Origin of the sequence: Bifidobacterium leontopitheci (assembly GCF_009193355.1) — a bacterium.
Taxonomy (GTDB): Bacteria; Actinomycetota; Actinomycetes; order Actinomycetales; family Bifidobacteriaceae; genus Bifidobacterium; species Bifidobacterium leontopitheci.
Window position 1 is genome coordinate 1 of the sequence record NZ_WBVT01000019.1, and the last position, 54,920, is coordinate 54,920.

Annotated in this window: 25 protein-coding genes and 2 pseudogenes; 8 read left to right on the top strand and 19 right to left on the bottom strand. The window is 65.2% G+C overall.

Annotated elements, in window-relative coordinates; all coding sequences use genetic code 11:
• The 14 genes and pseudogenes from F7D09_RS06740 to F7D09_RS06805 all read right to left on the bottom strand — a co-directional run.
• Nucleotides 1–1,406 (bottom strand): annotated as a pseudogene (locus F7D09_RS06740) (hypothetical protein); the annotation flags it as partial.
• 44 nt (nt 1,407–1,450) lie between these two features.
• Nucleotides 1,451–3,268: a S8 family serine peptidase gene (locus F7D09_RS06745; protein WP_152234643.1), complete on the bottom strand. Its 1,818-nt coding sequence runs from the start codon at nt 3,266–3,268 to the stop codon at nt 1,451–1,453.
• Nucleotides 3,269–3,323: 55 nt separating this feature from the next.
• A complete protein-coding gene (locus F7D09_RS06750) occupies nt 3,324–3,704 on the bottom strand; it encodes a hypothetical protein (RefSeq protein WP_152234644.1) in 381 nt (126 codons plus the stop codon).
• A gap of 121 nt (nt 3,705–3,825) precedes the next feature.
• Nucleotides 3,826–4,119: a WXG100 family type VII secretion target gene (locus F7D09_RS06755; RefSeq protein ID WP_226836042.1), complete on the bottom strand. Its 294-nt coding sequence runs from the start codon at nt 4,117–4,119 to the stop codon at nt 3,826–3,828.
• 55 nt (nt 4,120–4,174) lie between these two features.
• A complete protein-coding gene (locus F7D09_RS06760; RefSeq protein WP_152234645.1) occupies nt 4,175–4,486 on the bottom strand; it encodes a WXG100 family type VII secretion target in 312 nt (103 codons plus the stop codon).
• 346 nt (nt 4,487–4,832) lie between these two features.
• Complete coding sequence (gene pepN, locus F7D09_RS06765) at nt 4,833–7,448, bottom strand: aminopeptidase N (protein ID WP_152234646.1); 2,616 nt, start codon at nt 7,446–7,448, stop codon at nt 4,833–4,835.
• 201 nt (nt 7,449–7,649) lie between these two features.
• A complete protein-coding gene (locus F7D09_RS06770; RefSeq protein WP_152234647.1) occupies nt 7,650–9,488 on the bottom strand; it encodes a ribonuclease J in 1,839 nt (612 codons plus the stop codon).
• A gap of 216 nt (nt 9,489–9,704) precedes the next feature.
• The gene (gene dapA / locus F7D09_RS06775) at nt 9,705–10,610 is read right to left on the bottom strand and encodes a 4-hydroxy-tetrahydrodipicolinate synthase (RefSeq protein WP_152234648.1); all 906 of its coding nucleotides are present in this window, start codon (nt 10,608–10,610) and stop codon (nt 9,705–9,707) included.
• Nucleotides 10,611–10,761: 151 nt separating this feature from the next.
• Entirely contained in the window at nt 10,762–11,517 is a 756-nt protein-coding gene (gene dapB / locus F7D09_RS06780) for a 4-hydroxy-tetrahydrodipicolinate reductase (RefSeq protein WP_152234649.1), read from the bottom strand.
• Nucleotides 11,518–11,642: 125 nt separating this feature from the next.
• Nucleotides 11,643–13,070 (bottom strand): MFS transporter, encoded by a 1,428-nt coding sequence (locus F7D09_RS06785; protein ID WP_152234650.1) that lies wholly within the window; start codon nt 13,068–13,070, stop codon nt 11,643–11,645.
• The gene (locus tag F7D09_RS06790; protein WP_226836044.1) at nt 13,067–13,837 is read right to left on the bottom strand and encodes a GNAT family N-acetyltransferase; all 771 of its coding nucleotides are present in this window, start codon (nt 13,835–13,837) and stop codon (nt 13,067–13,069) included. Before F7D09_RS06790 ends, F7D09_RS06785 begins: the two co-directional genes overlap by 4 nt.
• A 138-nt stretch (nt 13,838–13,975) precedes the next feature.
• On the bottom strand, nt 13,976–18,322 hold the full coding sequence (locus F7D09_RS06795; RefSeq protein ID WP_152234652.1) for an ATP-dependent DNA helicase: 4,347 nt from the start codon (nt 18,320–18,322) through the stop codon (nt 13,976–13,978).
• Nucleotides 18,319–22,581: a PD-(D/E)XK nuclease family protein gene (locus F7D09_RS06800; RefSeq protein ID WP_152234653.1), complete on the bottom strand. Its 4,263-nt coding sequence runs from the start codon at nt 22,579–22,581 to the stop codon at nt 18,319–18,321. Before F7D09_RS06800 ends, F7D09_RS06795 begins: the two co-directional genes overlap by 4 nt.
• Nucleotides 22,582–23,016: 435 nt before the next feature.
• Entirely contained in the window at nt 23,017–24,789 is a 1,773-nt protein-coding gene (locus F7D09_RS06805; RefSeq protein WP_193312370.1) for a S8/S53 family peptidase, read from the bottom strand.
• Nucleotides 24,790–25,144: 355 nt separating this feature from the next.
• On the opposite strand from F7D09_RS06805, the gene F7D09_RS06810 reads away from it, so the two are divergent.
• The 8 genes from F7D09_RS06810 to F7D09_RS06845 all read left to right on the top strand — a co-directional run bounded on the left by F7D09_RS06810 (nt 25,145) and on the right by F7D09_RS06845 (nt 40,723).
• Nucleotides 25,145–26,551 (top strand): serine/threonine-protein kinase, encoded by a 1,407-nt coding sequence (locus F7D09_RS06810; RefSeq protein WP_152234655.1) that lies wholly within the window; start codon nt 25,145–25,147, stop codon nt 26,549–26,551.
• A gap of 30 nt (nt 26,552–26,581) precedes the next feature.
• Nucleotides 26,582–32,749: an Ig-like domain-containing protein gene (locus F7D09_RS06815; RefSeq protein ID WP_152234666.1), complete on the top strand. Its 6,168-nt coding sequence runs from the start codon at nt 26,582–26,584 to the stop codon at nt 32,747–32,749.
• Nucleotides 32,750–33,285: 536 nt separating this feature from the next.
• The gene (locus F7D09_RS06820) at nt 33,286–34,500 is read left to right on the top strand and encodes an AAA family ATPase (protein WP_404979584.1); all 1,215 of its coding nucleotides are present in this window, start codon (nt 33,286–33,288) and stop codon (nt 34,498–34,500) included.
• Nucleotides 34,501–34,533: 33 nt separating this feature from the next.
• On the top strand, nt 34,534–35,811 hold the full coding sequence (locus tag F7D09_RS06825; RefSeq protein ID WP_152234657.1) for a DUF58 domain-containing protein: 1,278 nt from the start codon (nt 34,534–34,536) through the stop codon (nt 35,809–35,811).
• 98 nt (nt 35,812–35,909) lie between these two features.
• The gene (locus tag F7D09_RS06830) at nt 35,910–38,624 is read left to right on the top strand and encodes a DUF3488 and transglutaminase-like domain-containing protein (RefSeq protein WP_152234667.1); all 2,715 of its coding nucleotides are present in this window, start codon (nt 35,910–35,912) and stop codon (nt 38,622–38,624) included.
• Nucleotides 38,621–39,517, top strand: coding sequence for a PP2C family protein-serine/threonine phosphatase (locus F7D09_RS06835; RefSeq protein ID WP_152234658.1), 897 nt, complete (start codon nt 38,621–38,623; stop codon nt 39,515–39,517). Before F7D09_RS06830 ends, F7D09_RS06835 begins: the two co-directional genes overlap by 4 nt.
• Nucleotides 39,518–39,537: 20 nt before the next feature.
• Nucleotides 39,538–40,188: a variant leucine-rich repeat-containing protein gene (locus F7D09_RS06840; protein WP_152234659.1), complete on the top strand. Its 651-nt coding sequence runs from the start codon at nt 39,538–39,540 to the stop codon at nt 40,186–40,188.
• A gap of 13 nt (nt 40,189–40,201) precedes the next feature.
• Complete coding sequence (locus tag F7D09_RS06845) at nt 40,202–40,723, top strand: FHA domain-containing protein (RefSeq protein WP_152234660.1); 522 nt, start codon at nt 40,202–40,204, stop codon at nt 40,721–40,723.
• A 235-nt stretch (nt 40,724–40,958) separates the two neighbouring features.
• On the opposite strand, the gene F7D09_RS06850 is transcribed toward F7D09_RS06845, so the two are convergent.
• The 5 genes and pseudogenes from F7D09_RS06850 to F7D09_RS11430 form a co-directional block, all read right to left on the bottom strand.
• On the bottom strand, nt 40,959–43,628 hold the full coding sequence (locus F7D09_RS06850) for an FHA domain-containing protein (RefSeq protein ID WP_152234661.1): 2,670 nt from the start codon (nt 43,626–43,628) through the stop codon (nt 40,959–40,961).
• A gap of 503 nt (nt 43,629–44,131) precedes the next feature.
• Nucleotides 44,132–51,919, bottom strand: coding sequence for an Ig-like domain-containing protein (locus F7D09_RS06855; protein ID WP_152234662.1), 7,788 nt, complete (start codon nt 51,917–51,919; stop codon nt 44,132–44,134).
• Nucleotides 51,919–52,503, bottom strand: coding sequence for a hypothetical protein (locus F7D09_RS06860; protein ID WP_152234663.1), 585 nt, complete (start codon nt 52,501–52,503; stop codon nt 51,919–51,921). The genes F7D09_RS06855 and F7D09_RS06860 overlap by 1 nt, the downstream gene beginning before the upstream one ends.
• Nucleotides 52,500–54,221: a serine/threonine protein kinase gene (locus F7D09_RS06865; protein ID WP_152234664.1), complete on the bottom strand. Its 1,722-nt coding sequence runs from the start codon at nt 54,219–54,221 to the stop codon at nt 52,500–52,502. The genes F7D09_RS06860 and F7D09_RS06865 overlap by 4 nt, the downstream gene beginning before the upstream one ends.
• Before the next feature lie 465 nt (nt 54,222–54,686).
• Nucleotides 54,687–54,920, bottom strand: a pseudogene (locus tag F7D09_RS11430) (hypothetical protein); the annotation flags it as partial.

Here is a 54,920-nt window from a genome sequence, read left to right on the forward strand (position 1 = left end):
CTGGAACACCAAACGACGCCAGGAACGGCTGGGGGGACTGACCCCGGAGGAATTCCGGGACACGTTCCCCACAGCCCGGTCTGGTACCCTTTAATAAACCACGTCCAACTTTTGGGGCGCAGTTCAGAAGACGGGGGATTATATGGATCGTAGGTCGGAGGGTTGTACGGGTTATACGTGTCATAGGGATCCGGAGTCGGCGTAGGAGGATCCGGAGGCCCGGGGATGGGCTCATAGTAGCCGGTATTCCCGCCATCGATGTCAAAGTCTTGGGAATCACCGCCATTGGAGTCGTTGGAGTTATTCCAGTTATTTCCGCTTCCGTTCCCGGAATCACCGCTGTTGCCGCCATTGTCGGAGCCACCGCCATTGTTGCGGTGGTTATTGGCGATGTTCTGCTTGACCTGCTCGGTGGCGTCCTCGATGGTCTTGCGCTGCTGGGGGTCGTTGTCGTCGTATGTGTCGTAGATGTCGGGGATGCCGTCGCCATCGGAGTCGACCCACACGTCCGGCACGCCGTCGAGATTGTAGTCATAGTAGTCGGGATCGCCGTCGCCGTTCAGGTCGTACGCACCACCGCCGAGATACGTGCCCGGACCGGGGACGCGGCCATCATCACCCGTGTTGTCGTCCGGGTCCGGGTCGGGGACGGGGATGGGGATGGGGATAGGAGAGCCCCCCGTGGATTCCGGTTCGGGGAGGGCCACAGGCCTTAAATCCCCGCCGACAGCCTGTCTAAACTGTTCTTTTACATCGTCAAGCAAGTCGCCTGCCGCTTTTTCTCGATTGTTAGCCAAATACATGTTGATTTTCTCAACTGGATTAGACCATCCTGCAGTATCGATAATCTTATTGAGGACAGGGATATGCACTACTACGTTCCGCACACCATTCAGCATGTCCGTGGATTGCTGATCCAACTTGCTTCCAGGCAATCCGTCCCTGTGATTCCGTACATAGTCTATGACGCTGTTCGCCCGATTCGCAATGTCATTCATGGTAGAGGTCTGTTCGGCAAGAGTTTCGTCGTATTTCAGATTAACGATATTTTTCCCATACTCAATTGCCTTTTCTGCTGTTTCACCCTCAAAACTTGCAGATGCGTCAATTTGCTTACTCACCTTATCGACAGCTTGCACAGCCTGACCAGCTTCACGTTCTTGCCCATCAGCGTTCGAGACCACCCAGTGCGGACTGTTGGCAATTTCCGTCAACACCTGTTCGTTCGTGGTGCCTAACGAACTGTTCGTGTTGCATACAGCGAAGAACGTATCAAGAGCATTCTTTGCCTTACTGACGGCGCCTTCAAATACATCAGCAACCAAATCACTGACGCCTCCAACGGCATCAACCATGTTGTCGAAGACGTTACCAAGGTTATCATCCCATGTCACTCGATTGGCCATCGTTGGTTCCTTCTCCTAGTTACTCTACTACTATGTTGAATTGGTTATCGCGAGTGTCGGCCATGTTGACTGCCTGCATGTCCTTGGGACTGTGGCATGTGTGGCTGTGCCGCTGAAGGATATGATGCTGCCGGCGGCACCTGCTGCTGTCCGTACGGCTGTTGTGATGACGGGGGCATCGACTGGGCAGAGCCAGTGAAAGGACGGTATCCCGGTGCTTGCCCGGGTTGCGGTTGCGGCCATTGCTGGGAGGGCTGCGCGGGCGGCGTCTGCCGCACATAGCCACGCGTCACACCATACAACGGCACCTCAGCAACACGGCGAGCTTTACGCCGACGCCGGCCCAGCACAACAGCCAGCACCACGCCAAGAACAAGAACGGCGACACCACCACCAACGGCGAACCACGCCCACGACGGGAACGAGCCACCGGACTGTTCGTCCTTGGCCATGCTCTGAGTCTTCGGGGAAGCCTCGCCGCCGGTAGAGCCAATCCCGCCGGCGGTGGCCGTGGCAGAGTATCTCATGCAATCCGAACCACCGTCCGCACGGCACTGCTCCACCTTCTTCCACGCCGCCTGCTGACGCTCGTACTCCCTGCCGATCAGACCGGCCTCACACGGAACCTTAACATCCGCAGCCGAGCCGATACCCTCCGGGTTCGTCTTGCAGTCCTGCGTATACCAGTCCTTCTTATCGTCATACTGGGCTGCGGCCTTCACCTGATACTCCAGAATCGGGTTCACGTCCTTGTACTGCGTCGGATCCACCGTCAGCAACGCGTTCAGATTCACCTCGCCGAAACCGCGCCTGCGTTCCGGATCGATGACTGGTTTGCCCTTGCCGCTCTTCGTGTTCCGAATCAACGACTGAATCAGCTGGTTGCCGGTCGCCTCCGGCCACTTCTGCGCGGCCAACGTGAGATAGGAGGTGAGGACTGCGGCGGCGGTGGATGTACCACCGTTGCCCACACGATTGTCGCCGCGCGACAGCTCGTTTACCGGATTAAGTACGTTCTGTCCATAGGAAAGCACCGCCACATTGCCGTCCATGGTGTCGGATGACGAGGCTAAGTCACCGTCCTGTGTAACGGAGTTGACCATTACGACGCCAGGAAACGTATTCCAGTCACGGGGATCACCCGTCAGGTCATCCAGTCCCGGATCAGTGTCGTTGGCGCGGGCGGAAACGATGATGACACCGTGGCTCAATGCGTTGACATAACTCTCATAGTCAGTGTCCGACATACTACCGAATGAGGAGAGGTTGGCAACGCGGGCACCCCAATGCACGGCTGTGTCCATGTTGGCCCCTGGATTCGTATTGACACCGTTGCTGTCTGACGAGTCGCAAATCCTGTTATACGGTAAGCCAAGCGTTCTGACGCCAGTGGCGATGCTAAGCACTTTGGCCTTCGGAGCGCTACCGATGACGCCTGGTCGATCGGACACATAGTTGCGGCCGTTACCAACAATCCACGAAAGCATGTCCGTTCCATGTGAAGAATAGTACTGATAGCCGTAGTTAGTTTCCCCTGCCTTGATGGAGGCAACCATCGGCTGACCGTCAATGGAACAAGACGTCTCGTGCCCCTCGGCGTCACGAAAAACGCCAAGCTGATAGTCAATATCCGCATCCGAAAGCACAGGATTGTCGCTCACAGGAATGGTATCGATGACCGCGACCTTCACACCGGACCCGTCGATGCCCTGCTTCCACGCGTTCTGCACCACATCGTTCACCGCCGGCCAGCGCCCGTCACCAGCCGAAGCCGCCACAGCCTGCGGAGCCCACGCCACCGGCAACACACACGCCAATGCGCACGCGACACCCGCTTTGAACCGAGACCAACGTGAACCCATGTGATAATGCTCCTTGAATTGATGCTGCCGTGTTGCTGCGTGAACGCCGTACCAATCAGATGTCGATAACTGGCCGGTCGATGGTCTTAGGCTTGTCAGACGAAGACGACGCTGGCTTATACGACTGCTGCGTACCTTCGACCTTCTTCTGCTCGGCCTGCAGCTGCATCTGCACGCCTTCCTCGAAGGTCTCCTGATACGTGGTCGCTTGGGCCATACGGTCGGAATAATCTTGCATCCAGCGTGCATACGTACCCTTGTTGCCGTTCGCCGTCGTCTTGACCGAATGCAGAGCCTTGTTGATCTGCTGGGTGAACGACATGCGCACACCGCCGGTCACGTTGATCTTCGGCGCGGAGGCAATGCCTTCAGCACCCGCGGCGAGCTTGCCGGCAAGATATCGCGCCTGATCAGGGTCGAAATTGATCTGTCCCATGATAGCCTTCCCCCATTGGTCACGAATAATGTCGTGATGTGATGCCGGCCGTTGCCGTCACAACGGTAGCGGCCGGCATCATTACGGTTTTCGTTGATTCAAGCCCTCCTCGGGCAGCGAATCAGCCGAAGAAGCCGGCGGCCTTGTGATCGCTGGCGGTGTAGCTGGAGGAGATCTCCGAAGTGGCGGCGGCGATTTGGTTGAGAATACGGCGCACGTCGTTCAGGTCGGCGTTCCACTTGGACTGGGCGACCGTGTAGGCCTGCTGCGCGGAGCCGTCCCAGTTCTGACGAAGCTGGTTGACTTTGGCGTCAAGCTGGTCGAGCTGCTGCTGGATGCCGTCCGCACCGTGACGGATGTCCTCGGCGAGCGACTGCACCTGCGCCGGGTTGACGGAGAAAGAACCGATAGCCATGATGAATCCTTATCTTTCTGATGTTGTCTGATTGTCCAGGAATCGTGAAAGCGCGTCAGCTCAGCATGCTGGCGATCTTGGAGACGTTCTGCTCGTGCTCCTGCTCGTTGCGCTCCTGCTCCTTCTCGGTCTGGCTCAGCTGCTGCTCGAGATTGTTCAGCTGGTTGTTGATGCTTGTGGTCTTCTCGTCCCACGCGTTCACCATCTGCGTGTAGGCGTTGGCCGCGTCGCCGGACCAGTAGGCGCGCATCTGCTCAATCTCACCGCGCACACGACGAATCTCGTTTTCGATGCCCTGACGAGCCTCCGCGACGGCCTGCTGACCCTTCCGAAGCGCACCGGCCTCTGCGGAAATACGATCTGCCATGGCTCACTCTCCTTTGATTGTTCTTCCCGGCTCACGCCGTCATTGGGATGATAATGCCGAGGAGCTTCTTACGAACCCCCTACGGTTGTCTAGTGTACTCCCATTCGGCGTTCAGCAATACCCCAACTACGTAACATTTCGGTATATGGTCAGTGAACGGAGAACCGTGCAGATATGACGATGCGGGCGGCCGTGGAACCACCCCCAGTCGGCTACGCCGACAGCCCCCGCCAGCGGGGGCGAGAAAAAACAGCCACATCAACCCCTCCCCCGCAAACGCCCCAGCAAATGAAAACGGCCCTCGCCAACGAAGGCGAGGGCCGTTACGCAGTCAGCTCAGCTATGCTTACAGCGCGGCGTTGTAGTCGCGCACGGCGAGCGTGCGCTGCGAGGACTCGACGTTGGCACGCACGATGCGCTTAAGCGCATTGTCGGCGTCCTCATGCGTGTCAAGCCACTGCTGGCCGAGCGAGACGAGCGTGGCCGGGTCGGCGTAGCCCGGGTACAGGCCTTCGAGCGTCGCCTCAGCCATGTGGAAGCTCTTGTTCTTCCACACCCAGTCGGCCACCTCGTAGTACTTCGCGGCGTACGGCTCGGCAAGGTCGGGGCGCGGCGTCGCGGCGAAACCTCGGGCCACGGCCTCAAGCTGCATGTTGGTCAGGTCGGCGTTGTGCAGCGCCTGATCCCACGCCCACGCCTTCGCCTCGGCATCGCCGCGGACCGCGCGGGCGCCGAGCGCGAACTCGCGGTTCTCGGTGGTCTCGTGCTTGGCGAGCTGCGCGTCGATGACATCCTGGCCAATCAGGCCGGCGCTGGACAGCGCGTTGATGATCGTCCACGTGAAGTTGTTGTCGATCTCCAGACCGTCCAGCACCACGGAACCGTCAAGCAGGCCCTTCGCGTTGCGCACGAAGTCGGCGTCGTCCTTCTCGCCGTAGCCAAGGTAGGCGCCGGCGAGCTGGAACTGCTGGTCGGAGCCGGCGGGAGCGGCAGAGGCGAGCTTCCACAGCCCGGCGGCCACGTGCTTGACGACCGCGTCACGACGCTCGGGCGCCGTGTAGTGCCACACGGTGGTGCTCATGCAGGCGAGCGCGTAACGGAACGTGGTGGATTCGGTCTCGGTGCCGAGCAGCGCGAGCGTCGTGTCGATGAACCGCTCCGCCGGCAGCTCGCCGTCGCGCGTCATGTCCCACAGCGACAGCCAGACGACCGCGCGGGCGAGCGCATCGTCGAACCGGTGCAGGTTCGCGATGGCGAACTCGAGCGACTCGGCGTCGAACCGCAGCTTCGTATAGGTCAGGTCGTCGTCGTTCACCAGGATGAACGCCGGGCGACGCTTGCCGGCAGCCGCCTCGACGACCGTCGCCTCACCGTCCACGTCCAGCTCGAGACGGTCGGTGCGCACGATCTTGCCGCTGGCCGGGTCCTCGTTGTAGAAGCCGATGGCCAGACGGTGCGGGCGCAGCACCGGATGCTCGGCCGGAGCGCTCTGGCGCAGCGTCAGCGAGGCGATGGTCTTGCCGTCGTCCTGCATCGCCAGGTCGGTGGCGATGGTGTTGATGCCGGACTGTTCGAGCCACTTGGCGCTCCACGCCTTGAGGTCGCGGCCGGACGCTGCCTCCAGCTCGGCGAGCAGGTCGTCGAGCGTGGCGTTCGAGTAGGCGTACTTGTTGAGGTACTGGTTGATGCCCTTGAAGAACTGGTAGCGGCCCACGTAGAACACGAGCTGCTTGAGCACGGAGGCGCCCTTCGCATAGGTGATGCCGTCGAAGTTCACGTACGTGTCGTTGAGGTCGTTGATTGGCGCGACGATCGGGTGCGTGGTGCTCAGCTGGTCCTGGCGCAGAGCCCAGCTCTTCTCGCCGGAGCAGAACGTGGCCCACGCGTCATGCCATTCGGTGGCCTCGGCGGTGGCGAGCGTGGAGGTGAACTCGGCGAAGGACTCGTTGAGCCACAGGTCGTTCCACCACTTCATGGTCACGTAGTCGCCGAACCACATGTGGGCGAGCTCGTGCAGCACGGTCACGACGCGGCGTTCGGCGAGCGCGTCGGTGACCTTCGATTCGAACACGTACTGGTCACGGATGGTGACCATGCCGATGTTCTCCATGGCGCCCGCGTTGTACTCGGGCACGTAGATCTGGTCGTACTTGGCGTACGGGTATGGCACGCCCCACGTCTTGGCGTAGAAGGCGAAGCCCTTCTTGGTGATGTCGAACAGGTAGTCGACGTCCTTGGAGAACGCCTCGGCGAGCGCCTGGCGGCAGTACTGGGCCATCTGGATGGTGCGGCCGTCCTCGTTGAGGTACGTGGTGTGCCATTCGGCGTACGGGCCGGCGCAGATGGCGGTCAGGTAGGAGCTCATGATCGGCGTGGTCTCGAACGTCCAGCGCTTCGCGGTCTCGGGGGCGTGGTCGCCGAGCACGCCTTCGGCGGTGGTGACCTCGGGCACGTCCTCGACGGTGCGCGTCGGCATGTTGGAGGTGACGATCCACGACTTCGGCGCGAGCACGGTGAAGTCGAACGTGGCCTTGAGGTCGGGCTGGTCGAACACGGCGTACACGCGGCGGGCGTCCGGCACCTCGAACTGGGAGTAGAGGTAGATGTTGCCGTCGGACGGGTCGACGCTGCGGTGCAGGCCCTCACCCGTGTTCGAGTAGACGCATTCGGCCTTGACGGTGACCTCGTTGCGGTCCTTGAGGCCGGCGAGCTCGATGCGGTTGTCGACGAAGACGGCGGCCGGGTCGAGGGATTCGCCGTTGAGCGTGACTTCGGAGACCGAGTCGGCGATCAGGTCGAGGAACGTGGTGCTGCCCGGCTTCGCGGCGAAGCTGATGGTCGCGGTGGAACCGAACGTGCGCGGGTTCTCGGTCAGGTCAAGCCAGACTCGATAGCTGATGGGCGCGGAGACGACGGACTTGCGTTCCTCGGCTTCCACGCGGGTGAGGTTTGCACCTGGCATACTCTTCTTTACTCCTTACTTGGTTCTCGGACCCCTGCAAACCGGCCTGACGCGACGAAGAGGAACAAGACGCCGCGGGCGTGCACGTCGGTGCGCGGTCCTCGGCGTCCTGCTCCTCTTCGAGGCGGTCGTCCCACCTTGCGCGGGGTGCGACCGGTTGTTCGGAATCTATTGTGACATCGGCTTATGCCGGTGCTGTTACTACTTCCTGGGTTCTTCGATGATGTCCTGCGCGATGTCGGCCACGACGGGGACGATCATCGGCTTGCGGTGAAGCTGGCGGGCGACCCAGCTGCCGAGCGTGCGGCGCATGAGCTGCTGCAGCTTGTACGTGTCCTTCGTGCCCTGCATCATCGCGTCCTGCAGCTGCTCGACGATTTGATGGCGGACCTTGTTGAACTCGCTTTCGTCCTCCGCCACGGCGTTGAGGAAGATCTTCGGACCGGTGACGACCTCGGCGGCCTCCGTGTCGACCACGACGAAGCTGGAGACGAAGCCCTCGGTTCCGAGGATGCGGCGCTTCTCGAGCTCCTCGTCGGTCAGCTCGCCGACCGAGTCGCCGTCCACGTACACGTAGCCGCACGGCACGGAGCCGACGACCGCGGCCTTGCCGTGGTAGAGGTCGACGACGTCGCCGTCCTCGGCGAGGACCACGTTCTGCGGGTCGACGCCGGTCTTGACGGCGATGAGGCCGTTGGCCACGAGGTGACGGTTCTCGCCGTGGATCGGCATCGCGCACTTGGGCTTGACGATGTTGTACATGTACAGCAGCTCGCCCTCGTTGCAGTGGCCGGAGACGTGCACGGCCGCGTTGTCGCGGTTGACGACGCGCGCGCCGAGCTGCACGAGCTTGTTGATGACCTTGTACACCTCGTGCTCGTTGCCGGGGATGAGGGAGCTGGCGAGGATGACCGTATCGAACTCGTTGATGGTGATGTCGCGGTGGTTGCCGTCGGCGATGCGGCCGAGGGCGGCCATCGGCTCGCCCTGGGAGCCGGTGCACATGTAGACGATCTTGTCGTCCTGCACGTCGTGCGCCTGCTTGAGGTCGATGACCGTGCCTTCGGGGATGTGCAGGTAGCCGAGGTCGGCGGCGATGGACATGTTGCGCACCATGGAGCGGCCGACGAAGACGACCTTGCGCCCGTACTTGTGGGCGGTGTCGACGACCTGCTGGACGCGGTGCACGTGGCTGGAGAAGCTGGCGACGATGATCTTGCGGCTCGCCTGCGCGAACGCCTGGTCGAGCGCCGGGCCGATCGAGGTCTCCGGCTTGACGAAGCCCGGCACCTCGGCGTTGGTGGAGTCCATCATGAGCAGGTCGACGCCCTGCTCGCCGATCTTGCCGAACTCAACGAGGTCGGTGATCTTGTGGTCGAGCGGCAGCTGGTCGAGCTTGATGTCGCCGGTGTCGATCAGGGAGCCGGCGGGCGTCTTGACGTAGCAGGCGAGCGCGTCCGGAATCGAGTGGGTGACGGTGATGAACTCGAGGTTGAACGGGCCGACCTTGAGCTTGTCGCGGCCCTTGACCTCCACCATGGTGGGGTGCTGGTTGTGCTCCTGGCACTTCGCCTCGACGAAGGCGAGCGTCAGCTTGGAGCCGATCAGCGGGATGTCCGGGCGCAGCTTGAGCAGGTAGGGCACGCCGCCGATGTGGTCCTCGTGGCCGTGGGTGAGCACGAGCGCGTCGACCTTGTCGAGACGGTCCTTGATGTAGCTGAAGTCGGGCAGGATCAGGTCGACGCCCGGCTGCTCCTCCTCGGGGAAGAGCACGCCGCAGTCGATGAGCAGCAGGTGACCGTTATATTCGATCACGTTCATGTTGCGGCCGATCTCGCCGAGGCCGCCGAGCGGCGTGATGCGCATGGAGCCCTTGCGGTACTTCGGCGGGGCGATCAGGACGTCGTCCTGCTGGGGCGCGGTGGCCTGGCCCTTGTAGGTGCCGCCGTTGCCGCGCGTGGAGCCGCCGCGGCGACGGGATGCGCCTGCGGAGCGGGACCTGCGTGAGTTGTTGTTCTTCTTGTGTTGTTCTTGTGCCATTCTCACTTGGTTTTCTGTTCTTTGCCTTCGTGTGGTTTGCGAAGGCGACGTTTCAGTGGCCGGCCGGGCGGCGCGTCCAGGCGTGTGCGTGGCTGAGCGGCGCGGCTGGCATGCGTGGCCGGCTGGTTCCGCAGCTCCCCTGAACTGGCGGACCGCACCAATCCCGCAAGCCGTGCCGTCGGCGGATGTGGCCGGCGTGCGCGTCCGGCGGATGCCTTACAGCAAGCCGGCGGCCTTCATACCCTCTTCGGCCTTGTCCAGCTGGTCGGCGTCCGGTCCGATGTTCGGCAGACGCATGGCGGTGGAGGTCAGGTATCCCTTCATCTTCAGCGCGGCCTTGGCCATGACGGCCTGGTAACCGTCGCCGTTGAGCGCGTGGACGAGCGGCGCGAGCTGGTTCGCCAGACGCTGCGCCTCATGGATGTCGCCGCGGTCGAACGCCTCGACGAGGTCGCGCATCGGGGTGGCTGCCACGTGGGCGATCACGGAGATGATGCCGACCGCTCCGATGGACAGGAACGGCAGGAACAGGCCGTCATCGCCGGAATACCAGGCGAGGCCGGTCCGCTGCTGCTTCTCGACTGCCGCGGCGAGGTCGCCGGTGGCGTCCTTGACCGCCTTCACATGCTCCAGTTCGGCGAGACGGTCGTACGTCTCGACCTTCACCTTGAGGCCGGTGCGGCCGGGCACGTCGTAGACGATGATCGGCTTCTCGGCCGACTCATCGACCGCCTTGTAATGGCCGACGACGCCATCCTGGCTGGGACGCGAGTAGTAGGGCATGACGACCAGCACCGCGTCGGCGCCGGCCTCCTGGGTCTGCTCGACCATGCGCACGGTGTGCGCGGTGTCGTTCGAGCCGGCTCCGGAGATCACCGGGACGTTCACGACCTCCTTGACGGCCTTGACAAGCTCAACCTTTTCCTCCATGTGCGTCACCGGGGATTCACCGGTCGTGCCGTTGACCACCAGACCGTCCGCACCGTCCGCGACAAGCTGGCGGGCGAGCTGCTGCGCGGCGTCGTAATCGACCGAGCCGTCGGACTTCATGGGGGTGACCATGGCGGGAAGAATACGGCCGAACGGAGCCGGATTGAGAAGATGCATAGTACCGTCACTCATAGTTCACTACCGTACTTCCAACTCGGGACGCGCGGCGGCCGGTTCGAGGCCCCGCGTCCATGCCGCGAACGGCTGGCGGATGAGGGCGAAGCGGCCGTGCCCGAAGCGGCGGGTACGGGTACGGCGGAGACGAGGCACCCGCCGGCTGCGGTCACAGGTCGAGGAACTTGTCGAGGCCGACGGTGAGGCCCGCGGGGGCGTCGGAGGCGAGCTTGCGCACGGCGAGGAGCACGCCGGGCATGAACGAGCCACGGTCGAAGCTGTCGGCGCGGATGGTCAGCTGCTCCCCCGCGTTGCCGAACAGCACCTCTTCGTGGGCGTTGAGGCCGCGCAGGCGCACGGCGTGCACGTGCACGCCGTCGACGACCTGGCCGCGCGAGCCGCCGTCGGTCTCGGTGGCGTCCGGCATGGGGCCAAGACCCGCGGCCTTGCGCGCGGCGGCGATGCCCTGCGCCGTATGGATGGCGGTGCCGGAGGGGGCGTCCACCTTGGTCGGGTGGTGCAGTTCGATGACCTCGGCGGACTCGAAGTACTTCGCGGCCTTGACGGCGAAATAGTCGGCGAGCACGGCGGAGATGGCGAAGTTCGGCGCGATGAACACCTTCTGTGCGTCGGGGCGAGGTCCGTTCGCGATGGCCTCGCGCACCTTCGCGAGCTTCTCCTCGGTCCAGCCGGTGGTGCCGACCACCACGTCGACGCCCTGCGCGGCGAGCTTGAGCACGTTGCCGAGCGACACGCTCGGCACGGTGAACTCGACCGTCACGTCGGTGTTCTCGGGGGTGATGGCCGCCAGATCGTCGGCGGCGTCAAGCGTTAGCGCCAGCTGCATGTCGGCGGCGCCGTTCACCGCCTCGACCACGTGAGAGCCCATGCGCCCCTTGGCGCCGACCACGGAAACCTTGATCATGCTGGTATGCCTTTCTGTGTGTGGTGTGCGGCGCCGGCCGCGGCTTGCGCCGCACACACGTTCCGGTTCTTATGCAATCCGGTTTCCGAGCCTACACGCGCCCGCCGAAGTCGTGGGGCGGCGCATCAGCGGCGGCGTCGGGCGAGCCACCAGCCGAACAGGGCGAGCGGCACCGCGCACAGCGTGACCGTCCACGGGATCATCATGCTCAAGTGCGGGCCGGACGCATCGAGCACGGCGCCGGCAAGCGTCGAGCCGAACGACGTGCCGACCGAACCGGCCGTCGTCACCCATGAGAGCCCTTCGGTCAGGGACCGGGCGGGCACGATGTCCTTGACGATGAGGTTGCCGGTGGCGAACAGCGGCGACACGCACAATCCGGCGAGCACCTCCATCGCGCCGAGCAGCAGGAAGTTGTCCATCGTCACCCGGAACAGCACATAGCCGACCGTGAGCAGCGCGAGGAACACGACCATGTGACGCCAATGCGACCCCTTCAGCTGCCGTGAGCCGAAGATCACTGCGCCGCAGCACGAACCGACCGCGAACATGGCGAGCTGCAGACCGAGCAGATGCTCCACACCGGCGGCCTTCATCGTGGCTGTCATCGACACGTCGAACGCGGTGAAGCTCATGTTGAACACGATGAACACGACGAGCAGCGGCACGATGCCGGGATACGTGAGCACGTTTTTGGGCTTCGCCGCGCCGGTGCGATGCAGGCGGCGCAGCGAGAACCGCTGGGACGTCCCGCGGCCGGATGCCTGCTGCGTACAGGACCGCTGCGCGGCGGCCCGCCGGTCGGCTTCTGCGGCGTCTGGGATGCCGGTGCCAGCGCCGCCGATGTCAGCGCCGCCGGTCTTTGACGATGCGGATGCTTCGACCTGCACCGGCTCCAGCACCGGCGGCACGGTGCTGCGCAGCGAGAAGAACACCGCGCCGCCGACGCCGCAGGCCGCGGTCGGCACGAACAGCTGGGACACCGGGTGCACGGATGTGGCGAGGAAGGCGGCAAGGATCGGACCGAGGATGAACACCACCTCGTCGATGGCCGCCTCCATCGCGTACGCCGTGTTGAGCAGCGCGCCGTTGCCCGTGCCGCGCAGTACGTATGCCCACCGGGTGCGCACGAGCGCGCCGAACGAGAACTGCGTGGCGCCCATGGCGATAGCGAGCGCGAACAACGCCGGAATCGGCACGCGCATGAGCGCCGCGAACGCGAACGCCAGCATGACGACCACCTGCACGGTCAATGCCACCGGGCCCACACGATGCTGGCCGAACCGGTCGAACATCCGCGCATAGAACGGGGTGACCGCGGCGACGGCGAGAATGTAGGCGGCGCTCATCGAGCCGGCGATCGTCCAGTTGTCGTACAGGTGGTTGAGCGCGAGCACGATGCCGAGGGCCATCATGGAGATCGGCAGTCTGGCCACCGCACCGGAGACGCAGAAGGACTTCGCCCCGGGGATGCGGAACAGCGTGGCATACGGGGATGCGTGACGCTCGCGGGAGCACAGATCATGCTCGGTCGAGTCAATGGCGTCGCTCATCGTGTCGCCTCCTCGCCCTGCGTCGCCTCCCGTCCGGTTGAGGCCGGTCGAAGGTCGTTGGAGGGGCTCTCCGCAGCCGCGGTGTCCGACTGCGCGACAGAGGACTGTCGCGGTTCCCCGGCGTAGATGAAGATGTCATCCATGTCGCCGTCCTCGGGATGGTCGGCGGCGAACCGTTCGGCTACACGGTCGAGCCCTTTGTGGTCGTAAAAACTCACGTCGCAGCTCGAATCGGTGTGCAGGTAGTAGCGGCTCACGCCAAGCTGCGAGAAATAACGCATGGCGTGACGCCACAAGGTGCCGCCGACACCATGGCCGCGCGCGTCGGAGGAGACGAGGAACAGTTCGATCTCCGCCTGCGCGGTGTCGTTGATGCCGACCTCGTCCTCCATGCGCGTTTCCAGCGCATGCCAGTGGTTGGTTTCTGCGAGCGTCTTCGCGCCGAGCTCGCTGCGGTCGAGTTCGGCGTCGATGTCGGCGAGCGCCGTTGCGGCCTGCGGGAACAGGACCGGCTGGCCGACGACACGGCTCAGCGTGACGCCCATGAACCGGCCGTCCCGTTCGGCGATTTCACCGCGGGTGGTGGGCTGCAGGTAGTGCAGTACGAAGTGGCGCGATATGCGCATGGAGACCGGTGTGCCCGCGGCTGAGCTGCATTCGCCCCATGTGCGGTCGAATTCGCGGACGATGGCGTCCACGTCGTCCCAGGTCATGGGCCGGTAGGTCACCGGCCCGGTTGCATTGGTGGTGCTGTCGTGCGCAACCATGAATACTCCTTTTGGTTCGTTGCGTCCGGCACGTGTGCCCGCCCACACGGTGCACCAAGGGTCGCGGCTCCCCTGCCGACGGCGACTGTCGCGGTGCGTTCCATCCGCGACCGGATGCCTGGCGTCGCTTGCCGGCATCTAGTCGTCGTCGGATCCTTCGGGGACGCCGGAGCTCAACTCGGCTAGGATCTCGTCTTCGGTTTTGGCGCGTGCGTGGAGCTCGCGCAGGCCTTCTTCGGGCTCACTCAGATAGTAGAGGGTGGCGTCGATTCTGTCCAACGACACTTGCTCGATGTGCGACAGCAGCAGGCGATACCAGTCGAGCTGTACGAGCTTGCGTTTGATGTCCTGCGGCTTGCGCGGTCTGACGCCGGTCTTCCAGTCGACGATGGTGTACTGCTTCATCCTGTCGTCCGGGTCGAGGCCCCCATAGAACACGGCGTCGAGTTTGCCGTTGATGATGGTGTCGCCGAGCTGGGGCACGGCGACGACGATCTGCCGTTCCACCCATGCGGGCCTGCGCTGCGCCCATGCGGATTGCGACAGCCGTCGCTGCCAGACGAGCAGCTTGCGCTCCTTGTCCGTGAGCGCCTCCTGATGGGATTCCCGTGCGGCAAGCTCGCTGAGCAGCGTCTCGCGGGTGGGTTGTTCTGCGCCGGTCATCTCGCCGCCGCCGAATGCCGTGTCGGAGTCGGGCGCGAATCCGGAGTCGACGGTCTCGGGGATGACCTCGAAGGCGTTCATGAAGCGTTCCGCCCATGCGTGGAACAGGGTGCCCGCCTCTGCCGCGGGGGACGCGACCCTTGGTATGGGGCGGATGAGGCTCCGCCAGTATTGTCGCGATTCCCGTTGCGTGAGGTGCCCGGCACGAGCCTGCAGCGAGGTGACGTTCTGCCGGCTATGCGACAGCAGATGCTCGCCTTGGGTGCGCGCATGCCGGTCGATGTCCGATTCCGCCGTGAACGTCCAGGGCATGAGGTCACGGTCGGCGACCAGCATCCGTGCTCTGGAGAGCAGCGGGCCGGAGTCATCGGCAGCCGAACCTGACGTCCGGGAGCCGTCAATGCCGTGACCGCCGTCATCCAGACCATCGGCGCCCGAACCGGAAGCGTCCGAGGCGGAAACGTCCGAACCTTCGGCACGGCCGTCGGCAACGCCGCGGCCTGGCTCCGTACACGAATCCGCTCCGAGCCGGGCGATGACGTCATCCGACAGCGTGGCTGGCCATGGCAATTCGGTCTTGCCTGACACGGTCTCCAATGGTGCATCCCATGCGGCTTCGATTACCGTCCGCTCGTACAGTTCGGCCGCGTCACCCACGAAGAACCCTTCAGGTCTCGGCGCCTTGATGCCGGCAAGGGTCTCCCCCGCTGTGACGGACGACTGCGCAGTGCTTGACGGCTGCGCAGTGCTTGACGGCTGCGCGGTACCTGATGGCTGCACAGTGCCGGACGGCTGAGCAGTGGTCTCGCCCTCAGGCCGACTCTGCTGATCGGCGGGGACGAGATCTGGTTCGTGGCATAGCGAATCCTGCATTTCGGTCCAGAACACCGACGGCTTGGACGAGGATGGCGTCTTCCCGCTATCGTCGACCAACGTCCGCGGGTCGCGGGAGACCGTGGCGTGTCGACTGTAGGTGAAGAGCGCGTCCTTTTTGGCGCGGGTCAACGCCACATAGGCGAGTCTTCGTTCGTCGGCGAGCAACCGGCGGCCGTATTCCTCCTCTTGGGTGAGATACCAGCTGGAACGGTCCATGGCATCCACGTCATCGCCGGTGTCCTGTTGACGCATGCTTCCGTAGACCTCATCGTCGATGACGACGACATCATCCATGTCACGAAGCGACGCCACCGGGTCGGCGCCGGGCATGGCGTCATGTGGGAACCGGGGCAGGATGTCCGCATCCACGCGAACCGGCACGGGCACGGCTGAGGCATCGTCCAGCCATGTGCGCACGGTCGTCTGGTATTCGGGAGGCGTCCACTGGTCTCCGGAGCCACCTCCGGGATGCTCATCGTCGGCATCGATATGCAGACCGCTCTTGTTGCTGGGGAAGGCGCCGTTCTGCATCGAAACCACGGCGACGGCATCCCATTCCAGGCCTTTCGACTGGTGCACGGTCATGAGCACCACATCCGCCGGGGTGTCCGGCATGGCGGCGGACTCTTCTTCGATCTGGCCGAGCGAGTCCACCCATGCGACGAAGCCGCGCAGTGTGGGGACGCCTCCTTCGACAATCTCCCGGCTGTACGTGTCCACCAGCGCGGCGATCGCGTCGAGCGCGGCGTGCGCTCGGGCGGGGTTCACCGGCGTATCCGGATCCTTGACCGCCTGGGCGACGATGGTGTCGATGTCAAGGTCGAGCGCCTGCACTGCGGCATCGATCACTTCGGCCAGCGGATGGTTGGCGACGGCGTGCACCTGCCGGAGTACGGCGCCTGCCTGTGCGATGAGAGTGCGTTCCTGAGCATCGAATGCCGCTCGACGCTCGAGCAGCGTCTCGAGGTCGTCGCGCATGAGCATGTCGATGAGGAACACGGCATGAGGAACCTTGTCCCGGTATTCCTTGACGATTCGTTTGATGTCCGGATCGGCGAAAATGATCGCGGCGACGGCCGCACCAACGCTACGCGGATCGCCGTCAGCGGACTGCCCTGTGCCGGCTCCTTGCGTTGACGGCGGAACATCGGACTGGGGCTCGATGATCCCGGCCTGCACGAGGGCCCGGTACCGGTATTGGGCGTCAAGGTCCTCGGCCATGGAAGCCAGACGCATGAGCGGTTCCGCCCCCAAGCCGAAGCGTGGGGTGGCGAGCAGCCGCATGAGGTCATTGGAGTCGGTGTGGTCCGCCACCGCATGCAGCAACGCCAGCAGGTCCTGCACTTCCGGGCGTTCCAGCAATGCCGAATAGCCGACGACCAGGGTCTTGAGGCCACGCCGTTCCAGTTCCTGCGCGAAGGCGGCCATACGGGTCTTGCCTCGGAAGAGCACCGCCACATGCGGCGTATCGGCGCCATGGGTCCCGTCGCCTTCATCGCCGTACCGGGCGATGGCCTGGCGCACGAAGCGTGCAACGGCGTCCACCTCCTGACCGAAAGTGTCGAATCCCAGTACGCCGATGGTGCCTTCCGGAGCGGTGTCGAGCGTGGACAGGCTTGATACGTCGACCTCATGCATGAGCGAACTGCTGGCTCGCCGGGGCGTCAGACGCAACGGCTTGGTGAGGTTGTTCGCCGCGCGCAGCACGATGCGGGAGTTGCGCCGCGTGACGCTCAACGGGTACGGGCGTCGTTCGACGGGCATGTCGAAGTCATGCTGGAACATGCGGAACGCGCCGGGACTGGCGCCTCGCCACGCGTAGATGGACTGGAACGGGTCGCCGACCGCGTTCACCGCCGAGCGGACGTAGGCGGACGAGCCGTGACGGGTTCCCGGCTGGCCCGCTGACTGTTCTGCTCCGCGGGCGTCCCGCCGGCTGTCCTGTTGGCTCCCGGGGTGGAACAGCGAAGCCAGCAGCATGGCTTGCGTGGTGGAGGTGTCCTGGTATTCGTCGAGCAGCACATGCGTGTAACGCTTGCGGTACCGCTCGCCGATGGAGGGGAACCGTGCGACGAGCTGGTAGGCGGCGATGGTGAAGTCGCTGAATTCCGCCATGTTCTGTACACGCTTCTCGTGCTCGTATTCCGCGACAAGATCCAGCAGGATTTCACGGCGCTTCGTCGTGTTCCGCAGTCCGGCGCAATGATACACGCAGACGGCACGCATCTCGGCCTGCTGCTGCTCCTGTTTCGCCGCGTAGGTCTCGTCGGTGTCCTTCTTGAGACGCTTGATTTTCTTGACCTTGGGCAGCTCTTCGGGGACCGGCTCGTCGCCGATGGCGGTGTCGAGCTGTGCGATGAACGCCGTATCCCAATCGCGGATGCGCGCGATGGCTTCGTCCACGGTCCGAATCCGCCCGCCGATCATGGCGTTGCCGATGGCGTGGGACAGGTCGAGGACGCTGTGCACCACCGTGCGGAACGCGCCGAGGTCCTGTTCGGCAAGGATGTCCGTATGGCGGCCGACCACGGTGGATGCCAATTGGAAAGCCCCGGCGTCGCTGAGCGGCTGGGTGTCCTGTCCGAAGCCGACGAGAAGGCCGTACTGCCGTACGATGGTCTGGAAGAACGCGTCGTACGTGGACACTTCAGGCTTGAGGAACGCTCGGTTGGCCGCACGCGCGGAATCCCGCTCGTTGCTTTTCCCGTCCCCTGCCAGCACCGCCGCCGAGACTCGCGACAGCAGTTCGGACGCCGCTTTTCTGGTGAAGGTGAGCCCGAGGATGCGCTCGGGCGGCACGCCTTCCGCGATGAGGTTGATGATGCGCCGGGTCATCGTATAGGTCTTGCCGCTGCCTGCGCCGGCGACGACGAGCACATCGTCGTCGGCCGGGGCGTTGATGACCGCCGCCTGCTCCGGACTGTCGGTGAATGCCTGTGCGTTCATGCCTGCCTCGTTTCGAATACGGTGTTGACTGCTTTGGCGCATGCCGGGCACACGCTTCTCATGCGGCAATACCCCACATGGTCGGCGGTCGGGTGCGCCTCAAGATGAGTGGACCTGCTTGCCGCCGCCGCGTAGAACACCCGGGAGATCATGGTAAGCGACCAGATCGCCTGCGTGCCCCGCAGTGAAAGGAACCGCTGCCAGGTCGTCGCGCTCACGCCGTGCGGCGGCGTGTCGGGAAGGATCGGGATGTCGGCCAGCGATTCGAACGAACTGCGAGTGCGCTTCACGAACGTCGTGTCGTTCAGGCTGCCATCATGGAACAAAGCCGGCTGGAACAGCCCCTCCTGATTGTTGCTGGTCTTCGATGTGGCCGGCGCCGATTTCTCGGCGACGTGGAATAGACCGCTTTGCGCGATGTCCGGCATGGACTGCAGGGCCTGCGCGCCACGCGGGCCGTCTTCGGGGAACACCAGGCCCAGCTGGTAGCACACCAGCTGCAGATCGTTGAAGATCGCCTTGGTCCCCGGCATGCCGCCGGTCTTGTAGTCGATCAGACGCACATGCGTTTCGCCGTTCGCCATGCTTCTGACCTCGAGACGATCGATACGCCCGGACAGCCGGACGCGCAGATCTTCGCTCATGCCTTCAGGCCATCCTCCGACCAACGTCCCCATGATGGCGGCCAGCTCGCCTCGGCTGATGTGGGTCACGCCTGCGGTCGCATTGTATGCCGCCAACACGTCGTCCAGCCCGAACAGTGCGGCGAAGGAACGCTCACATTGCGAGTCCTCAAGGGTGCCGACGCTGAAGTTCTTGACGTTGCCGGCCGGGTAGTCGGCAGTGTTCGACAGGACGAAATAATCCGCGATGCGTTCCAGCACGTCGGTGACGGTCTTCTCCTTGCGCGATGCATTGTACCGGTCCGCCGCGTCGGCGATCTGCTGCGCATCGCCTTTGAGCTCATGGTAGATAGCGATCATACGGTCGCGGACCTTTCCGACACGCTCGTCGACCGGCAGGTCGGATGCATAGTCGGCTCTGTCGAGTCCCTCGTTGCTGGCCTGTTCGGCGACGGCATGGATCAGGGATCCGAACGCGGTCGCCACGCTTCCGGGCCGTGGGCCGGAGAAGCGGTTCTCCAGCATCCAGCAGACCGGACAGCCCCATATGCCGTCCACAGCGGATGGTGACAGCGTAACCGTCGACGGCATATCCAAGGCAGTGCGCGTAGGCGACTCCCCCACCGGCGCTAATCGCATATGCTGTGCAGTCAGCGTCGACGATGCATCTTGTCCGCTTCGCGAGTCCTGTTCATGTCGCTCGTATTGCGACGGAGCGGAACGGCTGCCGACGAATGGCCACTGCTTGGCATCGGCCGCCTGCACGCCGTGCGCGGCGAGCAGCGACAGCGCGGCGCGCGCATCCCTGGCTTCGTCGGATTCGGCCGGTTGCGCGGCGAGTTCCACACGAGCCGCGGCGACTAGGCCGCGCGGATTGGCGTCCAGTCCGTGGAACCGGTCGTCGCCGCCGACCTCGGCATAGTCGCGTCCTTCTGCGCTGGCGTGCTTGCCACGGTCGTACCGTTCCGGCAGATATCCGTAAAGGAAATCCGATGGCGTGAGATCATCGTTGTACACGGCGCTGATGCTGGTGCGCTCCGACGCCCTGGTCAACGCTACCAGCAGGCTTTTCTGCTCGGCGTACAGCACGGCTTCGAGCTGCCCGGAATCGGGTTTCCCCTCATCGGCGAGCGCCCCGTAGAGCATGACGTCGGCGAGGTCCTCGCCGCCGAACATGGTGTTGCGGGCGGCGAGGTTCGGCCAGACGCCTTGCTGCACCGCCGGAATCCAGACCAATGGCCAATGGTTGCCGGCCGACCCGGCCGGAGTGGTGAGCGTCACCGCCTCGTCGATGGGCGCGACTTTGGCCAATGAGTCGGCTTCGATGCGCATGGCCCGTACCTGGGCGAAGAACTCCGGGAGGTTCCGGCTTGCGGCCGATCCGGATGCGTAGGAGAACAGTCGCATCGCCGAGTCGAGCCTGTCGTTGGCGGCCCTGCCGGCATCCGTGTTATTGAAGGCCTCCCGCTGCCATCGGGGCGCCACACCGCTGGCGTCCCATGCAAGGGACAGCGCATATTGCGGTTCGCGCGTGCCGGGGCTCCGTAGCCCCTTCGCCACGGTGTCCACGAGATTCCACAGGTCGGCGAACGCTTTCGCGTTCGGGTCCCGTCCGCAGACGTCCTGGATGGCGGCGATCACGTCATTCGTTGTCACCTTCGACGAGTCCGCCGCCACTTCGCCGTGGCAGAACTCCAGCAGCAGGTACATCGCGTCCACGCCGAACGGCATGTCATCGCCCTGCGGCGCTTCGACGTCGACCATGGAGTCGTCGACCGCTATCAGGTCAGGCCGTGATTCCACCATGACGCTGCGCAGGGCTTTCCAACCATCCAGCAGACCGCGCAGCGTGTGACCCATACGCTCCCGATCATCCGAATCCCGCACATCGGAATCCACAGGCGTCGGCGCCTGTGCTGTCTGCGTCTGTGCTGCCGACATCTGCGTTTCCGACGCCGCCTCTTCCGGAGCGGCACCGTCGTCCACCACGCCGCTGAGTGATGCGAGCGCGTTCATGGCCGATTCGATGGAGGCCAATCGCGCCGGATACCCTTCATGGTCGCGGCCGCCGCCGACGCTGATCAACGGGCATGCCATGAGCGTCGCGACACGGGACCGCACGTACACAGCCGTCTGCTGCAGGTTCATGCCGAGGTCGGCGAATGCCTGGTTGCGCAGGTCGGCGAGTTCGAGCAGCGCGAACAGTCCCTGCACGAACGGTTCGTCCTTCAACGGCCTGGTGACCGAGGAATACCGGACGGGCACCCCGTCGTGGCGCAGCCGTTCGCCGAGCGTCCTCACCGTCGTATTGTCGTGGGCGATCACCGCCATGTCGTTCCAGCTGCGGCCGTCGGTGACATGCGTCTGCTTGATGCGCCAGATGATGTCTTCCATCTCATCCTTCGGCGAACGGTACAACGCCGTCGTCAGGGTGCCGTCATCCGGCAGCGGATCGATGTCATCCAGCGCGGCTATCGGCAGACTCCCCGGCAGTTGCGGCAGTTTGCCGGGGCGCATCGGCACTGGCACCGGGTCGTCCTGCGCGGAGTGGATGGACAGTGATACACGGCTCGCAGCAAGGTCGCGATAGGAGTATGCCGGGCGACGCTCCCCTTCAAGGCGCATGACCGTGGCGCCCAACCGGTCCGCCGCCTGAGCGAACAGGTATTCCGGGTATGAGCCGCGGAAGGTCTGCACCGCCTCGTCGGGATTGCCGACAAGCAGCAGCCGCACTCCCCTGTCATGCAGCGCCTGCAAGAAAGCGAAGCCCGCGAGCGTAAGGTCCTGGAAGTCATCCGCCACCAGCAGTTCCGGCAGGTCCTCCGTCGCCGCCCGTCGTACGGCTTCGGCGCCTTCCACCAGCAATCGGGACGAGTCGAGACGGTATTCGCCGGGATAGGCTGCATCCACAGCATCCCTGTATTCGCGGCGCAGCGCGAACGCGAGCCGCCATTGCACGTGCAGGCGTTCGGTGTGCGGCGACCAGTGGCCCAACTGGCCCAACGCCGCCAGAATCGTTCCTTCCTTCTTCGAGGACGCGCCGAGTTCGTCCATGCGCGCCAGCATGTCGCGCAGCTGCATGACGAACGCGTCGTTGACGCCGATGCGAGCACGGCCATCGGACGCATCGCCGTCTGCATCCTCCCGCTTCCCGCTCGGTTGCGCGGCGGCACCGTCTCCCGCATCCGACCCGTTTGCCAGCACTGACGTCCAATCGGAGACGGCGAAGTATTCGCGCATCAGCGCACAGGTGTCGCAGGGATCCCCCGCCCTCACATGCCGCACGTGCGCCTCGCACACCGATTTCAGCAACGCATCCTGCTCGGCGCCGTTGAGCAGCCGCGGAAGGGGCAGCTCCTCGCGCTTCCTCTCATCGGTGATGCACCGGAACGCCACCGCGGAGAGCGTGGTCACCGGACGCGCCTGCGCCGACGCTCCAAGCTCGCGAATCACCCCGTCGCCTATCCGGTCGGCCGTCTGGCGGCCGGATACCGTCATGACCGCCTTCGATTCCCCGTACCTGCGCAATCCCGCCATCAGCGCCTCACGCGCGAACGTGGTCTTGCCCGAGCATGGCGCCCCCACCGCCAGCAGTGCGCCGCCGGCAGGCCCATCCAGCAACCCGTCGATCGTCATGGCCCCTCCATTCGTCCATCGGTTCCGCCCGCAGCCGGACCCGTTTCAATGTCGTCGATGACCGCCGTCGCCGATAATCTCATCGTCGCCGGTCCCCTCATCGTCGCCGATGATACCGACCTGCGAGCGCCGCGTCATCATGGCTCCAGCCTAACGCCGTATGAAAAAAGCGGTAGATATCTACCGCTTTTTTCTTCAAATCCGCGACACGCCGCATTTTCCAAAGCTTACGCGACTGCATTACGTCGATGCTGGCAGAAGCCCCGCAGCTAGAGCCCAATCCAGAACCTTGAAGCAATCACCAACGTTGGTTTGTCAATCATGGATGCGGATTACGAACCCAAGCAATCACCAGTAAAAATCTCCTGCATGGTCTCTTTTACAGTCTTCATGCTGGAGTCGCCGCCATCGGAGGTGCCGAGCAAGCCCAGATACTTATCGGACATCATTTGTCTGACTGCCGGGATACGGGTACGGAGCAGCCTGCCCAGCGCCTATGTCATCGTGCCGAGCCGCACCCTGCCCGGGCATAGGGTACCCAGACTGGGACGGATAGGAGCTCCGCGGCCCCGGAACATACTGCGGAGGCCTTGGCCCTGCAGCCACAGACCGCACCGGTTGCACGTGCGAACCCCGATACGACGTCCGGCGCCTGCGACGAGATGCGATCACGCCTGCCGCGACGCCTCCTGCCACCACAAACAGCCCACCGCCGCCGGCGACCCACCACGCCCACGTGGGAACACCGACCGCGGAGTCTCGGGACTTCGTCTCCGAGCCGTCATCCGGCGTTTGCGAAGCCCCCTCCTCGTCGTCCGCCGTCGCGGTCGCCGAGTAGCGCATGCAATCCGAACCGCCATCCGACCTGCACTGCTTCACTTTCGCCCATGCGGCTTTCTGCCGCTCGTACTCCTTGCCGATCAGTCCGGCCTCGCACGGGACGACGTCATCGGCGGCACCGCCGACACCATCCGGATTCGTGCCGCAATCCTGCGTATACCAGTCTTTCGTAACCGAGTTTTTCGCCGCATTCTTCACCTGAATCTCCAGAATCGGATTGATGTCCGGATATGACGTCGGATCGACGGTCAGCAGGCGATCGACATCCACTCGACCGAAACCAATCCGATGCTCAGGATCAAGCCACGCACCGCCATGTGCCGCGGCCTCCTGCGTATTGCGCACGAGAGACTGCAGAATCTGGTTGCCGGTCGCCTTCGGCCATTTCTGTATTGCAAGAGTCACATACGCCGACAGCACCGCCGCCGCCGTCGATGTACCACCGTTGCCGGTTGAAACGTCTTTATAATCATATGCGGCAGGCACCAAGACCCCATATCCCGGGCTGAGAACCGACACATTGCCATCCGCAGTATCGGAGGACGGCGCGAGCGATCCATCCTCCATCATGCTGTTCACCGTGACCACACCGGGGAAATAATTGTTCGCTCGCGGATCGCCCGTCAAACTATCAGAACCTGCCTCAGTAGTATTTGCTCGTCCCGACACCATAATCACGCCATGGCGCAGAGCCGATACAAAACTGGAGATATCGTCAGCTGCCAACCCCACACCGAACGACATATTCACTACGCGACTATTCTCGATAACTGAATTCTGCAAAATATCAGTGAAATTGATCCCTGGCAACGAGCCATTGACAGCAGAACATGCGTTAGGCATTCCCGGCGCCATTGAAAAATTAATCGCATGAAAATCAATCTCCGCACCATCAGCAATGCCACGCACATCAGGCTTTCCTTCATATCCTTTGCCTGACCCTACAATCCATTGCAACATAAGTGTCCCATGAGATGAATAGAAAGGTCCTGCACCTCCGAAGGTGTCGCCAGCCTGTAATGACTGTTGAAGTCGTTGCCCGCCGATTGAACAGTAGACAGGTTCTTTTCTATCCATGCCATAAAACGATGCCACGGAGTATGTGATGTCTGCCCCCTGCAAATCCGGATGGTCGGCAATCGGCATATCATCGATAACCGTGACCTTGACTCCGCTGCCGTCAATGCCCTGACTCCAGGCACGGCGCACCGCGTCATTCACTGGCCAAAGGCCGTCCTCGGACGCCGAAGCCTGCGGCACGACCGACATGACGACGATAGACAACGCCATCAGCGTCGTCATCACGGACATCCACATGCGCCATACCGCGCGCGGCCATCTCATTCGAGCATCTTCCTTAATACTCATCGCACCGCCATCTGCACCATGCGCCGTGCTCCCCTCGTCGTCTCGAGCGCCGACCCATCCTCCACGAGGCTCCATGTCTTGCGACGCGGAGGCACCCCTGCCCGCCGCACACGGTTTACGCCGTCATTGGCATGGGCCGAGGTTCTGCACCAGCGCTCATTGATATGCGGCTCAGTTTACCGCATCCGCGCCGCCGGCACATCATCCGTCCTCATAATTCACTGCCGGTTCACCTGCGCCGGCACCGCCATCCATCCGCCGCCGTGTGTTCCGCTGGTAGCCGAAAAGGAGTAGGCTGTCCGTGGGAACCCGTAGGAATAGAGTACTGACGAGAGAGGTCGCGAAGGGGGACGCCATGACGGCATATTCAGCACCGCCAAGCATACCCGGATATGATGTAGTCCGGCGGTTGGGTACCGGCGCCACGGCGAGCGTGTACCAGTATCATCAACGTGTGCCCAGCCGCGACGTGGCCATCAAGGTGAGCGCCACCGCGCTCGACCCGCGTGCCGCCGCCCGCTTCCGCAACGAGGCGAACTACATGGCGCAGCTTTCGGCGCACCCGTACATCCTCTCCATCCACGACGCCGGCGTGACCAGCACCGGGCTCGGCTACATCGTCCTGGAATACGCCCCCGGCGGCTCATACAAGGAGCTGATCCGCGAGCATCCCCTGACCGCCGACCAGATGCTCGACCTCGGCATCAAACTGTGCAGCGCGCTGTTCACCGCGCACTGCAAGGGCATCCTGCATCGCGACATCAAGCCGGCGAACATCCTGATCACCCAGCAGGGGCTGCCGGTGCTGGCCGATTTCGGCATCTCCACGAACGTCTACCAGTCCGGCTCGCAGACCGGTTTTTCCGTGCCATGGGCCGCGCCGGAGGTGCTCAGCGGGCATGGCGGCGGCACCGAAGCCGCGGACATCTACTCGCTGGCGGCGACGCTCTACGCCACGCTGGCAGGCCGGTCGCCGTACGAGAACGGCTATCAGGTGCGCACCCAGCAGGATCTCGCTCAGGTGATCGTCAGCCGTCCGCTGCCGCCAATAGGGCGCCCGGACGTGCCCGCGGACGTGGAACGCGTGCTGCGCCGCGGCCTCGACAAGAACCCCGACGCCCGCTACGGCACCGCGCTGGAGTTCGCCCGCGCCATGCAGATCGTGCAGCAGCAGTGTTACGGACACGCCACGCCGGTCACGGTGGAGGGCGTGCCCGAATTCCCGAACACGATGCGCCGGCGGCCGGATTCGATACCGCTTCCCCCGGCGGCCGGCACACGTGCCGTCGCCCGGACGGGTGCATGGAAGAAGCCGGTGGCGATAGCAAGCGGCGTCGTGACCGTGCTCGCCGCGCTCGGATTGGTGTTCGCGTTCGTGGTGATGCCGCATATGGATGATGCGGCGACCCGCAACCGGACCGCGGTCACGACACCGGGAACCGGCGGCGACGGCGACGACGGTTCGGACAGCGTCACCGGCGCGGACGTGGTTCCCTCCCCCGAGAACGTCACGGGAACCTACAGCGGCGACTCGGTAACGTTCACGTGGACGAACCCGTCACCGAAGAAGGGCGACTCCTACGCCTGGTCGCCGGTGCAGCAGAACGGCGACGCCGCTGGGACGAGCACCAACATCGTCAGCGAACGTTCGGTCACGCTGCGCAACGTGACCGACAAGCAGACGTGCATCGAGGTGAGCATCGTGCGCGCCGACAAGCAGATGTCCCAGAACCCGGCCGTCGCCTGCGCGGTGAGGCCCTGACAGGGAAGAATAAGGGGTGTGAGATTGACGATGAGCAGCAAGACGAACCAACGGCAGCGTGGGCGCGCGTTCCGCTCCTCGATGCGCCGTCTAATCCCGCAGGGGGCGCATCGTTGGGCGATGCCCGTCGTCACGCTGCTGATGCTGATCGGCATCATCGCCGGAGCCATCTGGGTGAGCTCGGTGACCCGCAGCCACGTCCATCTTGACGACGGCACCGTGTGGGTCACCTCATTGAAGAACAGGAAGGCCGCGCGCTTCAACGTCCGTCTCAAGGAGGCGGACGCGGCGGTCGCCTCATCCGCGGCACGGTTCGATGTGGCCCAGCATGACAGCGACACCGTGCTCACCGAAGGGCCGAAGGCCACCGGCATCTCCTCGTCCACGCTGGGCACCGCCGGCCGCACCGAGACGAAAGGGAATACGACGGCCGTGGCGAACGGCGGCTCCATCGCATTCCTGAACACAAAGACCGGCGACGTGTGGACGGGTCTGAGCGGCGAACTGGATTCCGTGTCGCCGGCGAGCGCCGACCCGACCATGCAGTTGGGTGCGGGCGGCAAGGTGGCGGTCACCGCCGATGGCACCGTATACGGGTACCGGCCCAAGGACGGCATGGTGTTCAGGGCGAGGGACCCGCGGGGCGGCGCTTCGCAGGCAGGCTCCGTCAGCGGGGGCGGCGCATTGGACGCCGACGATTTCACGGTGATCGGGGATGTGCCGGTCGTCACCTCCGGCGGCAGGCTGCATTGGGATGGCGGCGATGCGGACACCGGCGCCGGCAGTCGTCTGACGCTGCAGTATCCGAGCACCGACGGCGAGCAGTCCGGCTGGGTGGCGGCGTCCGGCAGGAACGGGCTGTATCTGGTTCGTCTGGGCAAGGGGACCCAGAAGGTGAACACGCTGCCTTCAGGCGGCGCCGGGGAGGCGGCGAAACCCGTCTCGACCGGGGGGTGCGTCTCGGCGGCATGGGCGCAGTCGGCGAACAACTACGCCCGCGTGTGCGCGGCGGACGCGGCGAACGTGCGTTTCGACTCGTTGCAGGCGGTGAACGCGACCTCCGACCTGGTGTTCCGCACGAACCATCGCAAGGTACTGCTCAACGACGTGGCGAACGGTGACATCTGGAGCCCGGCCGACTCCACGAAGGTCATCAAGATCCAGTGGAACAAGATCCAGACGGAGCAAACCGAACAGCAGAAGCAGAACGACCAGTCGGCCAACAACCAGCGCAATTTCAGCAAGACCTGCTCCGCGCAGTCCGGTCAGATCAAGGCCGCGGACGACGAGATCGGAGCGAGGGCCGGCAGCCAGCAGATCCTCGATGTGCTGCGCAACGACGAGCAGACCGACTGTTCGGTGCTGCGCATCACGAAGGTGGGCGCGCCATCGGGAGCGTCCGTGACGGTGGCGCCGGTGTACGACGGCCGGTATCTGCAGCTTGACGCCGGCGCGGCGTCCGCCGGGACGGTCACGTTCACCTATGACATCAGCGACGGACGCGGCCAGACGTCCTCGGCGAACGTGAAGGTGACGCTCAGCGGCACGTCCGCCGACCATGCGCCCAAGCAGGTCGACACACCGCCCGAATACGACGTCGAGCAGGGCGCCACGTATACGACGAACGCGCTCGGAAGCTTCCAGGATCCGGACGGCGACCCGATGACGCTGGTCTCCGCCGTCCCGCGCAACAGCGACCAGGTGGTGGTCTCCACGCGCGCCGACGGCCAGCTGGTGTTCAACACCGGTTCCGCCACGTCGGGCCGCGTGGGCGTGGAGGTCACCGTATCAGACGGCACCAACACGGGCACCGGGATCGTGTACTTCTCGATCCGCCCGGCGAACACGCTGCCGGCGACCATCGACGCGGTCGTCAAGCAGACCACGCCGAACACCGAGACGACGGTCGATCTCAAGCCGTACGTGCACGGCACGTCCGTCGAGCCTGCACAGCTGACGGCCGTGGAGCCGCCGGCCAAGACGAGCGCGACGATGAACACCGCCGACACGTCCTTCACGTTCAAGGCGACCGCCACCGGCACCTATTACGTGCCGTACACCATCACGCAGGGCTCCGTCGCGGCGACGGGACTGGCCCGATTGGAGGTGCAGCCGGTCTCCGGCGAGGCGGCGAAACCGGTGGCGGCCAATGACGTGGCGCTGCTCGGCTCCGACAACACGGCGATCGTGGAGCCGCTCGCCAACGACGTGGACCCGATGGGCGGCGTGCTGTCCGTCACCTCGGTGAACGCCGACCCCTCGCTCGGCATCAAGACCGGCCTGGTGAGCCACAAGCGCGTGTACATGACCGCCCGGCAGGTGCCCTCCAAGCCGGTGGAGATCACCTATACGGTCGCCAATGCTGCCGGATCGTCGACCGGTACGATCGTACTGCAGCCGCCGGCGCTCACGGCGGGCAATTCCGCACCGAAGGCAGCGAACGTGAATGCGACGGTCCGCACCGGCGGCATCGTGTCCGTGGACGTGCTCGACCATGTCTCCCATGCGGACGGCACGACGGTCACGCTGCAGAACACGCTGCAATACGACAAGGCCACGTTCAAGGGCCTGGTGTTCGTCTCCGGCGACACCGTACGCTATCAGGCCTCGCATGAGACCGGCTCCTACCAGGTGACCTACACGGTCAAGGACAATCTCGGCAACGCGGCCTCCGGCACGATCACCATCGACGTGCACAGGCAGGACGCGGCCAACAAGGCTGCGCCCACCCCGCAGGACGTGACCGCCCAGGTGGCGGCCGGCCAAAAGGTCCGCATCCCCGTCACGCTCACCGGCATCGACGCGGACGGCGACGACGACCAGCTGCTGGGTCTGGGCAACAAGGCGCCGCAGCTCGGCCGCATCACCGAGGTCGGCGCCAACTACATGATCTACGAGGCGTATGAGGATTCGGCTGGCACCGACACGTTCTCGTACGCGGTGGAGGATTGGACCGGACAGCGCGCGCAGGCGCAGGTGCGCGTCGGCGTATTCCGCGGCGCTTCGGACTCCGGCGTGTACGCGCGCGACGACGAAATCACTCTGCGCCCGCACACCGCCGCCACGGTTCCGGTGTCGCTCAACGACATCTCCGGCGACAACACGGACCTGACCGTCGACCGCAAGCTGGAATCCACCGGCATCGCCGGCGCGAAGGTGAGCGACAACATGATCGCGTTCACCACGCCCGACCAGGCGGGCACGTTCTACATCGTCTACACGGTCTCCGACAAGGCGGGGCTGAGCGATACCGCCACGCTGACGGTGAACGTGAACCCGCAGGCGCCGATCGAGCCTCCCACCGCCTACGACTACCGTGTGCCGTCCGCGGCGACCATCGACAAAAAGACCGTCGAAGTGGATGTGGCGCAGTGGATCGCGAACCCGTCCGGCACGGCGAAGGAACTGCAGGTGGGCGTCGACCCCTCGGCCGCCGACCATGCGAAGGTGAAAGGCGGGGCGTCGTCGACCGTCATCTCCGTGGACCTGACCGACGAGGCGCGCGCCGTACCGTACACGGTGACGAACACCACCTACGACGTCACCTCCACCGCGTTCATCCAGGTGCCCGCCTACGGCGTGTTCCCGCCCACGCTGCGTCCGAAGGCCCCCGCGCTGAAGGTCAACTCGCGCGAGACGATCACCATCAACATCGCCGACTATGTTCGCGTGGGCGCCGGCAAGACCGCCTACGTGCAGTCCCCCGACTCCGTGAGCGCCACCAAGTCGGACGGCGGCGACCTGTATGTGAACGACCAGACGCTGAAGTTCACCGCAGCGAGGGATTACGGCGGCCCCGCCTCGATCACGTTCACCGCGGTGGACGGCAAGGGCGACGACAAGACGAAGATCATCAACTCCGCGGTGCTCACCCTGCCGATCACGGTGATCGGCCGTGAGGTGCCGCCGCCCACGTTCTCCTCCTCCACCATCGACGTGGTGGCCGGAGAGGATGCGAAGACCATCGACCTGACGGCCCTCACCCACGCCCCGTCCGGCGCGTACGACGACGAGAAGCAGTACACGTATTCGGGCGGCGGCGAAGCCGGCGGCATCACCTCGCGCGTCACCACCGCAGGCAAGCTGACAGTGAGCGCCCCGAAGGACGCCGCCGTGGGCTCCATGGCCAGCATCCCCGTGGTCATCACCTATTCCGGCGGCACGGTCAAGGCCGGGCTTACCGCCCGCGTGGTGCAGTCGAACCGTCCTCTTGCGCGCATCGACGCGAAGACCGTGAAGATCAAGGCCGGCTCCACGCAGCGCGTGGACCTGTTCACCGACGCCTACAACCCGTTCCCCGACTCACCGCTGCGCGCGATCAACTGCCGGGCGGACGACTCGTCGAAGCTGACCGTCGACTGCGGCTCGAACGGCGTCATCGCCATCACGGCGGGCAACGACATCGGCGCCTCCTCGAACACCGTACTCGTGACCGTGCAGGACGGCACCGGGTCGAAGGAGCGGCAGGTGACCGCCACCATCACCGTCTCGGTGATGGACAAGCCGGACGCCCCGTTGCTCTCCCCCGTCGCCGGCAAGCCGGCGGACGGCGCGGTGAACCTCTCATGGACGGCCGGTGCGGCGAACGGCAGCCCGATCACCGAATACCAGGTGGACTGGAACGACGGCGGCAGCAAATCGTGCGGCGCGGCCACCACCTGCCAGATCACCGGGCTGACCAACGGCACGGAATACTCGTTCACGGTGAAGGCGAAGAACGAGGTGGGCTGGTCGAAGCCGTCCACAGCGGTCAAGGCCACGCCCGACAAGGTGCCGGCCCCGCCGAAGACGGTGAAGGCCGAAGCCGGGTACCATGCGGTGAAGGTCAGCTGGGACACGCCCGACTACGTAGGCTCCAAGCCGGAAGGATACACGGTGACGCTCGTCGGCACCAACGGCTCCAAGACGTCGCAGGATGTGACCGCCAACTCGTACGTGTTCCAGCTCGGCAACCCGGCGACCGGCGACAAGATCGGCTACAGCGCGACCGTGACGGCGAAGAACCGCGCGGGAACCGGCCAGCCGAGCGCCGCCAGTAACGCCGTCTCGCCGTGGGGAGACCCGGACGCGCCGAAGGTGACGCTGACGACCAGCGGCAGCACGCTCAAGGCCACCGTGCAGCTGAACGACCTGCGTGGAGCCGGTTGCAGCAGCGTGGACCTGTCGGGCGCGATGAGCAAGACGCTCTCCTGCGACAATCTCACGGCGGAGAGTTCGGTCAGCCGCGACCAGTGGTATGCGAGCCTCACCGTGACGGCGACCGTGAACCCGGCCAAAAGCGACGCCAAGCCCGCATCGGCCAAGTCGAACGCGGTGACGCCGAACTATGCGGTGAAGCCGCCGAAGAACCTGAAGGTGACGCGGGAGAAGAACCAGTGCATCGTCTCCGCGAACGGCGACGGCGAACACGATCAGATCACGTTCCACACGCCGAACGGCAATATGACCATCAAGAGCGACGACGACGGCCCGGTCAGCAAATCGTATACGATCGCCCCGTGGACGGACTGCGGAATCGGATCTGCCACGCAATCGTTCAAAGGCAAGGAAAGCGACAGCATTCCATACGACGGCACCAAGCTCGTCTACAAGGTGCCAGCCAAGATCGAACAGCCGACGCTGACATGGAGCACGACCGACCGCAACCGCATCGACGTGGAAGGCGGCAGCGTGGACACGTACGGGCAGGATGCACACGTATACGTCCGCTTCTCCACCACGAAGGACGCGCCGAGCAACGATAACGCGCAATGGTTCGTCGATTGGGAACAGGTCAAGAAACAGCATTACATCGACGTCTCGTCGTTCGACATCGAGACCGACACCCTGTACTGGTACATCTCCGTGCAGTCAGAGGAATTCGACCTCATCCCGGGAGACACCATCCTGCCGGTCAAGGGCACCCGCAAGCCGGCCGAGGATGCAGGGACCATCACCGAGCAGATCACGCCCGGCCACACCACGAAATCCCGGTTCGGCCGCATGAGTTCGATCAGCTCGATGCTCTCCGCGCAGGCGGCAGCATCCGTGACGACGCGCACGACACAGTCCGCTGCACCTCAGTACACTGCACAGTCCGTCGCAACACAGCACATTATGGCACGACTCACTATGGCACGCACCGCTACGGCACGACTCACAACGACACGACTCACCCTGTCACATTCCGCCACATCACAGCAAGGAGTATCACGATGACCGACGGCAACGAACTCAACGACGCGACGCAGCTGTCCGACAAGACGCAGCTGTCGGACAGCACGGTCTTGTCGGATAACACAGTACGGTCGGACAAGACCGTGCTGTCGGCCAAGACGACGGCCTCCAGCACTAAGGCGGCGCAGGGCAAGAACGCACAGCCCAAGTCGGTACAGCCCAAGTCGACACAGCAAGCTCCCGTCACGGTGGCGCTCCCCGCGAAGCCGGCCACATCCGGCAACGCCACGACAGCAGCCAAGCCGTCGGCAAGCACTACGTCGGCAGCCAAGCCGGACGCCGACGCGACCGTGATCTCCGACCGGACCGTCCTGTCGGATCAAGGCAAGGCAGCCCGGCAGCAGACCGCCGCGAAGAAACAGCCCGGCAAGCAGACCGCCAAACCAGCCCTGCCGAAGCAGCAGAAGCGCACCAGCAAGGCGGAACCGAAGGTCGACCTTCCCAAGAAGACCGGCGGCAAGCCGGCATCGGCAACGGCACAGACGTCAGCAGCCACACAGCCGTCAGCGTCCGCCGCACTGCCGAAAGTCGGTCTGCCCGGCAACAGCGCAGCCGGCCGCACGGCCAATCCCGGACTGCCGCAGCAGGCCGGCCGCAACACCGGCAACGCCAGCAGCGATGCCGGCACGCCTGCACAAGCTGCATACCCGCAAGCGGCACAGCAGCCTGCCGCCGCCACGCAGCAGCCCGGCCATCAGTCTGCCTCGGTCGCGGCGCCTGCCGTCACTCCCGTCACCGCCCCCGCATCGTTCGACCCGCAGTCGACCGCGCCGGCAAGCCCGTCCGACATCGCCTACTTCAAGCAGGCGTTCGACGCCCTGACGAAGAGCGTCTCCCATGTGCTGGTCGGCAAGGAGCAGCCGATCCGCCTGTGCCTCACCGCGCTCATGGTCGGCGGCCATATCCTGCTCGAAGACAACCCCGGCACCGGCAAGACGCAGCTGGCGCGAGGCATCGCGAACTCGATCAGCACGTCGTTCAAGCGCATCCAGTTCACCCCCGACCTGCTGCCCTCCGACGTGGTGGGTATCACGTTCTACGACCAGAAGACCGGCGACTTCACGTTCCGTGAGGGCCCGGTGTTCGCCTCGATCGTGCTCGCCGACGAGATCAACCGTGCCTCGCCGAAGACCCAGTCCGCGCTGCTCGAGGTCATGGAGGAACAGAAGGTGACCGTCGACGGCGTCACGCACGCCGTGCCGCAGCCGTTCATCGTGATCGCCACGCAGAACCCGATCGAGCAACTCGGCACCTACAAGCTGCCCGAAGCGCAGATGGACCGATTCCTCATCAAGACGTCGGTCGGCTATCCGGGCCATCAGGCGAGCGTCGACATCCTCAGGGAGGTCAACATCACCGACCGTGCGCAGACCGTCTCCCCCGTGCTGTCCGGGCCGGACGTGCTCACGCTGCGCGGCATCGGCGAGCGCGTGCACGTGGACGACACCATCCTCGAGTACATCGTGCGCGTCGTGGAGGCGACCCGCCACGACGAGAACATCGCCATCGGCTCCTCCATGCGAGGCGCGCTGGCGCTCACCCGGTGCGCCCGAATCTGGGCCGCGTCGGACGGCCGCGGCTACGTGGTGCCCGACGACGTGAAGGACCTCGCCGTGGCCGTGCTCTCGCACCGCATCAAACTGACCGCGGAGGCCACGTTCACGGGGCTGACGACCGACGCCGCCATCGAACGGGTGCTGGAGACCGTCCCGGTTCCCTCATTCGGTGCGTGATCGGCTGGATTTCTGGGCAAAAAAGGGACTCATATGGCACGGATACTACGACGCAAGCCAGCCGGCGTGGCGCAGCGACCGGCATCACGGCAGGCGCTTCGCCCGGTGCGGATCGGGCGGTTCGGCTCGTCGCGGCTGTGGCGCACGGTGAGACGTCACGTCCGTCGGTTCTTCCTCACCTTCGTCTCGCCGCTGGGCTGGACCGTCATCGGCATCGCACTGGCGAGCGCCATCGGGTTCGCGGCGACGCGCTGGCATGAGCTGCTGGCGGTCGCCGCCGTGGCGGCCATGATGATCGTCACGGCCGTCGCGATGTCGCTCGGCAACACCGGCTTCCGCGCGACGATCGAGGTCTCCCGGCGGCGCGTCACCGTCCAGGACACCGTGCATGTGAGCGTCGTCGTGCGCAATCCCAGCCACACGCCGACCGCCACCGCACGCGGCGACCTGCCGTTGGGCGAGACGCATGAACGCTTCGGCATCCCCATGCTCACTCCGGGGCAGTCCAAGCAGACCGACCTCGAGTTCACCGCGATCTCCCGCGCCGTGCTGGAGATCGGACCACTGAGCATCCGCAAAGGCGACCCGTTCGGCCTGATACGCCATGAGAAGTCGCTGGCTGAGCGCATCACCGTGTACATCCACCCGCGCGTCGTGCATCTCAACGTCATCAACGCCGGTGTGGCACGCGACCTCGAAGGCCAGCCGAGCGGGCAGATCGTCGACGACGACCTCGACTTCTACGGTCTGCGCGAATACGAGCCGGGCGACGACGTACGCAACGTGCACTGGCTGAGCTCGGCGAAGACCGGCACCCTGATGATCCGCCAGTACGAGGCCACACGCCGCACCGATACGAGCATGACGTTGGATGTGAACCCGCAGGACTATCTCAGTCAGGAAGAATTCGAACTGGCGGTAGGCGTCCACGCCTCGCTCGGCGTGCAGTGCCTTGCGCAGGACCGTCCGCTGGAAACGCACGCCGGCCGTTCGCATGCCACGCCGAAGCATGCGATGGCGTTCCTGGACGAGTGCAGCGCGATCGAGCCGCAGCACGACGACAATCCGAACCTGGTCGAAAACACGCTGCGGCACACGCCGGACGCCTCATTCTACTTCTTCACGGTCGGGTCGCTCAAAAAACTCGACCAGATCAAACGCATGGTGCCCGCACTGCCGAAGTCGGCCACATGCCTTGTGCTGCAGACCATGCCGAGGGCCAACCGCGAACTGCGGTTCTTCTCTGACTTCACTCTGGCCACGCTCGGCTCGTTGGACGACCTGCCGGCCGTCATGGAGGCATTGTCATGACGCGCGCGCATCGCAACGGCAGCAAGTCCAACCTGTTCGAGCGTCGCGGCGACATCATCGACAGCTCGTTCGACTCGTTCTCCACCTCGGGGACAAGCATGCCGGCAGGCTCCGACAGTCCGACCAGGACCGAATCGTTCGGCGGCACGGCTGGCCCGGCGCACACGGCGTATGATGCGAGCCGGCCGTTCGCCAGTTTCTCCTCGACGATGACCGGCTCGGAAACCATCACCGGCTCATGGGCCGAATCGACGCATTCGGTCATCTGGCTGACGCGCGGCGGCAAAGGCCGGCTGCCGTTGGCCAAGGAGCCGCGCCGGCCGTGGGGCGCGAATCTCATCAGCCTTGCCGTCATCGTCGTGACGGTGCTGGTCGCCGCGACGAACCTCATCGACGTCTACGGTTCGCCTGTCGTCTGGGCCGTCGCAGCGGTTCCGGCCGCGCTGCTCGGCGCGCTCGTCGCGCTCGCGGGGCAGGTGCGGGCGCTGCGCTTCTGGTGGCAGATCGTGTTCCTGCTGTGCTGCCAGTGGATCGTCGGCCCGGTCGTCGCGCTCAACGACACGACGATCGCGCACGTGGTTCCCTCGGCGGACACGCTGTCGATGGGGTTCATCGACACCTTCGGCTCGTTCAAATACCTGATCGCCGTCGCACCGCCGATCGGCGACGATGACGGCAGTCTGATGGCCGTGTGGACGATCTGCCTGTGGATGACGTTCCTCGCCGGACTGTTCGCGCTGAGCTCCAAACGCGCGCTGTCCGTGCTGTCGACGCTGCCGGTTGCCGGCACACTGGCGGTCGGCGCGCTGCTGGGCACCGACAGCGGCTTTTACCCGATGGTCACCGGCATCGCGATCGCCATACTGGTGATCGTCTGGCTGTCGTGGCGCTGGCAGTTGCTGGAGCTGAGCCGCTGGTTCAGCGCCACGGTGATCCTGCTGCTGGCCGTCGCCCTCGCCGTCGGCGCCTGCCTCGGCATCGGACAGTCGCGCCTGACGTTGCGCGACCGGTACGACCCGCCGCTGAGCCCGTATGATTACGCAAGCCCGCTGAGCGGCATGCGCTCGTATGTCAAGGACCATAAGAACGACAAGCTGCTCACCGTCACCGGGCTGCCCGCCGGTACGCCGGTGCGGCTGGCCGTGATGGACCAATTCGACGGCAACGTGTGGAACCTGTCCGACTCGACCGCCGCATCCGACTCGTCGGACTACCGTCGCGTGGGCACGCGGATTCCGGCAGGCGACGACGATGCGGGCAGGCAGTCGGACGCCAAGACCGCCGGCAAACGGTTCACCGCGACGTTCACCATCCATCAGGGTCTTGACGACAAGGATGACAAGTGGATGCCGCTGGCCGGCTCCGCGAGCAGTGTGACCGTGAACGCCGCCGCCAAGAAGGCCGCGAAAACCGGCTCCTCGTCGCGCGAGCGCACGCCGTTCTACTACAACACCGGCACGGATTCCGCCATCATCCCCTCGGGCCTGACGGCAGGCATGTCCTATACAGAAAGCGGCATGACCTCCCCCGTTCCGAGCGACAAGCAGATCGCCGGCGCCGACGCGCAGCCCACCAGCCAGCCCGGCACGAAGGACGTGCCCGACTCGGTCGGCAAATTCGCCGCGTCCGTGGCAGGAGGCGAGGACACCGCAGGGGCCCAGGCGCAGGCATTGGTCTCGCAGCTCAAGGATTCCGGCTGGTTCTCGCACGGCCTGCACGGCGAATACGCCTCGCTGCCCGGCCATGGCAGCTACCGCGTCAACGCGCTGCTGGCCGGCACCGCCATGGTGGGCGACAGCGAACAGTACGCTTCGGCCATGGCCCTAATGGCCCGCGAACTGGGATTGCCGTCGCGCGTGGTGCTCGGGTTCCTGCCCAAGAACGAGGACGGCGACATCAGCGCCGACCGCACGAAGACCGTCAACGGCGTATCCACCGTCGAGTTCACCGGCAACGACATCGAAGCCTGGGTGGAGATCAACCTCGAAGGCTACGGCTGGGTGGCGTTCTACCCGACGCCGAAGGAGACGAAGGTCCCCGACGAGAACCAGAACCTCACGCCGCCGAACCCGCAGACGCTCGTGCGGCAGCCTCCGGTGCCGCTCACCGACCCGCTGCGCGACGAGGACCAGGCGCACGGCAAAAGCGCACTGGCAGGCGAGGACGCCGACAATACGACGACGGACCAGACGTGGGCGCGCATCCGGCAGGTCGCGCTCGCCGTGGCGGTCTGGGGCAGTCCGGTCTGGCTGATGCTGGCGGTCTGTGGCCTGATCCTGCTCATCAAGGCGATTGCCCTCGCCCGTCTGCGTCGTCGAGGCGACCCGCGCAGGCGCGTCGCCTCGGGATGGCAGGCCATCCACCTGATGGCCGGCCAAAGCGGCGTGGACGCGCGCGGCACACGACGCGACCAGGCTCAGGCCATCGCCCGCGAGCTCGACATCGACGCAGCCGCGCTGACGGCCCTCGGGCGGGAGGCCGACCGGGCGGCGTTCTCCGGCGAGAGCGTCACCGACGAGCAGGCCGCGGCGTACTGGAAGACGGTGGCGGACGTGCGCAAGACCATGCTCGCCTCGCAATCCACGCTGCGTCGTATCAGGACACGCCTGTCGTTGCGTGGCGTATTCCATAACGTCCGTATACTGTCAAGTGTTCGTATGCGTTTGCATCGTCATCCGCACGCGTCGCCGGCTCCAAGCGGTTCCAAGGGACCGTCGCGGCCGTCCGACGTCGGGCGAGCCAGTGCGGCAGGCACGCGGATGAAGCAGAACCAGCAGCGGATTCGCAAGAAGAGGAAGGGCCGGCAGTCATGACCGACATGCACATTCAGACCGCGGCGGACAGCAACATCGGCTGCCGCCGACGCAACAACCAGGACAACTACATCGCCGAGAACGGCGTGTTCCTGGTGTGCGACGGCATGGGCGGCGGCGTCGGCGGGCAGCGTGCCAGCGGTGCGGCCGTCGACCGGTTCCGTCTGCTCGCCGCGCAGGAGAAACGCAACCGCGAGACCGTGGCCAAGGCGATCGACCTCGCCCAGTCGGACGTGCTCGGCATCGGCGTCGAACTCGGCGGCGTCTCCGGCACCACGGTCACCGGCCTCATCGCACCGAACCGTCTGGTGGACGACGCGCCCGGCCGCATGGCCGACGACAACTTCGACCCGGCCATCGACTGGTATGCGGTGAACATCGGCGATTCGCGCACCTACCATATGGATCTCGACGATGACGGCCGTTGGGATCCGTCGACGCTGTGCCGCATCACCCGCGACCATTCGCGCCGACAGGAGGCCATCGACACCGGCGAGATGCTGCCCGACGAGGCCGCGGTCATCCCCCGCAACATCATCACCCAGTGCATCGGCGATCCGGAAGGCATTCATCCGGACTTTTTCGCCGTCGCGCCGAGCGGCCGGTTCATCATCTGCTCGGACGGCCTGCACGGCGAAGTGGACGACGCGACCATCGCGCAGACCGCCGCCGCGGCGGCCGACCCGCGCACCGCGGTCAACGAGCTGATCCGTGTCGCGCTGGAGGCCGGCGGTACGGATAATGTCACCGTGATTGTGATAGACATCACCGGCGAGTATGCTGGACAGCGAGTATGGCGTGCCAGCAAGCTTGCGCAGGACGAGGATCTTGAAACGGTCAGTGACGAGACCCTTGACACCCTTCGCGTCCAGAAGCCGGTCAACCAAGACTGAAGACAAGGAAAGAGGTCACGATGGTCGATTACGAAAAAGCCGTCGCAACAGTGCAGGATCCCAACGCCGACCCGGTTCTGCTGGCGAAAATCGCCTATGAGAATCCGGAGTTCGGCGCGAACGTGGCGGTGAACGCCCGCTGCTACCCGGGACTGAAGCGTTGGCTGGCGACGTTCGGCGATGAGCGTGCCCGCGAGACGCTCGCCCAGATGGGCATCACCGCCGAAGACGGTCCGGTACAGGACGCGGCGGAGGCGGCGGCACCGGCGGAGGCGGCTGCACAGGCGGAGCCTCAGCAGCAGGCGGCGTTCCAGGATTATTCCGCGCAGCAGCAGTATGCCGCTGCGGCCCAGCAGCCCGCGCAGGACGCCTACGCCCAGCAGCAGGCGCAGTACGCCGCGGCTCAGGCCGCCCAGCAGCCGGCGTTCCAGCAGGCCGAGCCGCAGCAGGCGCAGCCGGCAGCCAGCAACCCGTACGGCTACACCCCGCAGCTGGCGCTGGAGACCACCGATCAGGACCTCATCGCGAAGATCGCCCAGTACGCTTCGCAGTACGAGCCGACGCTGCTGCCCTACATCGCACGCAACCCGAACACGTATCCGGCACTGGTGGATTGGCTCGCCCAGCTGAACGACCCGGCGATCAACGCCGCGCTCGCCACCCGCCAGTGAAAGGAGACGAGTCATGGCAACCATTCCATATCCTCCGGCACCTGAACTCGGCTGGTATGCGGACGATCCGGTGACCGGCGTCGGCGCAGCAGGCCAGGCCGCTACGGCCGGGGCCACCGCCAAGGGTTCCGCCGATGGCGACATCGAGGACTGGGACAGCACGGTGCTGTCCAGCTCGTTCACCACGAAGGCGCCGCAGAAGGTCTATACGCTGCACAACGATTCGACCGGCCAGACCATCGTCATCGACAAGAGCACGCTGCTCGGCCGCAAGCCGTCGGCGGACGTGCCGGAAGGCGCCAAGGCCGAGAAGGTCGAGGATCCGACGCGCACCACGTCCCGCAACCATGCGGCCATCAGCATCGACCAGAACGGCGTGCTGTGGATCGAGGACTACGGTTCGCTCAACGGCACGTACATCATCCGTGACGGTCAGGAGACGCAGGTGGTCAAGGGCACGCCGCAGGAGCTGGACGCTCCGGCGACGTTGCGCATCGGCGACCAGTTCTTCCAGCTGACCGAACAGCAGCGCTGAACGGATTCACGCATCAGATGGGGTGCCTCCCGGCAAGGGAGGCACCCCATCTGCGTTATCGGACCGCCGGATCAGGGTGCTGTGTATCGGGTCGCCGTATCGGAGCGGCAATCATTCCCGCTACAGTACGCCCTATTTGCCCGGTATCCGCGATTGATGGGCTGGCTTGCCCGCTTTTTCGTCTGATAACGGGCAAACAAGCACATCAATCGCGGATACCGGGCGATTCGGCTACTTATCCGAGCCGGGTGACGACGAAGGTGTCGTCGGCTAGCGTGAAGTCGCCGCCGGACTGCACGTATTCGGTGCCGCCCGGAGCCAAGGTGCGACCGCTGACGCTCGTGCCGTTGGCGGAATGGTTGTCGGTGATCATGAACCTGCCGTCATCAAGCATCGTGATCATCGCATGGATGCGGCTAACGTTCGTGTTGCCGCCCATATGGATGTTCGCGGTCTTGGACCGTCCGATGGTGGCCTGCCGCGCGTACACGGTGATCGACCGCCCGTCACGCAGCCGCCGCACCGCGAATCCGACCATATTGCGCGGCGACGGCTTGAGCATCGTCTCGCCTTCGCTGTCCGCGTCGTCCGTGATGGCCGGCTGGGATTCCACGACGACCGGCCGTTGCGAGCCATACTGCCCGGTGCCCGGATAGGCTGCCGACTGCGTGGGAGCGCCCGCGTGATACGTACCGGATCCGGCGTGTGCCGACGTCTGCGGCCAATGCTGTGCCGGTCGTTGCGCCGGCTGCGGCTGATTGGTGTGCGACACGTTTGATGGGGATGCGCCGGTCAGCGGCCCACTGGTCAGTGATCCACTGGTCAGCGGCTCGCGCGCGGCGACCGCAGGCTTCGGTGAGGGCTTGTTCGGCAGAGCGACCGTTCGCAACGGCAGCGGCTCCAGCTTGGGAACCGTCGGCTTGACCGGCATCGGCTCGCGAAGGGGCTGCGCGAGGGTGGCCGAAGACGTCTGTTTGCCCGTGCTGTCGTTGCGTTGGGCGACGTCTGGATGCACCGGCTGGCGCATTGGGGATGGCGTGTTTGGGGATGGCGTGTCCGCAGACGACGTGTTCGGGGACGACGTGGCCGACGCTGCCGCCGACTGCAATCCGTCAGACGGCTGCTTCGCAGGTGCGTCGACCACCGGCAACGGCTGTGCCAGGTCGCCCGGCAGCACGTCGTCCAAGGCCGGAATCGTTGCGGCGTTCTGCGGACCGGCCTGTGACGACTTCTCCGCATTGGCGGCGGCTGCGGCACCGGCATCGGAAGCGACGGGCGTATTCACGACCGTGACGGTATGCTGCTGCTTCGGCGTAGCTGCCGGTTCGATCGGCGCGAATGCCGGTTGCGGATCCGGTTTCGTCGGTGATTTCGACGGCGTTTCGGCCGACGTTGACGCGTGTTGGCGCGACTGTTGCGCTGCAGCCTCGCCAGCAGCCGGCGTGACGGCGGTCTTCAGCAGCGATGACAACACCGTGCCATCATTCTGGTCGGCATCGTCCTGAGCCGCGACGCCCGCATCGTCATCGGGTTCGATGCCATGCAATCCGGCCAGGCCAGTAGGACGGGTTGCTGCGGTGGACTGCAATGCGGAGGCGACCGTCTCACCGTCGCCGCTGTCGGCATCATCGTCATCGTCCGCAGCCGGTTCTTCGGCACCGTGCAACCCCGCCAGACCAATGCCACGAGTGCCAGTCGACGCGGGACGCAACACGGAGGCGACCGTCTCACCGTCGCCATCACCGTCGTTCGGCTCTCCCACTCCCCGCAACCCCGCCAGGCCGGCCGGACGCGGCGACGATGAAGACCGCAACGCGGAGGCCACCGTCTCGCCATCGCCGTCGTCGCTGGAGGAATCATCGACGCCCTGCAAACCAGCCAAGCCGGTGCCATGGTCGGCCTTCGGCGTGGGCCGCAGCGTCGAAGCGACGGTAGCGCCATCGCCATCATCGTCGTTCGGCTCCTGTACTTCCCGCACCCCGGCTAAGTCAGCCGGACGCGGCGACTCAGAAGGCCGCAACGCGGAGGCCACCGTCTCGCCGTCACCGTCGCCGCCGGGGACAGCGCCAAACGCCTGCACGGCATCGGCCGCAGTCGTGCCGGCGAGTGCTCTGCTGCGCGGCAGCACGGTACCGGAGGCCACGGTGCTGTCCGACATCACGGTCATATCGGACAGCACCGTTCTGTCGGATACCACGGTCCTGTCAGAGACCACCGTTCGGTCCGACACTACAGTGCCATCGTCGACGCTCGTCGCTCGGGTCGCATGGCCGTCGGCTGCAGCTCCCCCACCGGTACCACCGCGTGAAACATTGCGTGAAACATCGCCGCCGCCTGTCCGTGGCGGCACGGCACCCGGCAGCAGCGACTCGAGGAACCCACACAGCGCAGCGGCCGTGACGACCGGATTCGCTCCAAGAAACCCCTGCAACGCGTGCCGGTATCCTTCGTCAGCAACATCGGCGAACTTCGCCTTCTCGGCCAAGGTCGTCAGCAGCGATGTCGCAGTGTGCCGCTCCTCAGACAGTCCCGTAACCGGCACGGCCACGAACAGCGGGTACCCTTGCGCTGCGACGTACACGCGCTTGGGATCGTACTGCATGCAGCCGGGCAGATCGCCCAGAACATGGTCAGTCTCCATGGCCGCCAGCACGCCGAGCAGGAGTCCGGCGAAGCGTGCACCGGCCATCGGCGAACGCAGGACGTCATGCAGGGGCTCGCATCCGGTGACGTCATAGTCAAGCCGGCATTGCGCTCCTTCGATTTCGTAGGTGAGCGGCACCATGTACCGCTGCCCTGCGGCCAGCCATCGCGCCCGTGCGACATCCAGCGACTCCCCTCGTGTCGTGCGGATGGTCAGCGTCTGCGCTCCGGTATGACGGTCTTTGGCAAGCTTCGCTTTCATGGCTTTCAGCTTAGTCCATGGATGATACGACAGCCGACGAAATGACGGCAAGTGTCTGTCTGGGAGGGGCGGACGTTGGTTCAGGTGCCGCTCGCCCCTCGCCTACAACCAGCTCCGCTGTTTGCCATACGACTCTGGCGGGTGCGACGCTCCCCCAGTCAGCCTACGGCTGACAGCGTCCTGCAATTAAGGACTGCCTTCGGCAGACTCAATGCTGGCTCGCTGTCGCTCGCACCTCGCCTACAAACGCCTCTGGCGTTTGCTTGACGGCTCGGCCCTCCACCGAGGGGGCCAAGAGACGGGACAATCCAATCGACGCTCCCCCAGTCCCGCTCCGCTCAGACAGCCTCAGCCAGCGGGGGCGGGTACGGCAAAGGCCCTGCCGCTCCATAGTGATGGAACGGCAGGGCCCTGACCTGCGATGGCTAATCCACGTGACGCACCCCCAGTCAGCCTACGGCTGACAGCCCCTCCACCGGAGGAGTCCGAGGGACCGAGCCGCGCTACTCCTTGCCGAGCACGCTCTTGCGGTAGGCGAGGCGCTTGCGGCGCTGCTGGAACGCGATGACGGCCGCGGCGATGAGCGCCAGCAGGATGATCACGCTGAAGATCATCGTGTTGACGATCCACGGCGTGTGGGTCGCGTACTGCCACCAGTTGGACGCGATGTACACGTTGTCGTAGGTGGCGGTGGACTCGTTGCCGGCGAGGTCGACCGTGCGCACCGTGTACTCGTGGCTTGCCGCGTCGGCGTCAAGCATCGTGGTCGGCGTGACCTTGAGCACGTCCGCGCCCTTCCAGCTCTTGATGAGCTGGCCGTCGGCGTACAGCTCGGTGGTGTCGACGCCGAGGTTGTCCTTCGCGTCCACCGAGACGGAGCGGCCGCCCTGGTCGTAGTACACGCTGCCGGACTTGACGCCGAGCAGGCTGGACGTCGGCGCGGTGGAGTCGACGGCGAAGTTGACTTCGGCGTTGGCCTTGCGGTCCGCGTCCTTGTCGTTCATCGTGTTCTGCGAGAGGTTGCCGGCGTTGTCGACGGACTGCAGCTGCACGCGGTAGTAGCCGTCGGCCGCGAAGTTCTCGGCGGGGATGGTGTACGTGGTCAGGCTCCAGCCCTTGTCGGCGCCTTCGTTGACCTTGTACTGGCCGTCCTTGAGCGTGGTCTGCTTCGCTCCGGCCTCCTTGAGCGTGGTCGCGTTGTCGTTGTGGGCGATGACGACCTGGCTCTTGCCGGCCTTGAGGCCGGACACGTTGATCTCGGTGACCTGCACGTCCTGCGACTTCTTGATGTATTCGCCGCGCAGGTTTTTGGTTCCTGCGGTGAACGTGTAGGTGGAGCCGAAGCGGTTGGCGGAGAACGTCTTCGACGTCTTGTACTCGTTGCCGGCCATGTCGGTGGCGGTGGCGGTGAGCGTGTAGACGTCATCGACGGCTACCTTGCGCGCGAAGTCCTTGAAGTCGACGACCCGCTTGTTGTTGCTGTCGGTCGTGGTGCTCTCGGGCATGGTCTTGTCCTTGAGCTGGCCTCGGTGGGCTCCGGTGAGCGTGTAGCTGATGTTCTTCGTGTCGATGTTCGTGTCGGTGTAGTCGATCAGCGGCGCGACCTCGCCCGCGTAGGCGGTCTTGTCCTCAACGCGGTCGATCTTGATCTGCGGCTTGGTCTTGTCGATGACGAACTCCGGCTCGGAGACCTCCTTCGCCGTGTTGCCGGCGAGGTCGGTGGCGTTCACCTTGATCGTGTAGTGCAGCTCGCCGGTGAAGGCGACGGAGTTGGACCACGCGGTCGTGTTGAGGCTGCCGCCCGCACGCTGCCAGCCGGCTGCGCCCGGCGCGTTCTGCGCCGCCCCTGCGTCGTCCTTGGCGGTGGTGGTCACCACGGACTCGCGCTCGGAGAAGTTGCGCTCGACGAGCTTGATGCTCGCAGTGCGGTCGGCGTTGTAGTACATGCCGTTGCGCACGGACGTGTTGTCGAACGTCATGGTGAGCACCGGGGCGATCGTGTCGACGACGAACTCCTGGCGGATAGCGTTGGCCGCATGGTCGCCGGGGTCGGTGTAGCCGGCCTCGACCGTCCAGTCGCCGTCGCTGTCGGCGTGGAAGGTCGCCACGTAGGTCTTGCGGTCGCCGCTCGGGTTGCTGAACGCGCTGACGGGCACGGTGGCCTTCTTGCCGTCGACGGTGGTGGTGACGATCACTCGCCCGCCCTCGTTCTTGGTGGAGAAGTCGAAGTTGGATTCGACGAGGGTCACGGTGCCGGTGCGGTGCGCCTTATAGTACTTGCCGTTGCGCACGTCGTTGTTGTCGTACGCGATGGCGAGCGTCGGGGCGACCGTATCGATGGCGATGCCGGTGACGCCCTTGACGTTGTTGGAAACACTGTCGCCGTTCACGCCGTCGTACTTGTTGAGCGCGCCCGTGTCGACCGGGTTGCCGGCCGCGTCGGTGAGCGCGATCGCGGTTTCGCCGAGCGTGAGCCGCTGGCTGTCGCCGTCGAACGCGAAGCTGATCCGTCCTGCCGCGGTGCTGCCTGCATAGGCGGCGGTCGGCGCGGGGTGGGCTGCGGCATCGGCGATGCGGTTGTCGAAACCGAGCGCACTGAACTTCACGCTTTCGTTGCCGGTGGCGGCGCAGGCGTCCTGGACGCCGGCCGCGCCGTCGGCCAGCGCGGCGTTCGGCGAGCAGACGCCGGAGACCGTATCGGTCACGCCATCGAGCGTCACCGTGACGCCGCTGGTGGCGAAGATCCAGTTCCACTTGGCCGGGCGGGTCACGTTGGAGCTCAGTGCGCCGAGCTTCGGTGCCGTCCAGTCGAGCACGAACTCCTTGCCGTACGTGCTGCCGTCGTTCGGCGTGGTCTGCAGGCCGGAGTAGGCGAAGCGCAGGTCGTACTTGCCTTCCTGCTCACGGGTGGCTCCTGCCAGCAGCACCTTCTGCCCGTCGAGCGTCCACGTGTAGCCGCTGCCGCGGGTCCATTCGCCGTCGTTGACCGTGACCCCAGTCAGGTTGACGGTGGCCGATCCGGTCTGCGGCGAGGTGTTGCCCACGGAGCCGGCGAGCAGGTTGCCGCCGTTGACCTGGGTGAGCTTCTGGTAGAGCGGGAACCACTTGTCGGTGATCTGGTATGCGGTCGTCACGGTGCCACGGTAGAAGTAGCCGGGCTTGTTGCTCGTCTTGCCGCTGTCGTCGCCGATGAACACGGCGACGCTGCTGTCGTTGTCGACATCGGCCACGATGGCGTCGTAGTTGAGGCCGTCGCGGTCGGCGGTCTTCACGTCGGCGAGCGCATAGTCGGCGAGCTGTCGCTTCGAGCTGGGCTTGGTGGCGCGGTCGGACGCGGACACCGTGATCTTGCTCAGGTCGTAGAAGCCCTCATGCGCCAGCGTGATGGTGAACCTGCCGTTCTTGAAGGTTGCCTTCTGGCCGGTGAGCGCCTTGGCGAGCTGCTTGCCGTCCAGGTCGGTCGGCGCGGGGATGTCGAAGGTGACGGTATCGGGGTCGATGCCGGCTGTGCCGTTCTCGTCCATTTGGCCGGAGGTGCGCGACAGGGTGGTCTGTTCGCCGGGCAGCAGGTCCTTGACGGTGACGTCGATCTGCTGGCTGCCGGCCGCGGCGTAGATGTCGTACGCCTTGCCGGCCACGCTGTATCCCTTGACCAGGGTCTTGCCTTCGTCGCCCTTCGGTCCGCTGACGTGCGTGACCTGCGGGGCCACGGTGTCGAGGATGAACGGGTCGGCGTCGAGGTTCTGCACGCCGGCGAGCAGCCAGGCCTTGCCGTGCTGCAGGTTGGTGGCGAGCGTGTACTCGCCGTTGGTCTGGCCGCCGTTCTTGAGCGGTGCGAACAACGTGTTCAGCGTCGTCGCGCCGTCGGCGTTCGACCAGCTGATGGTGCCGGCCTTGTCGTCGTACGCCGCGTTGCCGAAGGTGAGGCCGCTGACGTGGTCGTCGGTGAAGTTGACGGTCGTCTCAGCGTACTGCAGGCGGCTGCCGGTGAACACGTCGACGTTCTTGTAGCCGGACTTGAGGATCTGCGCGCGGATGGCGAACGCCGGGTCGTCGCTCACCTTGAGGGAGACCGACTCGATGTCGGCGCCGTAGTAGCGTTCGACCTTCGCGCCGTTGACCTGGATATCGGCCTTGGCTTTGGGGTTGGAGATGACGATCTCGTCGGGCACGTCGGCCTTGAGGTTGCTCTTGAGCTTGTCAAGCGTGACCGTGCGCACGTTCGCGTTGGCCTGGACCTTGCCGTCGACCAGTTTCTGCGCCTTGTCACTGGCCTTGACCGTGATGCCGGCGAGCGTGTAGATGCCTTCGGCGCTCAGCGTGGCGGTGCAGGAGCCGTCGGCCGTGCAGCTGACGGGGACGTCCGCCTTGGTGGCCTTGTCCTTGCCGAACTGCGTGTAGCCGACCTCCATGACGATCGAGTCCTTGTCGAGTCCGGAGACGTTCGCGTCGTCGGCGGTCTTGCCCTTGACGGCGTCCGCGTAGCCGTCGCCGTCCTCGGGGGCGGCGAACAGGTCGTGCACGTCGAAGGTGAGCGTCTGGCTGCCGGTGGACAGGACCGTCTCGCCGCCGTCGGTCGTGCCCTTGAGGTCGCTTTCCTGACCGGTGTGGGCGAGGGTGACGAACGTGGGGGCGACGTTGTCGACGCCGACGGTCAGCGTCTTGAGCTGGTCGACGACGAACTTGCCGGTCTCGTCACGGTGGCCGATGAGGTTCTTCAGCCGCTTGTCGAGTTTGTCGACGTTGATCGTGATCGTGTAGCGGCCGCCCTGCGTCGCGTTGATGAGGCTCGCGTCTGCCGAGCACGGGATCAGGTAGCTGCCGTCCTTGAGCAGGTCGGCGGCCGGCTTCGACGTGTCGAGCAAGCACGAGCCGGCGTACGTGTCGCTTCCGGTGGATTCACGGGTGCTCACGAGCACCGGGATCGCCTTGGAGGCGTCGCTGTGGCGCAGGCTGTCCCAGTGCTTGGTGAAGCTCGCCTTGCCGGCGGTCACCTTGAGCTGGAACTTGGGCGCGGTGCCGTCCTTGAGGTTGAGGTATGCGCCGTTCGCGCTGCCGGCGGCGTCGTAGTCCACGCCGTCGATCTGCAGCGTGGTGGTGACGTTGCGTTCGGCTTCGGCGTCGCTGACGGTGATGGTCTCGATGCCCTTGAGCTCTTCGACCGGATGCGCGGCGAGCAGTTCGGCGAGCGTCTGCTCGCTGGACTTGCCGACCTTGTCGGTCGCGGTCACGGTGAACTTGGACAGGTCGTACGAGGTGTTCGCCTTGTCCAGGGTGATGCTGTACGTGCCGTCGTGGTTGTCGGTGACGTCGAGCGCGTCGCCCGCGTAGGTGACGGTCAGGCCGGCCACGCCGGACGTGTTCGCCTCCGATTCGGTGCCGGGCAGGTAGTCCTTGACGGTGAACGTGAACGTGCGGGAGGTCGGGCCGTCGCCGGTCACCACTTCGGTGTCGGAGACGGGCACATCCTCGCCGCCGTTCGTGCTGTACTTGATGTCGGTGACCTGCGGCGCGGTCGTGTCGTAGACGAACGTCGCGGGCGCGGCGTCGGCCGCGGTGAACGGCTCGGCGAGCGTGAGCGTGTGCAGGCCGTCGGTGAGGCTGAACGTGGAGCCGTCAATGGCGACGGTCCTCTTCGCGTCGACCGCGCCGGTGACGGTCAGATCATAGGTGGCCTTCGCTGCCGCGGCTTCGGCGGTCACGGTGCCGTGGCCGACGACCAGCTTGCCGTCGGTGCGCTTCATGGCGTCGACGAGCGGCTTGAACCATGCGGAGGCGCCGGTGATGGTGATGGCCGGCATTATGGAGACCGCCTTGGCGGGCACGCCGTGGATGGTGACCTTGAGGTCGTCGCCGAGGCTGGCGCTGGCGGAGTTGAACACCTGTATGTAGCCGAACGCACCGGCGTCGCCGGTGTGGTCGGCGAACTTGTACGCGGCGGACACATTGCCTGCGTAGTCGGTCGCGGTGGCGGAGGCGGTGGCGAAATCGTACACGCCGGCGGCGGGCAGGGTCGCGGCGAACGTGCCGTCGGCCTGCTTGGTCGCCGTGATGGTCGCCTCCTTGGCGGTGCCGCTGAACGTGCCGATCGTGCCGTCGTCGTTGAGCGCGGCGAACGGCACGGTGAGGGTCACGGTCTCGACGCCGGTGCCTTCGGAACCGTCCGTGTTCTTGTCGGTGGTCGTGATGGCGAAGCGCAGGCCGCCGTTCCTGTTGACGTACAGCTTGCCGCCGTCAAGGTCGAGCGAGCCCTGCTTGTCGGCGGACTTGGTGAAGGTGACGCCGCTGATGACCGGAGAGGTGGTGTCCGTGTTGAACGGGTCCGCAAGCTGGTCGTCGTTCACGCTGGGCAGGTACTTCGTCAGTTCCGGAGCGAGCTTGAGCAGGTACTGGCCGGTCTCCAGCTTCTTCTCGAAGTTGAGTTCGAACTTGCCGTCGATGTCGGCGGTCGTGTAGTCGGTCTTCTCGGGGGCGGAGCCGCGCTGCGTGTCGATGTGCACGGCGGGCGTGGCGCCGAGTCCGGCGATGAGCTGCATGCGCTTCTTCGCATTGCCGGCGAGCGCCGTCTTGCCGTCGGCACCGACGAACTTGATGCCGTTGATGGAGTTGTAGATGCCGTTGGCGGTCTTGCGGCCGTGCAGCGGGATCACGGTGATGGTGTCCGGCGTCTGCTTGTCGAGCAGCAGGTGGGTGAAGCCGCCGTCGCCGGCGAAGTAGCCGGCGAGCGTCTGCGCCTTGGAGGAGCGGCCGGCCTCGTCGGTGACGGTGACGGTCGACTTGGTCAGGTCGTAGTCGTGGTCGGCGGGCAGGCTGACGACGATTTTGCCGGCGTTCGCGCCGGTGGTCGCCGGCTCGCCCTTGATGGTCGTGGGCGTCTTGCCGCCGTCCATGTACAGGGTGACGGTCGCATGGTCGACCGCGGCCACGTCATCGGCCGGGTCGAGCACCAGGTCGTGCGCGCCGGTGAGCATGCGCACGGTGTCTTCGCCGAGCGTGCCGTCGAGGATCGCCTCGTCGGCCGCCGTGGCGACCGTCGCGGCCGTGGGCGCCTTCGGTGCGCTGTTGTCGATGCGCAGGCTCACGGACGTGGCCGAGGCCGCGCCGAGTTTGCCGAACGCCGCCGGGTTGAGCGACACCTTGTAGGTGCCGTCCTTGGCGAACGCGTCGACGGGTGCGTCCTTTGCGTCGACGGTCACGCTGTACGTGGTCGTGCCGTTGACCTTCTTGGATGTCGCTTCGGCGACGTCACCGAAATGCTGGTTCTCGCCGATGGTCAGCATCAGCGGGGCGGCCTTGTCGCCCTTGTATGCCTTGAGGACCTTCATGCGCAGCGCGAACAGCGGGTTCGTGGAGCTGATGGTGAAGCTCTTCGGCTTGGCGATGACGTCGGAGGATGCGTTGACCTTCTGCACGTCGGCGCTCAGCGTGGTCTGCTGGCTGGCGTTCGTGTCCACGACGAGCCGGTCGGTGCCGGCGATGGCCGCAAGCTTGGCCGGCTGGCTGGCGGTGAGGTCGGCATCGTAAGCCCGCACAGAAAGCTCGTTGAGGTCGAACACGCCGTCGACCGACACTTGGACGCCGTTGTCGTCATTGGCCTGCGGCGTCCACGTGGCGTTGCCGTTGGCGTCGACGATGATGGTCTGGTCGAGCTGGCGGCACTTGGACGGGTCGTTCAGCACCTTCGAGGAGGTCGTGCCGGCCACGCAGTCGACGGAGCCGTCCACGCTGTAGTACCCGGTGATGCGCAGCCGTGCCGCGTTGGTGGCGCCGGAGAGGCTGACGCCCCAGGCGTCGTTCACCAGCGTGTAGGCGACGTTCTTCGTACCGTTCTTGATGGTCGCGGTGACCGAGTCGCCGGTCAGCGTGGCCGTGGTCGGCACAGTCGGGGCGCCGGGCAGTCCGGCGTCGTCGGCCTGGGCCGGGGTGCCGGACTTCGCCGCGTCGGACGGTGATGCCGCGTTGCTCCGCTCAGCATCGGCGGACTTGCCGGCGGTGTTATCAGACGTGGCCTTACCGGACTCACCAGTGGTCTTGCCGGACGCAGCGTTCTGCTGGGCTGCGTTGTCCGCTGTTGTGCCGGACGTCTTGTCGGACGTCGCCGCCGAGGAGTCCTCACTCCCCTGCGTATTGCCGTCAGTCGGCTGCGAGGCAGCCGCATCGTCGGCTGTCGCGGCCGCCGGGCTTGCGTTGGCGACCATCGTATTGGTGCCGACGATCATCGCGATGGAGACGACGCCGCCCAGCAGCGCCTTCCACGGCGAGATGCCCTTGTGTTGGTTGTTTGCGCTCATCAGTGCTTCTTCCCTCCGCGAACCAGAATCGTTCGTGATTCGTCATCGTCATCCGTGTGCTCCGCAGGCTTGCGGAACTGCATCAGTGAAGTCTCTCCCTCGTCCGCGAGCTCCGCCGCGGACGCCATGGACACCGGGATCTCGACCACCGGCTGGTCGGCCGCGGGCTGCGCGACCGACTGGACCGCGTGACGCGGCGCCGAAGTGGACGGCCGGGTCACGCCGGCGTTGGTCGAGCCCATCGAACCGGAACCGGTCCACGAGCCGGAACCCGTGCCGGTGACCGGACGGAACTCGATGTCGCTCGTATCGCCGGTGCCGGTCGGGCTGCCGGTCGCCGACGCGCCGGACTTGCCCTTCTTGCGCTTGCGGGCGCCATGGTCGCCCAGCTCGTCGGCTCGCTGCCACGAGCCGGCGCGCACGCCGCGCAGCTCCTTGATCTCACGTTCGGCGGTACGGCCGCTCAGCTCGTCGCGCACGGCCTTGATGTCGAGCTTGCGGTACAGGACGACGGCGACCGCCGCCAGAATCACGGCAAGTGCCAGAAAGACCACGGCAAGGGTCCTGAATGTATCTGCGTTCACTTCGCATCCCCCTTAATATCGACGAACGCGTTCGCGATGGCGTCCTTGGTGGGTTGTTGTGCTTCCTGCGCGCTCTTCTTGGACTGGTCGAGCGCATCGGTGGTGGGCGTCACCTGTTCGGCGAGCTTGGAGGCCCGGTCGGCGAGGTCGGTCATGTCGGTCTTGGTCACGCCGTCGGCGCGGAACTTGCGCGGGTAGACGCGCAGCGCGTCGAGCGTCAGGTTCGCGGCCTCCAGGCGGATCACGTCGTTCTGCTCCTTGTCGGCCGATTCGATGAGCTGCTGGAGCTTGGCGAAGTACGGCTTGTACTTGCCCGAATCAGAGCCCTGGTTGATGAGCGGCACGATCTGCGTGTTGAAGTCGGCGATGTCGGCGTAGATGCCGGCGATGCGGGCGTCCTTGAACCCGGAGTCCTCGGCCGCGTTGTGCATCCACTGGGATGCGGCGCGGATGCGCGCGTATCGCTGCGGATCCTGGTCGGAGGAGACCGCCGTCTCGCTCTTCATCTTGGAGCCGGAATAGTAGTACCAGTACATCAGGCCGGTGTCGTAGCTCAGCTGCGCCCAGTCGTCGGCGTTCTTGCGCAGGTCGGCGGCATGCTGGCTGATGAGCGTGTTGTACGTGTTCTCCTCGGCGTCCGAGAAGTCGCCGTCGGTGGTGTAGCGCTTGATGAGCTGCTCGTACGGCTCGATGGAGCCGGTCTTGATGTCGGCCGCTTTGATGTAGGCGTCCTGCGCGGCCGTGTCGTCGGTGTTCTGCGCCGCCTGGCTCATCCAGTAGTCGTAGTCGGAGTTCTGCGCGGCGTTCGCGGCGATGAGCATGCCGCCCGACAGCAGCAGGCTGGCCACGGCGGCGACCGACGTGCCGAGGAAGCCGCGCCACTTGGCCTTCAGCGCGGCGCGGTGGGCGCTGTCCTCCTCGCGGTAGTGCTTGAGCGCGTAGGCGAACTCGGCGCACGTCTGGTAGCGGGCGTCGGGGTCCTTGCGCGTCGCCTTCTCGATCACCCGCTCGAGGCCCGAGGACAGCTTCTCGTTGATGGTGCGGATCGGCACGATGCCGCTCTTGCGCGGATGCGAGCCGGTGAGCAGGTAGAACAGCGTGGCGCCGAGCGCGTAGATGTCGGTGCGGGCGTCGACCGTGCCGTTCTCGTCGAACTGTTCGGGGGCGCCGAAGCCGGGGGTGCCGAGCTGACGGTCGTCGCCGATGAGCGGCTTGTCGGCCTTGCCGACCTCCATGGCGATGCCGAAGTCGATGAGCTTGATCGCGCCTTCAGGCGTAAGCATCACGTTCGACGGCTTCATGTCGCGGAACACGACCGGCGGCTTGCGCCGGTGCAGGTAGTCGAGCACGTCGCACAGCTGGATGCCCCAGTCGACCACATCGTCCTCGCTCTGCGGGCCCTCCTTCTTGAGCAGGCTGGCGAGCGTCTGGCCTTCGACGTAATCCATGACGACGAACAGGCTGTTCTTCTCTTCGATCAGGTCGACGATGCGCGGGATGGCCGGGTGGTCGAAGCGCTTGATCATGTTCGCCTCGATGGTGAGGCTCTTGATGACCAGATCGCGCTGCACCTTGTCGGAGACGTTGCGGATCTCCTTGATGGCCCACTGCTTGTTCAACGACGAATCCATGGCCAGATACACGGTGGACATGCCGCCCTTGCCGATCTGCGCCAGGATCTTGTACCGTTTGCCCACCACTGTGTTCACATTCACCATGGGCGGTCCTCCAACATCATTCTCTCGTTCCAATGATCCACGCCGGTCACCTACCGCCTACACGGCATGGAACTCTTATTTCAGAACTTACCCCCTAAAACAGACATTTACGGGCCGTCGTGATGAATCATGGACAGGTGTGGTCTGCTGCGCGGTGTTTGTGGACCACCTGGTCCAAGCCGGCGAGACGGATGCCGGCTGCGAGGCGGGGCGAAGTCGCGGGTTTCGGCTGATCGCCACCGGCGGCGGAAGCCGGTTTGGCCCCTCAGCGAGGTCGCGTGCGGCCGTTTCCGGCTAGGACGCCGGCGCTTCTGGTTGGAAACGGACGCTCCCGGGCCTGTTTGCGGTCGTTTCCGGCTAAGAACCTCCATGGACTGGTGCGGAATGGACGCCAATCGGCTTGTTTGCGGTCGTTTCCGTCTAGTTCGCCGGCTCTCCTGGGAGGAAGCGGACCCGAACCGGGCCTTAGGCGGCTGTCGCGGCGCGCGCGGCTAGTTCCGGGGCGCCGGGCGCGAGAATCCTCAACGGAACGTATCCGAAACAGGCCGCACGAGTACGGTCGGTCGTGTAATCCTGACGTTGATAATGGTTATGCCGGTTAATCCGATCGGCGATAATGGGAGTGGCGGCCTGGCGGTGACCCTGATTCTGACTGACGGCCTCGGTGATCGTGGCCTGTCCTTGTTCCGATTTGTCCCG

Bases quoted from the DNA above. Each gene is read 5' to 3' on its own strand.
- F7D09_RS06745 (WP_152234643.1), bottom strand. From the start codon at position 3,268: ATGGGTTCACGTTGGTCTCGGTTCAAAGCGGGTGTCGCGTGCGCATTG.
- F7D09_RS06750 (WP_152234644.1), bottom strand. From the start codon at position 3,704: ATGGGACAGATCAATTTCGACCCTGATCAGGCGCGATATCTTGCCGGC.
- F7D09_RS06755 (WP_226836042.1), bottom strand. From the start codon at position 4,119: ATGGCTATCGGTTCTTTCTCCGTCAACCCGGCGCAGGTGCAGTCGCTC.
- F7D09_RS06760 (WP_152234645.1), bottom strand. From the start codon at position 4,486: ATGGCAGATCGTATTTCCGCAGAGGCCGGTGCGCTTCGGAAGGGTCAG.
- pepN (WP_152234646.1), bottom strand. From the start codon at position 7,448: ATGCCAGGTGCAAACCTCACCCGCGTGGAAGCCGAGGAACGCAAGTCC.
- F7D09_RS06770 (WP_152234647.1), bottom strand. From the start codon at position 9,488: ATGGCACAAGAACAACACAAGAAGAACAACAACTCACGCAGGTCCCGC.
- dapA (WP_152234648.1), bottom strand. From the start codon at position 10,610: ATGAGTGACGGTACTATGCATCTTCTCAATCCGGCTCCGTTCGGCCGT.
- dapB (WP_152234649.1), bottom strand. From the start codon at position 11,517: ATGATCAAGGTTTCCGTGGTCGGCGCCAAGGGGCGCATGGGCTCTCAC.
- F7D09_RS06785 (WP_152234650.1), bottom strand. From the start codon at position 13,070: ATGAGCGACGCCATTGACTCGACCGAGCATGATCTGTGCTCCCGCGAG.
- F7D09_RS06790 (WP_226836044.1), bottom strand. From the start codon at position 13,837: ATGGTTGCGCACGACAGCACCACCAATGCAACCGGGCCGGTGACCTAC.
- F7D09_RS06795 (WP_152234652.1), bottom strand. From the start codon at position 18,322: ATGAACGCACAGGCATTCACCGACAGTCCGGAGCAGGCGGCGGTCATC.
- F7D09_RS06800 (WP_152234653.1), bottom strand. From the start codon at position 22,581: ATGACGATCGACGGGTTGCTGGATGGGCCTGCCGGCGGCGCACTGCTG.
- F7D09_RS06805 (WP_193312370.1), bottom strand. From the start codon at position 24,789: ATGAGTATTAAGGAAGATGCTCGAATGAGATGGCCGCGCGCGGTATGG.
- F7D09_RS06810 (WP_152234655.1), top strand. From the start codon at position 25,145: ATGACGGCATATTCAGCACCGCCAAGCATACCCGGATATGATGTAGTC.
- F7D09_RS06815 (WP_152234666.1), top strand. From the start codon at position 26,582: ATGAGCAGCAAGACGAACCAACGGCAGCGTGGGCGCGCGTTCCGCTCC.
- F7D09_RS06825 (WP_152234657.1), top strand. From the start codon at position 34,534: ATGGCACGGATACTACGACGCAAGCCAGCCGGCGTGGCGCAGCGACCG.
- F7D09_RS06830 (WP_152234667.1), top strand. From the start codon at position 35,910: ATGCCGGCAGGCTCCGACAGTCCGACCAGGACCGAATCGTTCGGCGGC.
- F7D09_RS06835 (WP_152234658.1), top strand. From the start codon at position 38,621: ATGACCGACATGCACATTCAGACCGCGGCGGACAGCAACATCGGCTGC.
- F7D09_RS06840 (WP_152234659.1), top strand. From the start codon at position 39,538: ATGGTCGATTACGAAAAAGCCGTCGCAACAGTGCAGGATCCCAACGCC.
- F7D09_RS06845 (WP_152234660.1), top strand. From the start codon at position 40,202: ATGGCAACCATTCCATATCCTCCGGCACCTGAACTCGGCTGGTATGCG.
- F7D09_RS06850 (WP_152234661.1), bottom strand. From the start codon at position 43,628: ATGAAAGCGAAGCTTGCCAAAGACCGTCATACCGGAGCGCAGACGCTG.
- F7D09_RS06855 (WP_152234662.1), bottom strand. From the start codon at position 51,919: ATGAGCGCAAACAACCAACACAAGGGCATCTCGCCGTGGAAGGCGCTG.
- F7D09_RS06865 (WP_152234664.1), bottom strand. From the start codon at position 54,221: ATGGTGAATGTGAACACAGTGGTGGGCAAACGGTACAAGATCCTGGCG.